This window comes from Aminobacter ciceronei (genome assembly GCF_014138625.1).
In the GTDB taxonomy this organism is placed as follows: domain Bacteria; phylum Pseudomonadota; class Alphaproteobacteria; order Rhizobiales; family Rhizobiaceae; genus Aminobacter; species Aminobacter ciceronei.
This window is the reverse complement of record NZ_JACJHY010000025.1, coordinates 53,822-108,060: the sequence shown is the minus strand read 5'-3', so window position 1 is coordinate 108,060 and position 54,239 is coordinate 53,822. Positions and strand designations below refer to the sequence as shown.

Genomic DNA, 54,239 nt, shown 5'->3' with positions numbered 1-54,239 from the left:
GCGGCCTGTGCGGCAGCGGTGTCGCGCAGCACCTCGGCGAGCGGCACCAGCCCCTTCATTGCGCCGCTGCCGGTGGCCGTGACGTCGCCGTCCTCGATCGCCACCGCGAAGCGGAAGGCCGGGTCGGCTTCGATGCGGTTGCGCAGCGCCAGGATGCGCGGGTAGTCGGCCGGGTTCACCGCCTTGTGGAAGTCGGTCCAGCGCGCCACGCCTGAAAACACCGCATCCGCCAGCGTCGGCTTGTCACCGAGCAGATAGGCGCTGTCGCCGATCATCGCCTCGAGCTGGGCGTGGCGGGTGGCAACGAAGTCGCGGCCGAACTTGCGCAAGGTCTCGCGCTCCGCTTCGCTGGCGTGTTCGGCTTCGAGCGCCACCCAGAGCGGGCCGAAGGCGCCGGTAAAGGCAGTGTTCAGGAAGGCGATCATCTGGTGCATCCTGTCGGCCTCCGGCGTATCAGGCACAAAGCTGATGCGGCGTTCGCTGTCGCGTGCCTCGAGCCACAGCGCGATCGCCATGGTCTCGGTCAGGACGCGGCCGTCTGATGTGATCAGCACGGGTGTCTCGACCCGGCCGTTGAGGCGCTTGTAGGCCTCGCTGCGCATCTCGCCCAGCATGTCGACGCGGGTCAGCCGGTAGGGCTGGCCGAGCCATTCGAAGGCGGCGACGAGGCCGGCCGAGGAACCGAGCGGGAAGCCGGAGGTGAAGATCGGGGTGGTTGTCATGTGAGGTCTCCATTGTTGATGACCCCGATGTATTGATGTGGACTTTGATCCTGTAGTCGGGCAATTTGAAACCAAATGTCCACAAACGTAGACTTTGATGCTGAACCTCAACGATCTCCATTTTTTCGCAGCTGCCGTCGACCATGGCGGTTTTGCCGCCGCCGCCCGGCGGCTCGGCTGCCCCAAATCGACGGTCAGCAAACGGGTCGCAGCACTTGAAGTGTCGCTCGGCGCTCTGCTGATCCATCGCAGCTCGCGCAGCTTCACGCTGACCGACGTCGGCCGCGACGTCTATGACCATGCCCGTGCGGCGGTCATCGAGGCCGAGGCGGTGGAGGCGGTGGTGCAGCGGCGGCTGGCCGAGCCGAGCGGCATCGTGCGCATCACCACCTCGGTGCCCAATGCGCAGTTCCGGCTGGCGCATCGTTTGCCCGTGCTGGCGCGTCGATATCCCAGGCTTCTGATCCAGCTGCATGTCACCGACCGTTTCGTCGACCTGGTGCAGGACGGCTTCGACATCGCCCTGCGCAGCCATTTCGCGCCGCTGCCCGATTCCGACCTCGTGCAAAGGCGGATGAGCGAGGATGCGATCACGCTGGTGGCGGCGCCGTCCTATCTCACCTGTCATGGCCACCCCGAGACGCCGGAGGCGCTGGCCGGCCATGACGGGCTGATGAGCAGCATGACGGCAAAGAGCTGGCGGCTGCGCGATCGTGAGGGTCGCATCACCGAAGTCGCGCCGCGGCAGCGCTTGCATGCCGATGAATCGGTGCCCTTGCTGATGGCCGCCGAATCCGGCCTCGGCATCGTCTGCCTGCCCGAACTGATCTCGGCCAGTTCAGTGGCGCAAGGCAGGCTGGTGCGGCTGCTGCCGGACTGGACGGCAGGCCAGGTGACCACGACCATCCTGACACCGCACAAGCGTGGGCAATTGCCGGCGGTGCGCGCGGTGATCGACTTTCTGCTCGAGAAGGACGTTCAGCCGGCAGGCTAGGTGTCGCTGCCGACCGCGATCGGTCTACGGAGGACGCCGATCGCGGGATGGTTGGGGCGAGACTGAGACGAAACTCGGCCTATCTCCTTGTTTTTGCGCAATTCCCCAGGGAAAACCGCTTCACACTGTTCCTGCAATTGCTTTAGCTTGTGGCAAGCAAATCCCGAGGGGGAGGCCTTGATGAGCGGCGACCATGATCACGGCGACATGACGAACACGCCGGTCTCGCGGCTGTGGATGGCCTTGGGCCTGACCAGCGCCTTCATGGTGGCCGAGGTGATCGGCGGTTTCGTCACCGGCAGCCTGGCGCTGATCTCGGATGCCACGCACATGCTGACCGACGCCATGGCGCTGGCGATCGCGCTGGTGGCGATCAAGGTCGGCCGCCGGCCGGCCGACCTGCTGCGCACCTATGGTTATGCCCGCTTCGAGATCCTGGCTGCGGCCTTCAACGCGCTGCTTCTGCTCGCCGTCGCCTTCTACATTCTCTACGAGGCCTATGTCAGGCTGTTGCAGCCGCAGGACATCGCCTCGCTCGGCATGCTCGGCATCGCCGTCATCGGGCTTCTGGTCAATCTGACGTCGATGCGGCTGTTGGCCGGCCACAAGGACGGCAGCCTCAACGTCAAGGGCGCCTATCTCGAGGTCTGGGCCGACATGCTCGGTTCGATCGGGGTGATCGCCGGGGCTGCCCTGATCTGGCTCACCGGCTGGTCATGGGTCGATTCCGTCGTCGCCGTCGGCATCGGCTTCATGGTCTTCCCGCGCACCTGGGTGCTGCTCAAGGAGTGCATCAACATCCTGCTCGAAGGCGTGCCGCCTGGCATGGAGCTGGCAGAGGTCGAGCTGGCGATATCAACCGTGCCCGGCGTCGCCTCGGTGCACGATCTGCATCTGTGGGCGATCACCCAGAGCAAGGCGTCGCTGACCGCGCATGTGGTGCTGGAGGAGGGCGCCGATGCCGAGACGGTGCGCCGGGCGGTGGAGCTGCGGCTGCAGGAAAAGTTCGACCTGCACCACACCACATTGCAGATGGAGCGGGTCAGCTGCGCGCCGCTGGAGCGCATTCACTGACCTGCGTCAACCTGTCAGCACTCTGTCCCATTATCTCTAACATCTGGAATGCCCATCTATGGCCCGGCCGATGCGTGTTCGGCGCGGAACCTTAGGAGAGCGTCGATGGGCGGGCATGATTTCAGGAACAGCGGCAAGGACCGCGACAGGGGCAGGGATGGCCTGCTCGGCACGGTGCTTGGCGAGATCGGCAAGCGGCTTGGCGACAAGGCCTCAAACGGCAGTCATGATGGCAAAAGTTGGGGCGGCAGCAGCCATGGCGGCGGCAGTCATGGCAGCATCGGTCGGGGCGGCGGCGGCAACTGGGGCGCCGATCAGCGTTCGCCGTCAGGCGACACTGCATCGGCGGCCTTCGGGCGCGACGGGCGCGCGCATCCGGGCAAAGCTGCGCCCCGCTCGCGTTTGCCCGGCTTCGGCAGCACGGCAGCGCTGGTCGTGCTGGTGGTGTGGACGCTGCTCGCCTGGGGCGGCTACAGCCTCGTCGACGGCGTGCTCGCCTGGACGTCGAGCAATGCAGGCGCCCTGGTGCAGACCGGCCGGGATGCCGCGGCTGCGACCGGCATCGGCTCGGAGGTCGTCGGTGTGGTCGGCAGCGCCGAGACGTCGGGCCTGCTCGGCGGTTTTTTCGCCCTCCTCGGTGCCGTGCTCAAGCCGCTGGTGGTCGTGGTCTGGCTGGTCGGCGCGGTGCTGATCATGGCGGCACCCAGGCTGGTGTCCCTGCTCACGCGCAAGTTCCGCTAGGCGGCCGGCGCGCCTGTCCCGGCGCGCGCCCAGGACCTGCGCGCCCCCCAAGACGTGCGCGCCCCGCAAGACGTGCGCGCCCCCAGGACGCGCCCGCAAGACGCACGCCTCAAGACGCACCCCATGACAGGCGCGCGCCCCAAGGCCCGACATGGCGCCGCGTTATGGCGCCATGTCAGATGCGCCATGTCAGATGCGGCTGTCAGGGGTGCTGGTAGCGGAACTCCTGGGTCTTGCCGCCATACCCATAAGAGGCCGCGCGCACGTCGTGCACGTGGATGTAGCTCTCCTCGTGGATGTCGCCGAGGATGTCGGCAAAACCTGAAAAAACCGCTTCGATGTAGCGCTTCTTCTCGTCCTTGGTGTTGGTCTCGTCGGTGACCTTGATCTCAAGCGCAAAGCTCGACTTGCCATGGCTCTGCAACGACTTGCCGGCGATGATCCAGTCGCGCGGGTCGATGTAGCTGATGGCGATGGCCGTCACCTCGGGCTTCTTGCCGAGAATGGTGCTGGTGTGTTCGGCGAGCATCGCTGCCACCTTGTCGGTCAGCGTGTCACTGCGCCGGGCTGATATCTTGACGGTGAGGATAGGCATTGTCTGTCTCCGGTGGTTAGCTATGCAACTATTGTGAATGGCTTGTGCGTGACAGCAGGCTCATTCCAGCTTGGCGGCGATCGCCTTGGCCTGCTCGACAAAACCGGCAAAAACCTGTTCGCCGAAAAGGCTCGACAGGCGTTGGGTGACCGCGCCGCTGGCGGCGTTCAGCGCCTCCTTCATCGCAACCGCCTCCGCTGTCGGCGTGATCAGGGATTCGCGCCTGTCCCCGCTCGACTTGCTCCTGACGACAAGGCCCCTGGCTTCCAGCCCGTCGAGGCCGCGTGTCGCCGTCGCCCGGGCGATCTTCAGCTCGTCAGCCAGTTCGCTCTGCAAAAGGCCCGGCCGCGCCAGCACCGCCCTGAGCATGAAGCCTTGCGGCGGCGTCAGGCCGAAGGGCTGAAAGGCCGCCGTCCAGACGCGGTCGAGCTGGCGCGCAAGGGCCGTGGTGTTGAAGTAGATGCAACGGTCGAACATGAAGGCAGCATAACCAATAGTAGTTGTATATGCAATTATTATTCTGACACCGATGCGGAAAAAGCGCGGTCCAACCGTGTGGCGGCGGCGACCTCAAGGCCTGATGTTGCCGGGCAGGGCGGCTGCCAGTCTCTGGCCGGCTTCAGCGGCTGGACGATCTCAGGAGCCGGCCGAAGTCAAAGCTGGCCGATGACAGAAGGTGAAGACAATCCGGAGCGGACAGCCGGACCAGGCCAGCGCTCCTCCGCGCCACGCGGCCTGGCTGCGCCTCAGCCCAGCTCTTTCGGCCTGAGGCAATGGGTCAGGCGCGCGATGCCGGGGCGCAGCTCGTCCCAGTCGCCTTCGAACTCGAAGCGGGCCAGCGCGCCGCTGGGGAATTTCTCTTCCAGCGACTTGACCGCATCGCTGCTCGAACCGGGACCGGCCAGCTGGGCAGCGAAGATCTCGAGCCCCGGATTGTGGCCGATGACCAGCAAGCTGCCGATCTCGTCGGGCACGGCTCTGGCAAGCGCAAACAGGTCGTTGGCCAAAGCGCCATAGATGCTGTCGTGGAAGCTTGCCGCGGGCAGGGGCGCCGGCCAGTCGGCTGACGCAAGCTGCCATGTCTGGCGGGTGCGCGCGGCAGGCGAGACATAGACCAGCTCGGGCAGCCAGCCGCGTCTGGCGATCTCGGCGCCCATGCGCGGCGCCGCCGCCTTGCCCCTCGGCGCCAGCGGCCGGTCGAAATCGGCAAGCGCTTCGTCGTCCCAGCTCGACTTGGCATGGCGCAGCAGCAGTAGGTGCCTGATCTTTGCCATGCGGGGTCTTTCGGCTCAGGGCGTGATGCGGGCGAGCTGCTCCAGGTCGATCTCGTCGCGTGCCGGATGGGGGGCTGCGATCTCGTCGGTGCCGATGCTGTCGCTGAAGCCTGAGAAGGCCGTGCGGCTGCCCTCCATGCGCACCTTGCCTTCGGCGAAGAGCTTGAGGGCGAGCGGATAGAGCCGGTGCTCGGCCTTGAGCACGCGGGCCGACAGTGTCGGCTCGTCGTCGTCGATCAGCACCGGCACGGCGGCCTGGGCGATGATGGGGCCGTCATCCATTTCGGGCGTGACGAAATGCACGGTGCAGCCATGCACGCGGATGCCGGCGTCGAGCGCGCGCTGGTGGGTGTCGAGCCCCTTGAAGGACGGCAACAGTGCCGGATGGATGTTGATCATCCGGCCTTGCCATGTCTCGACGAAGCCGGTGGTCAACAGACGCATGTAGCCGGCTAGCGCCACGATCTCGGCGCCGAAGGTGTCGAGCGCCGAGCCGATCGCCTCGTCATGCGCTTCCTTGCTGGCATGGTCGGCGCGTGTCACCACCTTGGTGGCTATGCCACGGCTGGCGGCGATGCCGAGGCCGGGCGCGTTGGCCTTGTCGGAGATGACGCCGACGATCTCGGCGGGGAATGCCGGGTCGGCGGCGGCGTCGATCAGCGCGGCCATGTTGGAGCCGCGGCCCGAGATCAGGATGACTGTGCGTTTGCGCTGCATCATAGGGCGAGCGACCCGCGATAGATGACGCCGGTGTCGCGGCGCGGCACGATGCGGCCGATCGGCGTGACCGTCTCGCCGGCTTCCTGCAGCACGGCGGCGACCTGCGCTGCCTGGCCGGCGGCAACCACCGCGATCATGCCGATGCCGCAGTTGAAGGTGCGCATCATTTCTTCAGGCGAGACGCCGCCTGTCGCAGCGAGCCAGGAGAACACGCGCGGGGCCTCGATCGCCGACAAATCGAGCTCGGCCGAGAATTCCTTGGGCAGCACCCTGGGGATGTTTTCGGGGAAACCGCCGCCGGTGATGTGGGCCAGCGCCTTGATGCCGTTGGTTTCGCGGATCGCCCGGAGCAGTGACTTGACGTAGATGCGCGTCGGCTCGAGCAGCGCTTCGGCCAGCGTCGGGCCATCGGCGAAAGGCGCCCGGTCGCTCCACTTCAGGCCCGACATCTCGACGATGCGGCGGACCAGCGAATAACCGTTGGAATGTACGCCGGAGGAGGCCAGGCCGAGCAGCACGTCGCCCTCGACGACGTCGTCGGTCGGCAGCAGCCGGCCACGCTCGGCGGCACCGACGGCAAAGCCGGCGAGGTCGTAGTCATTGCCATGATACATGCCGGGCATTTCGGCGGTTTCGCCGCCGATCAGCGCGCAGCCGGCCTGGCGGCAGCCCTCGGCGATACCGGAGACGATGTCGGCGCCCTGGTCGGGGTCGAGCTTGCCGGTGGCGAAATAGTCGAGGAACAAAAGCGGCTCGGCGCCCTGGACGACGATGTCGTTGACGCACATGGCGACGAGGTCGACGCCGATCGTGTCATGCTTGCCGGCATCGATGGCGATCTTCAGCTTGGTGCCGACGCCGTCATTGGCCGCGACCAGGATCGGGTCGTTGAAACCGGCGGCCTTGAGGTCGAACAGGCCGCCGAAGCCGCCGATCTCGCCATCGGCGCCCGGCCGGCGCGTCGAGCGCACCAGCGGCTTGATCTTCTCGACCATCAGGTTTCCGGCGTCGATGTCGACGCCCGCCTGCGCATAGGTGAGACCGTTCTTGCCTTCGCTCATCGCCAATTCCTGATGCCCAAATCCTGGTGCGCTTTTGCGGCGCTATTCGCATGAACGGCCGGTTCCCGCAAGCGAGACGGCCGGATTGCCTTGGAAACGGCCGCCAAAGCGGTGGACAGGGGGCTGACACGCTCACGCACTTGCGATGCGGTCAAGTCTCGCCCATTTATCGACCAAAGACAAAATATCTTAAAAAGACAAAGCAAAAAGGCGGGATGTTGATTGTGACTGTTCCGAACATGATCACCATCATGCGGCTGATCCTCGTGCCGTGCGTGATCTACGCCATGCTGGCGGGCGAGTGGGACTGGGCCTTCGCCGGTTTCGTCATTGCCGGCGTCTCCGACGGCGTCGACGGCTTCATCGCCCGCCATTTCAACCAGCGTTCGGAACTCGGCGCCTATCTCGACCCGATGGCCGACAAGCTGCTGCTGGTCAGCGTCTTTGTCGTGCTCGGCATCATGGGGCACCTGCCTTTGTGGCTGGTCGTTCTGGCGGTGTCGCGCGACGCGCTGATCATCGGGGCGGTGCTTCTGTCGACGATCATGGGCCATCCGGTGAAGGTGCGTCCGCTGATGGTCTCGAAGGTCAACACGGCGATCCAGATCGTCCTGGCGGCGATCGTGCTTGCCGAACTGGCCTTCAGCTTTGCGCTCGGCCCGGTCCGGCCGGCGTTGATAACCATTTCCGGCCTCTTGACCGTCGCTTCGGCGGCAGCCTATCTCGTGGCTTGGCTGAGGCACATGAGCGGTTATGGCGAAGGCGACACTCCCAACCGATAACGAAGCGGCCGAAGAAGCGGCAGCGGCGGCATTCCGCAAGCAGATCCGTTTCTGGCTGATTTCGGCCGTCCTGTTCGCCGCCTTCCTCTATCTGTTCAGCGACATCCTGCTGCCCTTCGTCGCCGGCATGGCGCTGGCCTATTTCCTCGACCCGGTCGCCGACCGGCTGCAGAAGCTCGGCCTGTCCAGGCTGATGGCGACCGTCGTCATCCTGATCTGCTTCCTGGTGCTTCTGGTGCTTGGCCTTGTCATCATCATTCCGGTGCTGGCCTCGCAGATGGCCGACTTCGCCGCCAAGGTGCCGGGCTATCTCGAAAGCCTGCAGCAGCTGATCACCAACTTCAATCCGCAATGGCTGGAGCAGCGTTTCGGCGTCGATGCGCAAGGCTTGCGCGAGGGCCTGAGCTCGCTGCTCAAGTCGGGCTTCGGTTTCGTCACCACCATCTTCCAGTCGATCTGGAGCTCGGGCGTGGCGCTGTTTTCGATCGCCAGCCTGTTCGTGGTCACCCCTGTCGTCGCTTTCTACATGCTGCTCGACTGGGACCGCATGGTGTCAGTCGTCGACAGCTGGATCCCGCGCGACCACGTCGTCACAGTCCGCCAGATTGCCCGCGACATCAACACCGCGATTGCCGGCTTCGTCCGCGGCCAGGGCACGCTGTGCCTGATCCTCGGCATCCTCTATGCCGTCGGCCTGACCTTGACCGGGCTCAATTTCGGCGTGCTGATCGGCCTGTTTGCCGGCCTGGTCAGCTTCATTCCTTATGTCGGCTCGCTGCTCGGCCTGGTGCTGTCGATCGGCGTCGCCTTCGTCCAGTTCTGGCCGGACTGGACGATGGTCGCAGCCGTTGCGGCGGTGTTCTTCGTCGGCCAGTTCATCGAGGGCAACATCTTGCAGCCGCGCCTGGTCGGCAAGAGTGTCGGCCTGCATCCGGTCTGGCTGATGTTCGCGCTGGTCGCCTTCGGCGCGATGTTCGGTTTTGTCGGCCTTCTGGTTGCGGTGCCGTCGGCGGCGGCCGTTGCCGTGCTTGTGCGTTTCGCCATCGGCCGCTACCTCGATTCCCCGCTCTATCACGGCCATGCCGTGGAGGTGCCCGAGGCGCCCGCGCCGAGCGGTGCAAAAATCGAGGCCGCTCGCTTGCCGAGCGACGCCAGGACCGAGGCTGTCGCTTCGGGTAGCGCCAAGACCGCCGCTGCCATGCGGAGCCGTGCAAAAACCGAGGCCGATAGGCCGAGCCGCGCCAAAGTCCAGGCCCGCAAGCCGGGCGATGCGAAACCGGAAAAATGACAGTGTCGCGCGAGCCGATCAAACCGCGCCAGCTGCCGCTCGACCTTGGTCATTCACCAGGGTTTTCGCGCGACGACCTCGTTGTCTCAGGGGCCAACGCGCAAGCGGTGTCGCTGATCGACCGCTGGCCCGAATGGCCGGCATCAGTGGTGCTGCTCGCCGGTCCCGCCGGCTCGGGCAAGTCGCATCTTGCCGCGATCTGGCGCGATCATGCCGACGCACTTCAGCTCGACGTTTCAGACATATCAGCCCATCTCGGTGAGGTCGGCACGGCCTCGGTGCTGATCGACGATGCCGACCAGGGTCGGCTCGACCAGAACGGGCTGTTCCATCTCATCAACACCGTGCGCGGCTCGGGCGCGCAGCTGCTGCTCACCGCGCGCAGCTTTCCCACCGCCTGGGGCGTGACGCTGCCCGACCTCGCCTCGCGGCTCAAGGCTGCGGCGACCGTCGAGATCGACGAGCCCGACGACCTCTTGCTCGCCGGCGTCATCACCAAGCTGTTCGCCGACCGCCAGGTCGAGGTCGAGCCGCATGTCGTGCAGTTCCTGGTCCGCCGCATCGAGCGCTCCCTGTCGACCGCCATCCGTGTCGTCGAGCGCCTCGACCGCGCAGCGCTGGAACAGAAGAGCCGCATCACCCGCGCGCTCGCCGCCGAGACCATCGGCGCGCTCGACGCCGGCCAGGGCGAGTTCGAGCTGTAGGGCGGGTTCTGCAGCGCTTGGGCGCTGCCGTAAGGGTGGCTTGCCGCGAGCGGCCTCTCCGCTCCGTCATCCCAGACGCTTGACCCGAGGATTCATGCCGTGAGGGTGGGGAATGTGGGACGGGTGGAAGAAAGTGCACACGTCCTGCACCGCTTGAGCCCGGCTATAATGTCACGGCATGGATCCTAGGGTCTACGCGACGGAGCTTCGCTCCTGCTTCGCCCTAGGATGACGAAGGACGGGGGGCGGTCGCAGGCTTAGTGATGATGATTGCCGAGCGCTGCCCTCTAATTCGTCGCCGAGCGGTGCCTCTCCACTTCGTCATCCTCGGGCTTGACCCGAGGATCCATGCCGTGAGGGTGAGGAATGTGGGGCGGGTGGAGGAAAGTGCCTGTGTTCTGCATCGCCTGCGCGCTGCCAGCCAGGGTAAGGCTTCAGTCGACGCGAAGCCGTTATCCCGGCTCTTCCCACTGCCTCCGGATCTGTTGCTCCAGCCTGTCAATTATCTCGCCGTTGACGCCATCGCTCGCCGCATGAGCGAGGCGAGACACCACCGCCAAAGCCGCATATTGCCCCTCGGTCGTCGCGACATCGTGCATCGCGGCCAACGCCTGTTCTGTCGCCACCGTCCCGCCGTCGATCACCTGTCTGGCCAGATCGGCGATACGAGCGGCAAGAGGGGACGTCGAATTCTCGAGCCAGCTTGCCAGCAAGTCGCGTTGTCGCTCAGTCGGCAGCCGGTCGGATGCTGGCGGGCAGACGATCTCGTACAGCACGCAGAATTCAGCATTGGTCGAGATGAATCTTGCCTCCGCCATGAGCGCGGCAGCCCTGGCGGCATCCAGATACGGGAAGTTGCAGTCGATCCTGTCGGAAAAAGCCTGCTCTTGATTGTCCATGAAGGCGCTCGGCGGAGAAGATGCAAGTTCCGTAGCAAGCCGATCTCGGGACCGCAATTGAAGTGGATTTCCGTCCGGAATGGCGCAAGACCAAAAGTGCCTCCACAAGTCGAAGAAAGGCGGAAACGCTCCTCGGAAGGAGCACGCGTTCTGAACCGTCTTTACGTTGCCGTGAGGTCACGGCATGGATCCCAAGGTCTCCGCGACGTCGCTGCGCTCCTGCTCCGCCCTAGGATGACGATGGTGCAGGCTCTCGTGACATCACCACCCAAGCCCACGAAACAGCTCGTGCCATTCCGGATTGGTCGTCTCGATCAGCTCGACCTTCCACTGGCGTGGCCAGCGTTTCAGCGATTTTTCGCGCTGGATGGCGTCGCGGATGTCGAAATGCTCCTCGTACCAGACGAGGCGCTGCACGCCGTAACGTGCGGTGAAACGAGAGCCTTTGCCTGCCTTGTGCTCCGGCAGACGGCGCGCGAGATCGTTCGTCACGCCAATATAGATCGTGCCGCCCTTCTGGCTGGCGGTCATGTAGACATATCCGGTCATCGCGAGAGATTATTCGCGGCAAGGTTGCGCGCAAGGCCTGCTGCACGCATGCCCGCAGCTGAACCCACCTGGCGACACATCCATCCCTTCGTCATCCTAGGGCGGAGCAGGAGCGCAGCTCCGTCGCGAAGACCCTGGGATCCATGCCGTGACACTGCGGCAGCGCCGAAGCGGTGCAGAACGCGTGCTTTTTCTGCCCCTGCATAAGGTTCGTCACCCTCACGGCATGGATCCCCGGGGCAAGCCTCTGGGATGACGAAGCGGAGAGGCATCGCTCAGCAATCCAGCCTACCACCAAGCCCGCGGCGACACACCCATCCCTTCATCATCCTAGGGTCTTCGCGACGGAGCTTCGTTCCTGCTTCGCCTTGGGATGACGATGGTGCGGGAGTGTTGCCGGAATTGCCCTAACCTCTGGCCAGCCTGGAATAGAGCGCCTTGGCGCCGAGCAGCACGGCCAGCAGCGTGATATTGGAGACCAGCCCGACAGCGACGGCAAAGGCCTTGGCGATGTCGTCGGAGGCGCCGAAGCTGAACGGGATCAGCACGGCGACGAAGACGACGCCGAGCGCGATCGGGATCCAGCGGTTGAGCGTCGGCGCGGTGTTGGCGGCGGTGACCAGAAGCGCGACCAGCAGGCCGATGCGGAACGGGTCGGTCAGCTGGGCCAGATAGATGTCGAGATAAGGCATTGTCGTTTCTCCCCCCTCCAGTTGTGCAGGTCGCAGGCCAACTGTCGAGTAAGCCTATCGTCTAGATCGGCGCCGTTTGTCTTCGAACGGCAGGTCTGTCTCTGTGCAAGCATGATCCCGAAAACCGCTGGCCGCTCCAGCGATCATGCCCTAGCTGCCCGGTCGCGGCAGGGTCACGCCGAGCAGGAGCCGGACCAGCGACGATTGCTTGGAAACGCCCGACTTGGCGAAGATCGAACGCAGATGCGAGCGCACGGTTTCCCGGGCGATGCCGAAATCCTGGCCGATGGCGTCGATGCTGCGGCCGTCGGCAAGGGCCGCGGCGATGCGCGCTTCGCTCGGCGTCAGGTCGAACAGCGCCTGCAGCACCTTGACCGGCGGCGCGCCCGGGCCGGGCAGCGGCATGATGACGAGAATGCTGTTCATGCGGCTGAACAAATCGTTGGCCGAGCCGCGCACCGGCAGCAGATGGGCGACGCCCGACGACTTGCCGTCGCCGCCCTTGATCGGGAAGGACTGGACGATGCCGCGCCTGGTGCCGCCGGCCAGTGCCGAAAGGGCCTGATCGAGCAAGGCATCGGCCTTCCTGTCGGTGATCTGGGCGCGCGCCGTGCCGTCCTGCACCATGTCGGGGATCAGCCTGTCCATCAGCGCGTTGCAGGCAAGCAGCTGGCCGCGTCCACCGAGCACCGCTGCCGGCAGGCCAAGCGCCTCCAGCGCGTCGGCCCCGGCACGCGCCTTTTCCAGCCCGAGCCGCGCGCCGACCATGGCCGCGCGGGCGACATGTGGGCGTAAGCGGTCGAGTGCCTCGACAAGGGGACGCTCGAACGGGCCGCGTGCTGTTGCCCGCTCCAAGTTGAACGACAGCACGTCGCCGGTGGGCAGCGGGATATGGGTGCCGGCGGCCCAGCCCATGCCGCGCGGCCTGAGGAAGTCGCGGTAGATCGGCTCTTGCTCCAGCTCCTCTTCGCTGAAGGCATCGAGGTCGGTGATGAAGCCGGGATAGGCCAGCGCCTCGGCGCGCGCCGCCCGGCCGTTCACCGCCATCCAGCCTTCATCCATGAAGGCCCCGACATGGGGCGCGACCGCCTCCGAGGCGACATAGGCCGAAGCGCCGCGGCTGATGGTGAAGAGATAACCGCCGATGCCGTCGACGGCCCTGGCGAGGTCGTCGAGCAAGGCGGGCCATTTCTCCGGGACGAAGGACGCCTCATAGATCTGGTCGATGAATTTCTCCGACAGCTCCGCCAATCGTTGCCACTCCCACCCTGGCCCGCGACCGGTTATGCAAAGTCATTCGCGCGTAGCGCAAAGCCGGCGAGCGGATCCGCCAGGCCTGGGCATGGTGGAACGCACTGCTGTCATTCAGCTTTTGTTGACCATGCTTGATCGGACGATAGCACTACACTTTGATTCATCAAATGCTGGCTGCCCTGCGCAAACGTCGCAACGGCACAACTCCCTGTGATCTTTCCACAATCTATGGCCGGCGCCGTCCTGCACATCGGATGTGCGGGTGGGGGATGTGCGGGCGAAACGTGCCGGCGGGGGCGTCGCGGGCGGCCCCGGCGCTGTCGGCGCCGGGCAAGGTCGGCAGGCTTCAGCGGCTTCAGCTGACAGGCGATTCTGCGACGAGGTGGCCGCCGCCGACATCGGCGAGCACGAGTTTTCTAGGCGCGTCGCCGAGCTTGCGCACCGGGCTCGGGATCTCGCGCTCCATGCGCGCGAAACGGGCCCGGCGCCTCTGGGGATCGGGCACCGGCACCGCCTCGATCAGCCGCCTGGTGTAGGGATGGCGCGGATTGGAAAAGATCTGGTCGCGTGTGCCCATCTCGACGATCTGGCCGAGATACATGACGGCGACGCGGTCGGAGATGTTCTCGACCACCGCCATGTCATGCGAGATGAACAGATAGGCGACGCCGAATTCGGCCTGCAGCTCCTTCAGCAGCTGCAGCACCCGCGCCTGCACCGAGACGTCGAGCGCCGACACACTTTCATCGGCGATGATCAGCTTCGGCCTGAGCGCCAGGGCTCGGGCGATGCAGATGCGCTGGCGCTGGCCGCCGGAAAACTCGTGCGGATAACGCTCCATCTGGTCGACCGAAAGACCGACGCGCTCGAACAGGGCGGCGACGCGTTCGGTCCGTTCCCCTGGGGTGCCGATGTCGTGGATCACAAGCGGTTCGGCGACGAGATCGCCGACACGCATGCGCGGATCGAGCGAGGCGTAAGGGTCCTGGAAAATCATCTGCACGTCGCGGCGCACCGCCTTGCGCGCCTCGCGGCCGAGGCCCTTGAGGTTGCGCCCGCCGATCTCGAGCTCGCCGTGATAGGGCACCAGCCCGGCAAGGGCCTTGGCCGTCGTCGACTTGCCGCAGCCGGATTCGCCGACAAGCGACAGCGTCTCGTTGGCGGCGATGGAAAAGCTGATGCCCTCGACGGCATGGACGCGGCGATTGACCCGGCCGAAGAAACCGCCGGTGAGGTCGAAGCGGACATGAAGGTCGCGCGCCACCGCGACATCAGTCGGCTGGCTGGGCTCGGCCTTGTCGGTCGGGACTTGGCGTGCGCCGCCGGTGCCCATGCGCGGCACCGCGGCGAGCAGGTCGCGTGTGTAGTCGACCTGGGGCCGTTCGAAGATGTCGGCAACCTTGCCCTGTTCGACCATGCGGCCGTAACGCATGATGATGACGCGGTCGGCCATTTCGGCGACGACACCCATGTCGTGGGTGATCAAAATGACGCTGGTGCCGTGCTGGCGCTGCAGGTCGCGCAGCAGTTCCAGCACTTCGCCCTGCACGGTGACGTCAAGCGCCGTTGTCGGCTCGTCGGCGATCAGCACGTCGGGTTTCAGCGCCAGCGCCATGGCGATCATGACGCGCTGGCGCATGCCGCCCGAGAGTTCATGCGGATATTGTTTCAGCCGGCTTTCGGCCTCGGGAATGCGCACAGCGGTCAGCGCCTCGATGGCGAGGCGGCGCGATTCCGCGCTGGAAACACCGGTATGGGCCTCGATCGCCTCGACCAGCTGGCGGCCGATCGACAGCACCGGGTTGAGCGAGGTCATCGGCTCCTGGAAGATCATGGCGATGCGGTTGCCGCGGATGCGGCGCATCCGGCGTTCGTCGAGCGAGGTGAGATCGGTGTCGCCGAGCCGGATCGACCCGGCCGAAATGCGTGCCTGCGGCTGCGGCAGCAGCGCCATGATCGCCAGCGAGGTCATCGACTTGCCGGAGCCGGATTCACCGGCGATGCACAAGGTCTCGCCGCGCGCCAAGGAGAAGGAGAGGTCGGAGACGACGGGTCGTTCGCCGTCTTCGCCGCGCACGGAAATGGTCAGCCCGGCGACGTCGAGCACCGGTCTGTCGGCTGCCGGGGCAGGGGCTCCGGCAGCCTGTTTCGGATGGGTCGCTGCGTTCATTCGAACACGCAGCGCGGGAAGTAGAATGTGACCACCCAGTTCGGCATGTCGACGATCTCCGAAATGCGCAGGTCGCCGCACACCGACACCAGCATGTAGGCGTCGACGGGGTCCATCTGGTAACGCGCCGACAACAGGTCGACCATCTGCGCGACGGCCTCCTTGGCCCCGGTCATCAGGTCGGGGCCGATGCCTGTCGTCACCTCGTAACCCTTGGCGTCGAGATGCCTGGTCACCGGTCCCGGCGTGGTGAAGCGCGGCGTCTTCAGCCTGGCATCCTTGACCAGGTCGAGGGTGAGCACGACGTTCATCGGGCTTTCGATCGCCGTGCCGCAGACCTCGCCGTCGCCCTGGGCAGCATGGGTGTCGCCGACCGAAAACAGCGCCCCCGCCACCTCGACCGGCAGGTAGAGCACAGTGCCGGCGGCAAGGTCGCGGATGTCGAGATTGCCGCCGACGCGGCGCGGCGGCACCACCGAGTGGTGCCCCATCTCGGCAGGGGCGTTGCCGATGGTGCCGGCGAAGGGCTTCAGCGGCACGCGGCCATTTTTGCCAAAAAGCGCCGGCTCGAGCGAGGTCGCGTCATATTTCCAGATGGTCAGCGCCGGCTCGGCAAAATCGTCGGCGAGCAGGCCAAAACCCGGAATGTTGGCCGTCCAGCCGAAGCCGGACGGCTTGAACGCCTCGATCGTCACCTTGAGCGCATCGCCAGGTTCTGCGCCCTCGACGAAGATCGGCCCGGTCACCGGGTTGATCTGGTCGAAGTCGAGTTTGGCGATGTCGCCGACGGTGCTTTGGGCTGTGAGCTGGCCGCCCGAGGAATCAAGACATTCGAACTCGATCGTCGAGCCGGGCGTCACCCGATCGGCCGGGGCAAAGGAATTGTCCCAGCCGAAATGATGATGGCGTCCGTGGATGGTGTAGTTGCAGTTATTGCACATCGTTCACATACACATAGTCGTAGTTGATCGGGATATGGACCGGGTCGACATACAGCTTGTCGTCGCCGCCCATGCGCGGCGACTTCATGGTGAAGCGCTGCTCGTTGAAGACAGGTGCCCAGGGTGCGTCGGCCATGACCTTGGCGTAGATCTCGCCCCACAATTTGGCGCGTTCCTCGGCCTTGGCCGGATCGACGATCGAATCGGCGGCTGCCGCCTTTTCGTCGAGCTCCTTGTTGCAGTACCAGGCCCAGTTCCAGCCGCCCTGCACCGCACCACTGCAGCCGAGGATCGGGCCGTAGAAGTTGGACGGATCGGGGAAGTCGGCAATCCAGGCCATGCCGCCCGACCAGATCATCGGCGCGCCGCCCTTTTCGCCGCCGGCGGCAATGACATTGGCCTGGGCCAGCGACTGGATCGAGGCCTTGATGCCGATCGCCGCCAGATCCTGCTGGATCGCCTGGGCGATGCGCGGGTTGGGATCGGTGTTCATGACGAACAGTTCGGTCTCGAAGCCTTGGGGATGGCCGGCCTCGCCGAGCAGCGCCTTGGCCTTGTCGACATCATAGGCATAACCGGCAAATGCCTTGTCATAGCCGGGCATCGACGGCGGCAGCGGCTGGTTGGCAGGCACCGCGCGGTTGTTGATCAGCTTGACGATGCGGTCCTTGTTGATCGCCATGTTGACGGCCTGGCGCACCTTGACGTTGTCGAAGGGCGGCATTTGGGTGTTCATGGTGACGTAGCCGGTCTGCAGCTGGCCGCCTTCGACGACACGCGCCTTCTGCTCGGGATCGGCCATCACCTCCTGGAACTTGGCCGGCGGAATTCCGTCGCCCGGAACGTCGACCTCGCCATTCTGCAGGCGCAGAAGGGCGACGATCGGCTCCTGGCCGATCTCGAAGGTGATCTTGTCGATATAGGGCAGGCCCTTGTGCCAGTAGTCGGCGTTGCGCTCGAACACCAGGCGCTGGCCGAGCGTCCACTCGGCCATCTTGTAGGCGCCGGTGCCGACAGGGTGCTTGCCGAAGTCGGCGCCGTATCTCTCGACCTCTTCCCTGGGCACGACATGGCTGAAATTGATCGCCATGACATGCAGGAAGGTGGCGTCGGGGCGCGACAGCTCGATTCTAACCGTCGAGGGATCGACCACGGTCACGCCGGCCAGGCTTTCCGACTTGCCGCCGGCGACGTCGTCATAGCCGTTGATCGAGGCGAAGAAGCCGGCGCCCGGGCTCTGCGTCTTGGGGTTGGTGACGCGGTCGAGCGAATATTTGACGTCGTCTGCCGTCATCTCGCGGCCATTGTGGAATTTCACGCCCTTGCGCAGCTTGAAGGTGAAGGTCTTGCCGTCGGGCGAGATCTCGTAGCTCTCGGCCAGTTCGGGCCGCAGCGTGGTGGTGCCGGGCTCGTAATCCATCAGCCCGTCGAACAGGCTCTTGATCATCGACCAGTTCTGCCAGTCATAACCGATCGCCGGATCGAGGGTGGCGACATCGTCCTTGTAGGTGATGGTGATCGCGCCGCCCTGCTTGGCCTTGGGGTCGAGCGTTTCCTGTGCCGTGGCTGATGCCATGCCAAGCGCCAGCAAAAGCGCTGACGCGGCGACGGTCGATGTCAACAATTGTCTCATTCGAGGTTCCCTTCTCTTTGTTTGTCTGCTTGTCGTCTGTCTGTTGGCAGTCTGTTGGTCTTGTCGGGGATCAGCGCAGCTTGATGCGCGGATCGATGAACGGGGCGACGATGTCGGCGAGCAGATTGCCGAGCACGATGGCGCAGGCCGAGACCAGCGTGACGCCCATGATGATCGGGATGTCGACACGCTGGATCGCCTGCCAGGCGAGCTGGCCGATGCCGGGCCAGCCGAACACGCTTTCGACCACCACGATGCCGCCCATGAACATGCCGATGTCGATGCCGATCATGGCTATGACAGGCAGGATGGCGTTGGGCAGAGCGTGGCCGAACAGCACGGCGCGCTGGGCCAGCCCCTTGGCGCGGGCGGTGCGGATATAGTCCTGGCGCAGCACGTCGATCATCGACGAGCGCATCATGCGCGAATACCAGCCGGCGCCGAGGATGCCGAGCGTCAGCGACGGCAGCACCATGTGGCTGAAGGTGCCGTAGCCGCCGATCGGAAACCAGCCGAGCTTGACGGCAAAGACGTAGAGCAGCAGCAGGCCGACGACGAATTGCGGCGCCGACACGCCGATGAAGGAGCCGACCATCAGCGCCTGGTCGGTGGCGCTGCCGCGCTTGACGGCCGCGATAAGCCCCATGCTCAGGCCGATGACCAGCTCGCAGACGATGGCGCCGACCATCAGCAGCAGGCTGGCCGGCAGGCGCGCCACGATCAGCTCGCTGACCTCCGAACGCTGGATGTAGGAACGGCCGAGATCGCCGCTGACAAGGTTGGTCAGATAGCGCCAGTATTGCACGGCGAAAGGCTGGTCGAGCCCGAGCTGCTGGCGGATGCTCTCGACCGTCTGCGGGGTGGCGCTGCGGCCGGCGATCTGGCGCACCGGATCGGCCGGCAGGAGATAGAGCAGGGCGAAGGTGATCAGCGACACGCCGAGCAGGATCAGGGCGGCCTGGATCAGCCGGCGGGTGAGATAGGCGATCATGCCCGGCCTCGCTGCGTCGGGTCGAGAATGTCGCGCAGCGCGTCGCCGACAAGATTGAAGGCCAGCGCCAGGGCCAGGATCGCAGCACCTGGGAAGAACACCAGCCAGGGGGCTGCCTGGAAATAGGTCTGGTTCTCGAAGATGATGTTGCCCCACGACGCCGTCGGCGGCTGCACGCCGATGCCGAGATAGGACAGCGTCGCTTCGAGCAGCACCGTCGTCGAGATGCCGAGCGTGCCCCAGACGATGATGGTCGGCAGAAGATGCGGCAGGATGTGGCGGAACAGGATGCGTGCCGTGCCGGCGCCGATGGTGCGCTCGGCGTCGATGAATTCGCGTTCGGCCAGCGAGCTGGTTTCGGTGAAGACGATGCGCGCCGTCTGCACCCAGTTGACCAGCGCGATCACCATGGCGACGATCCACAGGCTGGGCTGGAACACGGCGGCCAGGCAGATGGCGAGCAAAAGGGCCGGAAAGGCCATCATCAGGTCGGTGAAGCGCATCAGCGCTGCCCCGACATAACCGCGGAAGTAGCCGGCGGTGATGCCGACAAGCGTGCCGATCAGAAGGGCAGCGCCATTGGCAACGATGCCGATGATCAGCGAGGTCCGCGCGCCATGGAGAATGCGGGTCAGAAGGTCCCGGCCGAGCAGGTCGGTGCCGAGCCAGAAGGTGGCGCTGGGCGGCAGCGGCGCGCCCTCCAGCGTCAACCCGTCGAACATCTGCTCGTTGGGGTCGTAGCCGGTGAGATAGGGGGCGAGCAGGGCGCCGGCGACCGTGATCGCGATGATCACCAGGCCGGTCAGCGCCAGCGGCCGCCTGACGAGGCGGCGCCAGACGCCGGCGCGTGCCTTGGCCGGCACGGCGACGGCTGATATCTCAGGCGCGATGGGACTGGTCAAGGCCGGCCTCCTTTTCGGTCAGGGCGACGACACGCCGGGCGGCGTCTTCGAGGCTGACCTGCCAGTTCATGGCCAGCGCGCGCAATTGCGCATAGGCGCGTTCGTCGTCGACGCCGTCCTGGCCCGACAGCGCGGTAACAGCGCGGACGATTGTCTGGCGTTCGGCGACACGCTGCTGCAGTGCCGTGATCTCGTCGGCCAGCTGCCGGCGCGCGGCAAAGCTCTGGCGGGCAATCAGCAGCGCGCTGTAGACGCCGGCATTGCCGACCGGCTTCAGCAATTGCGCATCGGCCTTGTGCGCCAGCGCCCATTCGATCCGGCCCGGCGCTTCCGAACCGATCAAGGCGATGGTCGGCATGGGGGCGGCACCCCGCGGCCACGGAAACTGCTGGTCGAAGCCGAGATCGACGTCGAAGAACACGAAGTCGGCGGCCAGCGCCTCGGCCGGCAACTCCGGCCAGCAATCGACGACCTCGAGGCCGATCGCCTGGAGCTGGCGTGATATGGCGCCGACCGTGGCATGCGGGCGGTGCAGCACGAATGCCCTGGCACCGCCGAGATTGGGGATATGGGCGGCCCGGCTCATGACATGACCCCGCTCATGACACCACCTTGAGCCTGGCACGGCCGAAGGTCCTGGCCCGGTCGTAGCGCGAGAGATAGGGGTCGGGAGCGACACGTTCGATATGGCTGACCCGTTCGAAGCCGAGCTCCGAGATGCGGCCGATCTCGACCGGCAAGGTGGCGTGCTGGGTCTGCGGGTCGACGGTGATGCTGCCGAAGGGCGTGGCAAAACTGGTCCCGGCAAAGGCGGTGGACAGTTCGGCGAAACCGGCATCGGGGTTTTGCGCCAGCACCTTGGCCAGCACCATGACCGAGGCATAGGCTGACGCCTCGAAGGACGAGGCCGGTGTCTCGTCGGTGGCGGTGGCGGCGTCGCGGAAATAGGGCCCGACGGAGAGGTGGCCATTGCCGGCGGCACCGATCGCCGGCAGCTCGGCCTCGGTCAGGTTGCAGGACAGGATCGGGCAGCGCTCAGGCCCGAAATGCGGGTCGTCGCGGGCCAGATCAGCGTAGGCGGCAAAGAACGCGTAGGACGAGGTGCCGATCAGATTGTTGAGGATGAAGGACGGTTTTGTCGCTTTGATCTCCTCGATCAGCCTGGAGACGTCGGTCTCGCCGATCGGCAGGTAACGCTCGCCCAGAACCTTGCCGCCGGCGTCGGCAATCAGGTCGCGGGCGACACGGTTGGTTTCCCAGCCCCAGATGTAGTTGGAGCCGAGCAGGAAGCCGTTGGCGCCGAAGCGCGGCACGACATGGGCCAGAAGCGGCACCAGATGCTGGTTCGGGCAGGCATGCATGTAGACGACATGCTCATTGGCCTCGAAACCTTCATAAGGGCAGGCATACCACAATGCCGCGCCTGACTTTTCAAGGACGGGAATGACCTCCTTGCGGCTCCATGACGTCACGGCGCCGACGACATGGCGCGCGCTGCTCTGGCGCAGGATCTCGTCGCAGAGCGGCGCGTAGCGGTCGATATTGCCGCCGGGGTCGCGTTCGATGGCAACGAGCTCGATGCCGCTTGCCGGATCGGCATTGACGTCCGATATGGCGCGCATGGCACCCGCATGGCAGGCATTGGCGACCAGCTGGTAGCTGCCCGAGCGCGAATAGAGCACGCCGATTTCGATGCGCGACTTCAAGAAATTCCCTCCCAAAAACAAAAATGCCCCGCAGCCATCGCCGGGAGGCGAGGCATACGAGGCATGTTTGCCACCCGGCAGTCGGGGCCGGTATTTTGACGTCAGCGTAGCTTTTCGCGACTGCCAGTCAAGGGGCCTGATGCAGATGCACGGATCCGGGCAAAGGCGTGGCAACTGTGTTCAAGCGAGCAAACAGGCGGCAGCACTCCCACCCCTTCGTCATCCTCTGGCAGGTTTCGACCGAAACAGACACTTGCTCACCGTTGAGATCTGAAGCTTGCCCCCTGGCGGCGTCTACAGTCTCGGTTCGAAACGGGCCGCTTGTGCCCAGCGAAACTAGGCACGCGAAGCCCTTGTAGCTCCGCCAAATCGCAGTCGGTCACTTCCCCTTGCATCCAGCCAGGCCCTTGTTCCACTCGCACAGGGACTCGAGCCAGACCTTGGCGCCATCGTTGCCGGCGTCCGTCGCCTTTTGAAACCATGTTGCTGCCTCAGCCGCGCTCTTCTTGACGCCATGTCCGTAAAGGTGCGCCCGCCCAAGTTGATACATCGCTTCGCTGCTGCCCATGTCGGCTGCCTTGGAGATCCATTTCAAGGCTTCCTTGTCGTCAAGGTCGTTCCAGTCGTCGTCGTCGCCGAAATTGCCGACGCCGTGATAGAGGAGACCGACATGGAGAATCCCGTCCCGGTCGCCGCTGTCGGCAGCCTTTCGGAACCATCGCATCGCCTGCGCCATGTCCTTGCCGGGTCCACGCTTCGAATAGGAGATGCCGAGATTGACCATGGCGCGCGGGTTGCCGAGATCAGCCGCCTTGAGGAACCAATCCATCGCAAGCTGCCGGTCGACCGGAACGCCTTTGCCGTTGGCATGGAGAACGCCGATGCCGTTCATCGCCGTGGAGCTTCCCAGATCCGCAGCGCGTCGAAACATGTCCATCGCCTCGGCCGGCCGGTCGAGGTGGGAAAGCGCCAGCCCCAGATTGGTCATGAAACGTCGCGTATTCGGTTCGGCCTTCAGGGCCCGAACGCAAGCTTCCGCCGCCGCCGCCGCATGTGCGGCGAGATCCTGGACGCTCACGCCGTCGCCGACATGGTCTGCATCGGACGTCAGGCCCGCCAGCCTGTCGCATTCGGTGACTTGAACGTCTCCGGCATCGGTCGATTGCTGAGCTCGTCCGGTCGAGGGAGCCGAAAGCGACGCAACGACGGCCATGACCATCAGCAAGGCCATTCGATGGTTCTGGCCGAGTTGCTTACGCGCGGGCATTGGCAAGCTGGACACGTCGCTTTTGTGCCAACGCATCTCCCAGATGCTCCATCGGGCTCACTGGCTGCGAAACAATTGGGACGTCTGCATCATCGACCGACTAGGGATTTCCATCCGGCTCAGGCTCTGTTGCATTGAGGATTATCGAATAGGAGCCCAGCGGTTCGACCTTGTCCATGAGATTCGCGCCGGGCAGCGGGACTTCGGATAGAGGCTCGTTGATTTCCTTCCAGCGGAAGATTTTTGGCCCGGCGCCGTCATACGAAAATAACATCGCCTGCGTCGTTTCCGGCTCGCGTATGATGACAAATTCGCCACCGGCGATCTTCAGCTCAAGCCGTCGCATGATCGTGTCGTCCTCGGCGAGCCCTTGTTGTCCTTCGATGACAGGAGCGTCCGCCGTGGTTGTGGGATCAAAATAGCCGAACTGGAGCGTTCTTTTGGTGCTGAACCTGTTGAGCCTGCCGAAATAGCCCGCGCCAATGGCGTTGCCCGCTTTCATTCGGATCTGGCCGAAGGCCTCGTCGTCTCGCAAGCGGAACGAGCCATAGCCGCGGCTCGAAGCGCTTCCGGTCGCCCGCCGAAGATTCTGCGTCCGCTGCATCGCCGTGATGCTTCGGCGCAGAAGCAGTTCCTCGAATGGCGCCAGATAGCCGACAAGAGCTGAAAACGTGCCCAATCCCGGTGTGCCATCGATAGTGCCCTGATAGAGCCCCTTGTCGGCGAGCGCCCGTTGTACCTTCGCCCACGAGTCCCGGTCGTTGGCCGTAATCAGCGGCAGGTCCAACTCGAGGGGCGGCAGATCGCTCGCAGGAAAGTAGTGGTCGATGAGTTCGAGATAATGCCCCTGTCTTGCGGCAACGGCACGATAGTAGTCGTTGTCGGCGCTGACGTCCTTGTGCCGTATTATCGTCGTCAGGATGGCGTCGATGGCTGCGGGGTCGCCGTTGCCTTTGCCGACAAGCGCCGCGACGATGGCGTCGACATGGTCGCCCACCTTGTCGAGCGGCTCGTCCGACGGCCCGAGCGCGCCCCGCTCGGCAAGCAGCGCGACGATGTCGGCCCGACCGGCCAGTGCCGCGACCATGACCGGCGTCCATCCATTCGATGCCTTGGCGGAAACATCAGCTCCGCTTTCGAGCGCGAGCCGCACGCTCTGTGTATCACCGAGCTCGGCCGCCTTGAGCAGGATGTCGTTGGCGGCCTCCGGCGAAAGCTGGATGCCCTGTCCGGGTGGTTCAGGTCCGAAGTCGTCGAGCCCCGCGACCTCGGCCAGTACCCGGACCGTATAGCCGTCGTCGGTGACGCCTTCTAGGGAGGCGCCGAGGTCGCGCAGCTTCAACGCATTGTCCACGCGACCCTGTTCCAGCGCGCGCATGACCGGCGTGTAGCCCTCGCCATCCTTCAGATTGAGATCCACGCCCGCCTCTGCGAGATAGTCGAGCATCGCTGGCGAACCGCGTGTGGCGGCGATGGTGACGAGGTTCTGCCCGCCACACATCACAGAGGGAAGCTTCGCGCCCTCGACGACGACTTCGTCCAGGTCTTCGAGTTGGTCCGTTGAAACGGCGAAACAGGCTTGGCGGGCAAGCAGGGGTGGCTCGTCCTGTGCTATCGCCGGCGCCGCGCCGATCAGCGCAAGAGTAACGGCCAGTGGGAAGGCAAGTCTTGTCATTGCGGCCTCCGAAGTCGATTGCTGGACCAGGGCTGCGATGGCGGTGCCGGCAGCCAGCATGACGGCGCCATACCAACCCGCGCCCATGAATACGACCACCACGAACTCGCCCTAGCTATTCGCAGGAAGCGACAAGACGCCCTTGGCTCCGAGCTCTCGGTTGATCGCGGCGACATTGCGCCAACGCGTTGTCATAGTCGGAGCTACTTCCTCCATCATCGACCTGCTTCTTGGGAGCAGCAGGATTTGATCTGGCTCGACCGATGATCTTTCCATCGCACCATATGTTACCCTGCTTATCGGTAATATCGCACGGCCGAGTAGTTGATCGGTTGGGCTTGTTCGGATTCGTCTCAAGAACCTCCGCGCTGAATTTGCCGTCTCGTCGCGCTGCTGCCGCCTGTTCGAGGTCTGCAGCCGTTGGCCCGCCTTCATCGATAGCCGGAGGATTTGTCGGGTCGAAACGCTGTCTATCTGCTTCCTGCCGTTGCCTATCCAGTGACTTTTTCACTTCCATTGCTGCCGACTGTTGTTGAGGCAAGAGCGCAGCGATGGCATCGCCAAACTTCTTTCGCTCTTCCTTCTTCATCTCAATCTCGGCCTGCCCAGCCTCCCACGCCACCCACGTCGCCACCGCGATGCCGATGGCGGCGAGCGGCGTGTCGATGTGGCCCTCGGCCTGCGCCTCGACGAGCTGGGTTACGATGTTCGCATAGGCGCCGGCAACCACGCTGTGCCCGCCGAATGGGAGGTCGTTGCCCATCGCCTCGACGCGCTGCGGTTCGTCGAGGACGGAAAGCGCGCGGTCGAGCTGCGACTGCGACCGGCGGGGATAAGTGGCGCTGTGGCGACCTTTCCCATCGGGCTGGTCGATGCTTACGCCGCCCATCCCGGCCATGAGCTGGTTCAGCGCCCGCTGCTGGATGCCGTTAACGCCAGCCGTGCCGCCCCGCGTCAGCGCTTCCGAGAGCGGCCAGGCGCCGCCGGGGACGCCCATTGCCGCCCTGACGCCGCTGGAGACGCCCTGCGGAACTTGTCGCCCGAAGGTGACGGCGTTCCCCGCCTCCTTTTCGGCGCGATCCTGCGCTTCGCGTCGCTTCTTCTCCGCCGCCTCTGTCATGCGCCAGGATTCATATATATTGATGCATTGCTCACGAAGCTGTTCCATTTCGTCCCGAAGGGTACAGGTCTGCTGATACACAGGCCGACAGACTTTCGGCCCCATATGTTCGCACGCGACAATCCATTGGGGTTGCTTGCTTGCCTCAGAGCACTGATCCGCTTGTTGCCTCAGCCCCTCCAGCCTGGATTGGAACGGATATGCAGGACTGTGCATGTTGCAGTCAGCAATGCTGCGAGGCTGAAGCCAGTCAGCAGCGGAAGGACCGGTGGCCGCCAAGAAAATGACCGTACCGAGGACCCTGCCGGAGAACCTGCTTCCCATCGCGGTCACTTCTCCCCTGTCATCTGCATGTGCCCGGCCCACCAAACCATCGTCGCACCAATGTATATGCTACATCCCACCACGTCTTTCACCCGTTCGGGTGATTGCCTCCGCACAAACCGCGCTCGATCATGTGGACGAGCAGCGAGGAGGGGCGATGAGCGATCTGGACTTCGGCTTTCTGTGCATTCATCTGGGCGGAGGCCTGGGCGCCATCGCGGCGGCGGCATGGCGCGCCGTGCCATGGCCGCAAGCCATCGTGCTGTCGATCCTGTTCATGGGGGCGAGTTCTCTGGCGCCCTGGCAACTGGGCTTCATCCCCGGCGCGCTGTGGGATGACCTTGCTGTCGGCATCGTGGTTGGTGCCATTGCCGCGCTCGCCGCCGGCCGCCTGCTGGCCGTGCCGTTGCGGTCGACGGCCGCGATCATGATCCTTTGCTGTCTGGGAATGGCGATCGGTGGCGTCTGGGCAAGCCGGATCGTATGATCGCTGGCAAATGGTCCGGCGTTTTGGAGTGTCGGAAACCGTTGAAGAGGGTTCAACTTGCAGAAGATCTACGATCGCTTCCTCATCCTGCTGCTCGTCACGATGCTGTTCATCGGGCCGGTGGTTCTGGTGATTTTCTCCTTTCCCCAGTTCACCCGGCGAGCCGTCAGAGAACTGGCACTGATGTTTGGATTGGCGTAGTCGGTCATTGCCGCAAGTATTGCCGAGCTCGAACGCAGCGCTCTGTGCCGGGTCGGCCGTGTCCTCCTCAGTGAACGATGGCGGGATAGTCGAAACACTCTCAAAGCCGCATTCATCGGATGCCTTTCCCGCCGAGATGTCTCGCGACAACGCATCCAATTTTCCCGAATCGCCTCTTTCACCGTGTGAGGCGGGTGGAAGAACGTGCAGGGTTCTGAACCGTCTTCGCACTGCCGCAATGTCGCGGCATGGATCCGGGCGAATCCATGTATCGGCGTGACGCTTGATCAGGCAGCCCGTCAGATCTGGTGGCCGACCAGCGCCAGGCCGAGCCCGACAAGGATCGAGCCGCAGGCCTTGGGCACGATCCAGCCGGTATTGCCCGATGCGACGCGGGCGAGGGTGACCGAGGCGATGCCGACGGCAGCGACGTCGGCTGCCGAGAACACCAGGTTGACGAACATGCCGAGCAGCAGGAACTGCAGCCACACCGGCAAGGCGGCTGCCGGATCGACGAATTGCGGCAGGAAGGTCAGGAAGAACAAGGCGGTCTTGGGATTGAGGATCTCGACGATGATGCTGTCGCGCAGGCTTTGTGACGCGAGACTGGGCGAGGCCAGGCTTTGTGACGCGGGGCTGGACGAGGCGGGGCTGGCGGCGTCGCCAGGCGACTTGTCCCAGCCCATGAACATCGAGAGGCCGAGCCAGACGAGATAGGCGGCACCGGCAAGCCTGATCGCCTCGAAAAGCATCGGCGCCTGCTCGATCAGCGAGGCCAGGCCGATGGCCGCGGCGAAGATGTGGACGTAGCAGCCGATATGGACGCCAAAGGCCGCCATCAGTCCGGCCCGGCGGCCGAGCGCCACCGTCTGTGCCGTCATGTAGAGGATTGCCGGTCCCGGCATGCAGGCAAAGGCGAGGGTCGCCAGGGCAAACGGCAACAACAGTTCCAGCGACGACATGCAGGCTCCTCCCCAATGATCCGATCGCCACATGACGCGATCGCCACATGACGCTGTGGAAGGGAGGAATAGGCTGGGCCATCAGGCGAAAACATACGGCATGTGGCGTATATCGACTGCCCGTCGCCTCGGCTAAATAGTTGATGGTTAAAGAGATATTGACGTGATGCCGGGCGCCGGCAGGGCGCTGCGCGGCAGCCTTCAGGCTGTGGGCAAACCCAGGCGAACCGCATAGGCGGTCAGTTCGGCGGCACTGTGGAGATTGAGCTTGCCCATCAGGTTTTCGCGGTGCTTGCGCACCGTCAGCGGGCTGATGCCGAGCCGTTCGGCGATTTCGCGCGCCGTCAGCCCCTGCGCCACCAGTGCGAGGATTTCGCGCTCGCGCCGGGTCAGCGGCACCGGCGACAGGATGTCGGGCACCGCGTGCTGCCTGCCGCTGCCGGACGCCTCGCCGACGGCGAAACGCACTGTGCGGGCAAGGTAGGTGCCGCCTTTCCTGATTGCCTCGATCGCCTCGCCGAGTTCCTCGGGGTCGCCGTCCTTGGTCAGGTAGCCGCTGGCGCCGGCCTCGACTGCGGCGCGCACCGTGCGCGGCTCGATATTGGCGGTCAGCACGATGATCTTCAGCCTGGGCACGAGTTCCCTGATGTCGGAGATGAACTGGATGCCGGCAACGCCGGGCATGCCGAGGTCGAGCAGCAGCAGGTCGGCGCGGGTCTTTGTGACCTGTTCCAGCAAGGCCTCGCCATCCGCGGCTTCCGCCACCACCGACATGTTGTCCATCGTCGAGATCAGCATCTTCAGCCCTTCGCGCACCAGCGCGTGGTCGTCGGCGAGGATGAAGGTGAGAGGGCGGTTCATGTGGTCACCATTCATGATGAAGCGATGCGAATCGGCATAACGCCAACTTATGGGAAATAAATTGTCGGTAGATCAACAGTCCCTGATGAGGAAAGCTTATGCGATCTTCATCCGGTACTTCGGGGGAATCGGATGCAGGAAGACAAGATACGCCAGGCTCTGGTCGAGCTGCTCTATCGCAATTCATATGGCGTGGTCATTTCCAACATCGTCATTTCGCTCGCCGCCGTCTACGTCTTGCGCAGCGGCATTTCCACGCCATGGCTGGCGGGATGGCTCGGCACGCTCTATGCGCTGACGGCGCTGCGCGTCCTTGCCTCCCGCCGCTTCTTCAGCCGGCCGCGCGATATCAGGACGATCATGCGCTGGGCCTGGCTGGCGGCCGCCTTCTCCTGGGTCTCGGGCCTGTTGTGGGGCATGTTCGGCTGGGTCGGCTTCCTGCCGGAAGCGCCGCTTCTTCTGTCCTTCACCGTGGTGGTGCTGACCGGGCTGGTCTGCGGCACGGTGCCGTCGCTTTCGGCCTTTCCGCCGGCGCTGATCGGCTCGATCCTGGCGACGGTGCTGCCGGTCGCCGCCCGCGTCATCACCAGCGGCAGCGCGATTTCGGCGGGCTTTCTGTTCCTGCTCGTCTCGCTCGTGGTGATCAATTTCTACTATTGCCGCATCACCTACCGCATGTTGCGCGAGACCATCAGCCTGCGCCTGGAAAATGAACGGCTCGTCGAGCATCTGCAGGAGGAGCGCGACCGGGCGCAAACCGCCGACCGCGCCAAGACCCGCTTCCTCGCCGCGGCGAGCCACGACCTGCGCCAGCCGATCCATGCGCTCAGCCTTTTGGTGTCGACGATTGCCGTGCTGGCCAAACGCGGCAACGTGCCGGCCGAGCAGGCGCGCGGCCTCGCCGGCCGGGCCAAGTCGATCATCGGCAATCTCAGCGGCCTGCTGAACGCGCTTCTCGACATCTCCAAGCTCGATGCCGGCATCGTCACGGTTGCCCGCGAAACCGTGTGCCTGCGCGAACTGTTCCGCGATTTCCGCGAGGAGTTCGCCACCGAGGCCAAGGAGCGTGGCCTGACATGGCGGGTGGTCGACAGCCATCTGCTGGTCGAAAGCGACCCGATGATGCTGAAGCGGGTGCTGACCAACCTGGTCACCAACGCCTTCCGCTACACCAGGCAGGGTGGCGTCGTGCTCGGCTGCCGCAAGCGCGCCGGGTTCGTCGAGATCCAGGTCTGGGATACGGGGCCCGGCATTCCAGACGACCAGCAGGCAATGATCTTCGAGGAATTCGTGCAATTGCAGAACCCGGCGCGCGATCGCACGCAAGGGCTCGGCCTCGGCCTCGCCATCGTCCGCCGCACCGCCGGCCTGCTGAAGCACCCGCTGAGGCTGGTATCCAGACCGGGGCGCGGTTCGATGTTTTCGATCACCGTGCCGGAAGTCCGCGCTGCGAAGGCGCCGGTGCCGCAGCGCGAGACGCGGACTGAAGCCCTGACCGGCGGCATCATCGTCGTCGAGGACGAGAGCGACATCCTCGAGGCGATGGAGCAGCTTTTGACCATCGAGGGCCACAGCGTCTATGCCGGACGCTCGGCGGCGGAGGCCCAGGCGGTGCATGCGGCCGCCGCCCTGCGCGGCGCGGCATCGGTCGACCTGATCATCTCGGACTACCGGCTGGCCCATGGCGCCACCGGGCTCGAAGCGATCCGCATGCTCAGTGCCTATCTCGGCCGCAGCGTGCCTTCGATCATCATCACCGGCGACACCTCGCCGTCACGGCTGAAGGAGGTGAGCGCCGGCGGCAGCCGCATCCTGCACAAGCCGATCTCGGAGGCCGAGCTCAGCCAGGCGATCCAGGCGGCGTGGGCCGACGGCGGGGCGGTGACGGCGGGGGAATGAGCCTGGCTGGCGGAGCGTGGGCTCTCCGCTTCGTCAATCCAGAGGCGACGTTCCTGTTGGCTCGAGACAGGCGTTGGAGAGACCGGCAACGCTTTGCGCATTCGTCATCCTAGGGCGGCGCAGGAAGCGTAGCGCATGGCGTAGACCCGGGGCCATGCCGTGAAGGTGAGGAATGTGGGGTGGGCAGAAGAAAGAGCACTTGTCCGCTCGCTTGAACACAGTTGCCATGCGGTGAGGGTGGTGGGTGGAAGAAGGAATGCGCGTCCTGCCCCGCTTGAGCCCGGCGGCAATTTCACGGCATGGATCCCAGGGTCTCCGCGACGGAGCTGCGCTCCTGCTTCGCCCTGGGATGACGAAATGGTGGGCTCCCGACATCACCACCCAAGCCCACGAAACAGCTCGTGCCATTCGGGATTGGTCTTCTCGATCAGCTCGACCTTCCACTGGCGTGGCCAGCGTTTGAGCGATTTCTCGCGCTGGATGGCGTCGCGGATGTCGAAGTGCTCCTCGTACCAGACGAGGCGATGTACGCCGTAACGCGCGGTGAAACGAGAGCCCTCGCTTGCCTTGTGTTCCGGCAGACGGCGCGCGAGATCGTTCGTCACGCCGATATAGATCGTGCCGCCCTTCTGGCTGGCGGTCATGTAGACATATCCGGTCATCGCGAGAGATTATTCGCGGCAGGGTTGCGCGCAAGGCCTGCCACATGGGCGCACGCCCCGCAGTTGAACCCCACCTGGCGACGGCCCACCCCTTCGTCATCCCAGGGTCGCCGCGTCGCTGCGCTCCTGCTTCGCCCTAGGATGACGAAGCGGAGAGGCCGCTCGCGGCAACCGGCTCACCACCTAAGCCCGCGACGACGCCCCCGCCCTTCGTCATCCTAGGGCGAAGCAGGAGCGAAGCTCCGTCGCGGCGACCCTAGGATCCATGCCGTGACCTCGCGGCCGGGCTCAAGCGGTCCAGAAGCCTCTCCTGCACCCGTCCCACATTCCTGGACCTCACGGCATGGATCCTAGGGTCAAGCCCTAGGATGACGAATTGGAGAGGCCGCTCGGCAGGCCAAGACCACCCAAGCCAGCGGCGTCCACGCCGTCCTGCGGCGGGGCAAGGCAAGGTCAAAAAACAATCCGGGCGCCGTCGGGTCTCGATGGTCGAGACCGCAACGGCGCCCGGTTGGCCTCAGGAGGCGATGGCGACGGTTCTGATGCGCGACGACAGCGCCCAGAACAACAGGAAGCTGCTGGTGACGGTTGCCGGCGCCGACAGCAGTTCGAGGTTGGGGATGGCGAGCAGGATGATGCCGATGGCCACCGCACCGAACCAGGCGACCATTCCGGGCGCGTAATAGGCCGGGAAATCGTCGTCGGGACGGGCGCTTTCCTCGCCGCTGCCGTCATGCTGTCCGCACATGATATAGGCCAGCGCCACGCCGACCCAGGCGACGACGAAGATGCCCTGATAGGCGAGTGCGACGAGCAGATACTGGAAGATGTCGGCCAGCATCACGACATAGACGATGACGCCGACAATGATCGCCCAGACATATTTCGGCATCTCCAGCTTGAACACCAGCCGGAAGAACGCCTGCATGTTGACTGTCGACAGGTAGAAGTTGGTGGTGTTGATGCGCGTCTGGCTGATCCAGACGAACAGCAGGCCGAGCGCGCCCATCATCACGATCAGCGCCTTGACGACCGACACTTCCGAGGTTGCGCCCTCGAGCGGGATCGTCTGCACCAGGAAGATGCCGACCAGGCCGTTGACGAAATAGGTCAGCGTGTAGAAGGGCAGGCCGAAATTGAACACGGCGTGGTAGGTCTCGTCCTCCTTCTTGCCGAAGCGGGCGAAGTCGAAGGTGCACATCATCATCCACCAGACGCCCATGAAGGCGATGAAGACGTTGATCCAGCCATAGGGCGGGGCGCCGCCATCAGGCGTCATGGTCAGCCAGGCGTTGGAATAGCCGTAATGCGAGATGGCATAGATCACCGTGCCCATCAGGCCGACAAGATAGAGCGGCAAAAGATAGCCGTTGAACTTGTCGAGCCAGTGCTGGACGCTGCCGAGGATCAGCGGCACGCTGTAGATGCAGACGATAAGCGCTGCGACCGCGAAGGTCAGGCCTTCGAAATAGTAGGTCGCCGCCGTGGCGATGACCGAGCCTTCGAACACGGCGTAATAGATGCTCGACACCGCATAGATGAAGGTGGCAATCGCCGAGCCGTAGCGGCCGAACAAGAGCCTTGAAAATAGCGACACCGACAGGCCGCTCCTGATCGCGTAGCGGGTGATGACCGCATTGATCGCCGAGTAGGAGATAACAGTCAGTATCAGGCCGATAATCGTATTGGCGGTGCCATAGATCTCGGCGAGCGTCGCCGAGATGATGAGAAAGAACATGGCGCTGCAGATCGCCCAGAAGGCCATCGTCAGATTGAGCTTGGGCATGCGGCCTTTGGGTGGGACGGGCCGTTGCGAATAGTCGAGTTCCCCTGCGACATCGAGACTTCCAGACATGGTTCATCTCCGAATTTTTGTTTTTTGGCAGATTCTTGATTCTTGATATGCGAACCCCGTTGGCGAAGAAGGCAGCAAGCCTGCTGGAGCCTGCTGCCTTCCCTTGATCAGGCGACCTTCAGGGTCGCGTTGGCGGCCTGGCCCGATGCCGTCCAGTAGGGAACCGTCCGCCGCTTCAGCATCTCGCGGAACTCGGCGGTGGTCTTGGCAAGAAGCTCGCCCGAGCCCCAGTCGACGATGACGCCGTATTGCCGGATCAGGTCGAGCATGTTGAGCTTCTTGTCGCGATAAAGGGCGGCGATCTTCTCGGCGTCCTCGTTGAGCCAGTCCTTGCGGTGGCTGGCGATGCGCGCCCGTTCGGCCAGCGTGGCGTTCTCGTCGATCCTGTATTGGTCGAGATCGAGATCGACGACATGGACGACGACGCCATAGTCCTTCTTCGCCCGCTCGACCGAGACATAACCTTCGACCACGTCGCTGAGCACGCTCTGGATATCGCGCTTGAGCGGATCGCCGAGGCCGCCGCCGCCGGCCGAGGGCCGCTGCACGGTGTCGCCCTGCTGCAAAGGCACGCCTGAAAACAGCGAGCCGAGATAACGCTCCTTGTCCTGGCCGGGATTGACCCAGACGCCGTGCGGGATCGACGGCAAGCCGCCCCACAGGCCCCAGGTGATCGAGCGCTCGCGGTCGCAGCAATAAGACACCACGGTGCGTTCGCAGGCGTAGAGCGTGCCGCCCTTCTGGACGCCGAGGCCGCCGCGGAATTCGCCGGGGCCGCCGGAATCGACCATCAGCTCGTGGCAGGTGGTGAGAACGGGCGACAGCCGCTCCTGGCCTTCGAAGGGCTGGGTGCCGAGCTGGACGCCGAACACCGGGCCGGTTGCCGCCCAGCCGTCACGGCCGTTGCGCGCGCCCCAGCCGCCGACCATCCAGTCGTACCACATGAAGTAGGGCTTGCCTTCGTGACGCGTGTCGCGGCCGCCGATCAGGAGATAGTCGAGGTTGAAGGTGCAGGCCATGGCGCGTTCCGGCAAGACCTCCGCCCAGAGCTCGAACACCGCGTTCATGATCTTTTCGAAGGGACCGGAGGCGAAGCCGGCGACCGGGGTCGGCCATTCGGCATTGACCACCGAGCCGAGCGGTCCGGCATCGACCGTCACCACCCGGTAGAAGCCGGAGTTCATCGGAATGTCGGGCGACTGCATCTTGGTGCCGGCGACGACGGCGGCGAAGGCGCCGCCATAGCAGCAGTTGAGGAACGAGCCGACCGTCTTGGGGTGGGAGCCGGTCAGGTCGTAATGGACGCGGTCGCCGTCGATGGTCATCTTGACCTTGATCGGCACCAGCCCTTCGCCCTCGTCGGGATCGACGTCGATATAGTCGATGGTCTCCCAGGTGCCGTCGGGCAGCTCGGAGATGCGCTGGCGCGTCATGTCCTCGACATAGTCCTGGACCTCGTTGAACGACTTCTTGATCGTCTCGACGCCATATTTGTCGCACAGGCGCTGGATCTCGCGCTCGGCCAGGCGGCAGGCTTCGGCCTGGGCCTGGAGGTCGCCGATGATGTCGCTGGGCGCACGCGTATTGTGGGCGATCAGCTCGGCGACGTCGGAGAGATAGACGCCCTTGCTGTAGACCCGGACCGGGGTGATGCGCAGGCCCTCGGCCATGTGGTCGAGCGCGTTGACGTTGAACGAGCCGGGCACGGCGCCGCCGACATCGGCCCAGTGGCCGTTGGCCTGGGCGAAGCCGAGCAGCTCGCCCTTGTAGAACATCGGCGCAAACAGGCGGGTGTCGTTGAAGTGGGTGCCGCCCTGGTAGACGTCGTTGATGACGAAGACGTCGCCCGGGTGCACGTCATGGCCGAACTTCTTGATCACCGCCTTGGCGGTCAGGTGCAGCGTGCCGACGTGAGCGGCGATGTCGCCGCTGCCTTGCATGATGGTGTCGCCGGTCGGATCGCACAGCGCCGAGGAGAAGTCGCGGGAGTAGATGACGAAGGAGTAGCAGGTGCGCAGGATCTGCTCCGCCATCTGGTCGACGATGTTGACATAGGCGTTCTTCAGGACCTCGAAGGTAACCGGATCGAGCGTGCGGCGATCTTTTCTAGGTGCCATTTCCAATCTCCAATTCAGAATTTGCGTGAGGGCTAAAGCTCGGTCGTTCAGGACTGCTGCGGGACGTGCATCCTGATGATCAGGTACTCGTCGACCTCGGCCTTGATCCCGGGCGGCACGACGATGGTCGAGTCGAGCTGGTCGATGATGGCGGGGCCGGCGACGACGGCGCCCGCATGCAGGGTCGAGCGGTCATAGACCGGGGTCTTGATGCGCTCCGGCGCTTCGTCGAAGCGGACCAGGCGTTCGCCGACGGGGGCGGGCAAGGGTGCTGTGCGCAGTTCGTGCCGGGCAAGCTCCGCCTTGCGGTTGAGGCCGGTGGCCTTGACCTGGATGCGGCACACTTCGACAGGGGCATCGGGCCGCGAATAATTGTGCTCGCGGCCATGCTCCTCGTGGAACTGGCGGACCGCCTCGTCGAGATTTTCGATGTCGGCGCTGACCGGGATCGACATCGAGCGCCACTGGCCGAGATAACGCATGTCGATGTAGCGCTGGAACAGCATCTGCTCGGGCGAGATATCCTCGCTCAGCAGGCGGTCGTGGCCGTCTTCTTCGAGCAGGCGGAAGGCGCTGTTGAGCTCGGCCATGTCGATGTCGCTGACCGTGTCGGTGTACATCTGGGTGATGTCGTGGGTGATGTCGACGAGCAGGCAGCCCATGGCCGAGGTGACGCCGGGATTTGGCGGGATCAAAACGACGGGGATGTAGAGGTCGCGGGCGAGTGCCACGCCATGCAGGGCACCGGCGCCGCCGAAGGCGACCAATGCGAAGTCGCGCGGATCGTAGCCCTTGCGCAGCGACACCAGCCGCACCGCATCCGCCATGTTGGCGTTGGCGACCTTCAGGATCGACAGTGCCGCCTGTTCCGCATCCATGCCGAACGGTTCGGCGATGACGCGGTTGATGGCGCTTTCGGCCAGCTTGACGTCGAGTTCGACCCTGCCGCCGGCGAGCTTGGTGCCGAGGCGGCCGAGATAGACATTGGCGTCGCAGTTGGTCGGCTCGGTGCCGCCCTGGTTGTAGCACACCGGTCCCGGCGTCGAGCCGGCCGATTGTGGTCCGTTGCGAAGCGCGCCGGCCGCGTCGCGCCAGGCCAGCGAGCCGCCGCCGGCGCCGATGGTCAGCACCTCGATGCTGGGGAAGCGGATCGGATAGCCATATTCGACATGCCAGTCATTGGTGACGTGGAGATGGCCGTCGGAGCACAGGCTGATGTCGGTGCTGGTGCCGCCCATGTCGAGGCTGATCGAGTTCTTGTAGCCGGCAAGCTCGGAGATGAAGCGGCTGGCAATGGCACCCGCAGCGATGCCCGATGCCGCCAGACGCGCGGCAAATTTGGTGGCGCCCTTGGCGGTCATGACGCCGCCGCCGGAATGCAGCAAAAGCACGTCGCCGGCATAACCGCCGTCCTGCATGCGGCTTTCGAGCTCGGCGCCATACTGGCCGGCGACCGGTCCGAGCACGGTGTTGGCGACCGTGGTGTTGAAGCGTTCATGCTCGAAGATCTCGGGCATGATGTCGCTCGACAGCGAGATCGACACGCCGGGCAGTTCCTCGAGCAGGATGTCGCGCATGCGCTGCTCGTTTGCGGGATTGACGAAGGAATTGACGAAGCAGATGGCGACGTTGTTGACGTTGCGTTTTTTGATGACGCGGGCGAGCTCGCGCGCCTCGGCTTCATTGACGCCTTCGATGACCTTGCCCGAATAGTCGATGCGCTCCGTCACCACCAGGCGGTCGCGGCGCGGCAGATAGGGCGGGGCCATTTCCTTGTAGGTGTCCCAGAGATCGTCACGCGTGCCGCGGCGGATTTCGATGACGTCGCGAAAGCCCTTGGTCGTGACCATGATGGCCGGCGGGAAGCGGCGGGTGATCAGCGCATTGGTGGCAAGCGTCGTGCCATGCGAGAACAGGATGATGTCGCGCAGCGCGACGCCGCCCGCCTCGATGCCCTTGAGCACGCCGTCGATCGGGTCCGGCGTGGTCGGCGTCTTGGCGACATGGATCTTGCCGGAAGCCTCGTTCAGGATGCACACATCGGTGAATGTGCCGCCCACATCGCAGGCCACACGCACCGCAGTGCCAAATGTCTCTACCTTGTTCACGTCCAGTTCCTCCTCAGGCTGATTGGTGTTGTCGTGCTTCCGCCGGGCGGGGCCGTTTTGGCACAGCTCCGCACGTCTGGAATCCTTGCGGAATCCCAGGGAATTCGGGGTGCGAGCGAGGTCAGTCGCTCGAAGCGGCAATGGGTATCGTCAGCGTCGTTGCTGTCTGCGCAGCCGAAGAGACGGGGCGCGCAGCGCACTGGTGGTAAAACGCAAAAAGGCTCCGGCGGAGATGAACCGCGGGAGCCTTTTTGCTCTGGTCTCAGCCCGCAGCGTCGCAGGCCTGATGTCGATGATCATCCGCAACTTCCCGATTTCTGTCAACCGGGATTTCGTCCGATCGGCGCAACATCAGGCAAAGCAACGTGTCTGGCGGTTTGTCGGCTCGCCTGCGAGCGTCGGACAGGCTTTGCCGGAACAGGGCAGTTGCCTGATATCGTTTGCCCAGGCGCAAGCGAGTTGACGGGGCAGGGCGCTTGAGGCACAGTTTACGCAAGGACAGCGATGTCCCGATCAGTCGAGCAAAGGCGCTTGCTGCGGTAACCCGCGCTGGGCGCTTTTTTTGTGTCGAGTTCGCGGATGAACAATCTGACGGAGTTGGCAATCGATGGCGACAAGAACCGAGGAGCCGATGAAGGTCGGCGTGTTGTTCTCTGAGACCGGCGTCACTTCGGTGATGGAACGCAGCATGCTGAATGCGACGCTGTTTGCCATCGACGAGGTCAATGAAGCAGGCGGCATCGACGGCCGTGAGCTTGTTGCCGTCCATTACGATCCGGGCTGCGATGCGGTTGCCTATCACCACCTCGCCAACCGCCTGCTTGTCGAGGACGGCGTCCGGATCATCTTCGGCTGCTACATGTCGAGCACGCGCAAGGCGGTGCTGAAGGCGGTCGAGCACCGCAACGGGCTGCTCTGTTATCCCGCGCAATATGAGGGCTTCGAATATTCGCGCAACGCCATCTATTGCGGTGCCGCCCCCAACCAGAACAGCGTCCAGCTCGGCGAGCATCTGCTCAACCATGTCGGCCAGCGCTTCTACATGGTCGGCTCCGACTATATCTGGCCGCGCGAGTCCGACCGCATCATGAACGAGATGCTGCTGAGGCATGGCGGCGAGGTGGCGGGCCGCGGCTATCTCAAGCTCGACGCCCGGCGCTCGGCCTACAAGCCGCTGATAGCAGACATCAAGCGCAAGCAGCCTGATGTGATCTTCTGCAATTTCGTCGGCGAAAGCATCGTCCATTTCTACCAGGCCTTCGCCGAAGCCGGCCTCGATGCCAGGGCGATGCCGATCGCCAGCCTGACCACCAGCGAAACCGACATCCAGGCGATGGGCATCGACGTCGGCGCCGGCCACATCACCTCGGCCAGCTATTTCCAGTCGGTCGGCGGGCTTGAGAACGAACGCTGCGTCGAGCGCTACAAGAAGAGGTTCGGCAGCGATGCGGTGACCAACATGTGCTGGGAGGCGGCCTATTTCCAGGTCCATGTCGTGGCCAATGCGCTGCGCAAGACAGGCACCGACGATGTCGAGACGCTCAGGCCGGCCATCCTCGGTTCGGAATTCGACGCCCCGCAAGGGCGCATCCGCATCGACCCCGACAATGCGCATACCTATGTGTGGCCGCGGGTGGCACGGGCGCGCGAGGACGGCCAGTTCGAGATCCTGTCGAGATCGGCAACGGCCATCCGCCCCGATCCCTATCTCGCCAGCTACAATCCCGAGGAATGGGGGGAGCGCCTGGCCATGCATTCCTTATGACCCGTGCTGGGAGGCAAGGGACTTCAGCGATGACCCTGTGCCGAGGGGCATGGGGACAAGAAACCGCCCGACATCAGGGCAAACGACACCCTGGGCAAGCGTTGTTGCCGACGACATTGCCGTAATGAGGACCAATGGTATCACGTAGCCCCCACGTGGCGCCGCATGACGGATCAGCGCCGATCCAGATCAAGGACATACGCTCGCTGCGTGTGCTTCTGCTGCAGCCCAAGAGCAGCGAGGGCGAGGAGCTTTGGCAGCACCTCAACCGCATCGGCTGCCAGGTCCAGACCAACTGGCCGCCGCCGGCGGAAATTCCTGCCAATATCGACGTGGTGTTCGCCTTCATCCGCCCGCTCGTCGAAGGCGGCATCAGCTGGAACTGGAACGCCGACGACCCGCCGGCGGTGCTGATCGCCATCGTCGACTATGAGAACCCGATCATCGTCGAGAAGGTGCTGCGGCTCAGGGCGCAGGCGGTGATCGGCCTGCCGCTCAGGACTTTTGGAATCCTCGCCAACATCCTTCTGAGCGTCAACAACCACCGCCGCGAAGAGCGGCTGCGCATCCGCGTCGAGCGGCTCTCCGCCAAGCTCAAGGCGCATCGCGACATCGACAAGGCCAAGGAAATCCTGATGGCCACCAACAAGGTGTCGGAGCAGGTTGCCTACGAGACCTTGCGCGAGCAGGCGATGAACAAGCGCACCACCATCGAGGCGATCGCGCTTGCCATCATCAATGCCAGCGACGCGCTCAAGCTGCCGGTGAAGGAGGCCGTTGCCTAGGCATCCGGGAGAGGGGCCGATGCGCTCCTCGGTCACTCCCGGTCGGCCTGACATGCCGGCGGCCCGGGCCTGTGGCGCATCGAATGCCGGCGCGCCGCCGTCGCGCCGCGCTTGAGGCGTTTCGCCATTCGGCCCGAGCCCGCGTGGCCCGTGACGCATGCAGTGCCGGCGCGCCGGAGCCCCCTCGACGTGTCCGCCCCGAGTCCCAGAGATCCACCCCGGGATGCCCCCCGGATTCCCATTGACATGACCGCCTAAATCCCTGACGCTTCACCTTATCGCCCCCGCACCGATGCGGGCCGATGGCAGAGCAAAAAAGCTCCCGCGGGTCACCCCGCCGGGAGCTTTTTGCGTTCTGGACGCAATCAGGCGGGCCGCCTTGGGCCGTCGCGGAGGTCCGCAGACCACTGACGTCGCGCCGGCGTGCAAACGGGTGCCGGAATTAGGGGGCGGATTTCGGGTCGGCCGTCGCGACCGGCGGTCGTTGCGATAGGGCGACAGACGCCGGCGAAAGATGCCGGTGACAGATGCCGGTGAAGGATGCCGGCGAAAGATGCCGGCAACAGGGGGCCGACGAGGCCGGCGACATGGTCATTTCAGGAGGTGGCGCGCATGACTATTTCAGGCCTCGACTTCGGCGGAGGCGACATGGCCGACGCGGCTTTGGCGTTGACCCAGGACCCGCACGCCCTGCGCGGCGCTGCCGGCAACCGGCTCGAAATGGCGATCGGCCGCGAGGTCAGGGCCTGCAGGCGAAGGCATGGCATGACCATCATCGAGCTGGCACGGGCCGCCGGCCTGTCGCTCGGCATGATGTCGAAGATCGAAAACGGCATCATCTCGGCGTCGCTGACCACGCTGCACCAGCTGTCGCGCGCCCTGGCCGTGCCGCTGAGCGTCTTGCTGAAACCGTCCGAGGAACTGCGCGACGCCAGGTTCGTGAAGGCCGGCTTGCCAACCGAGCGCTGCGGCACGCGCGCCGGTCATCGCCCGCTCGGCTATGTCGTCCCCGATGCTGCAGGTGTGTCGGTCGACCCCTGTCTCGTTTTCCTGACCGATGACGCCGACCGCCCCGCCTTGCGCCAGCATGCCGGCACGACATTCATCTATCTGCTGGAAGGCGAGATGGTCTGGCGCCACGGCATGGAACTTTACCGCATGGCCCCTGATGACAGCCTGTTCTTCGACGCAGCCGCCCCGCACGGCCCCGATCAGCTGCTGACGCTGCCGGTCCGATACGTCTCGGTCGCGTCATGCCGGCCGGCCAGAACGGGCTGAGCGAGGGCCGGGCGCATTCCATTGCCCACGATTCGCCTGGGCATGGCTGAGGCGCGAGGATGAGGGACCTGGGGCGGAAGCAGGAGAGCTTTCTGGACCGCTTGAACACAGTTGCCATGCCGTGACCTTGCCGCCGGGCTCAAGCGGTTGAGAACCAGTGCTCTTTCTGCACCCGCAGCACCGCACGGCCCCGAGCAATTGCCTGAGTTGACGGTGCGTTTCCTTTCGGTCGCGTCATGCCGGAAGGCAGGGACGGGCTGAGCGCTGGCCGATGTCGGCCGTTCCATCGCGCGCGATTCGCCTGCGCATGGCCGTGGCGTGATGCGCAAGGCCGTTGCCAGCGCACGCCAGATGCCATGGGCGGACAGATCGATGTCCTGGGAAAAGCTGTCGCGGGGAGAAAATGGTCGGAGTGGAGAGATTCGAACTCCCGACCCTCTGGTCCCAAACCAGATGCGCTACCAGACTGCGCTACACTCCGAAATCACATTTCGACGCCGTGCCTAGTGGCTTCCGCTCGACATGGCAAGGGCAAAAAAGCGGAAACCGGCTTTCGCCTTGCAGCATTGGCGATTGCGCAGTAAATGACGGGCGCATCTGGATGTCCGCGCTCGCTGCGGACTCACGAATGAGGGAATTAATGTCCGCGCGAATTTTCAGCCCTGCCAAGACCGCCATGCAGTCGGGCAAAGCCAAGACCGGGCACTGGGTGCTCGAATTCGACGCCGAGAAGCCGAAGAAGATCGACCCGCTGATGGGCTACACCAGCTCCGGCGACATGATGAGCCAGATCCGGCTGACCTTCGAGACCCGCGAAGAAGCTGTCGCCTACGCCGAGAAGGAAGGCATCGCCTTCCGCGTGCAGGAGCCGAAGGAAGCCAAGCGCCGGCAGATTTCCTACTCCGACAATTTCCGTTATGACCGCAGGACGCCCTGGACGCACTGACGTCCACGATCACGCCGGCCCCGCCGGCCAGCGGTCCCGTAGCTCAGCTGGATAGAGCACCGGCCTTCTAAGCCGATGGTCACAGGTTCGAATCCTGTCGGGATCGCCAATATTTTCAATGTGTTAGCCTATCATAGACCGCCAGAAGGCAAGGATTCCTGCCGGTTTACATAGCGTTTGCCGAAAATGTTCGTCATGGGTTCTTCTCCATGCGGAGAATGACGGCATCGCTCGACTGTGCGGTTTTCGACGCTCGCGCCAAGATCGATGGCGACCCGGCCATTCTCAAAGAAATGATCTCTAGCGCCGCAGGACACAATGCCCCGCCGCCGTAAGGTCGCGGGGCTTTCGCGTTTTGGCGAGACACCGCTCAACCGCATCGACGAGATCCTGTTCTGTCTTGATGCCTTAGTCGGCGTATAGCCGCTGCTGCGTGCTGCTCACGATCGTCGCCGGGTTCATTTCCTCTGGGCGAATGGCGGTTCGCCAGATGTCGCCCTACTATTTTGATGGCTTCGCCCGCTTTCCCTCATCGACCTTTTTTCCCCCGGTTTCCTTTTTCGGTGTCGCCGTCTGAAGATGCTTGGAAGCTTCGGTCCCCTTTTTCGAGAGCGAGTCCTTGCCGCCTGCCTTGGTCGTGGCCATTGCATTTGCTCCGGGTGAGAGAGAGGTTCGGCTTTGGAACGTTGGCACCCACCGCAAGTTCCAACGGACAGCGGTTTTTGTCTCGGCGAGTCTGCGGAACCGAAACCGATCTATCGAATTGTGAGGATAACCCGGTTCGAGGCGGGTGACGTGGTGAACCCTTTCAACCACGTTGAGGGCAAAGGCCTGCCGAGGCAAAGCGGCGGGCCTTTGTCTCTGTGGACACGCTCCAAGCAACTCACGCTAGGCGTCTGATCCGGCCCTTATCGATACGAAATACACCATCTGCACCGCCCTGGCGTTCAAAGTCGGTTTGCAACTCATCCCACATACCAAGATGTCGGCCACAATCCTCACACGAGATCGGGGAATCCGGCTGCACATCGTCAGGAATGCGCAGGCGAATGGTGCCGCAGTAAGGACATTCGAGTTTGTGATTGAGGTACTGAGCGTCGCCCATGGTCAGATCCTCCCGCTATGCCTAAATCGTATTCAGGCGAGGACGTTCAGGCGAGGACGGATTTCAAGGGGCAAGGATTGCGAAAGCGGCCCGCTTGGTTGTTGCCAAGTCGGGCCGCCCGCATTGCGTGGTGGGGTGGGCATGGTTGCGGGCAACAGCCCAAGGGATGAGGGCGACCTAGCCAATGTGCGGTGCCGGCGTGCATTAGATCTTGGCATTCCGACCGGTTGGCTTTGATGTCTTTTTGCTGTCAGGCCGATGCCGCGGTCCGCACAAAAAGAAACCCCGGCGCTGAGCCGGGGTCAAAGAGCATGGATCAGTCCAAACTTCAAAACTTGTATGAGAGACCGACACGGACAGCATGGAACTGCGGGTCGTGATCATAGGTAAAGCCTGGGAAAGCGACCGCCGACAAATTGGAAACGCTTCCGAAGTCGGTATACCGATATTCCAAGCGGGTGGTGATGTTGTCGGTAACGGCATACTCAATGCCTGCGCCGGCCGTCCAACCGACTTTCGTCTCGTCAAACGATTCAAACGTCGTGTTGGCGCTGACGTAGGTATATTCGAGGTTGGCAAAAGCGGCGCCAACAGTGCCATAGACCAACAGACGCTCCATCGGAACGAAACCAAGTCGGCCACGAATGGACGCCTGCCAATTCATATCGAAGTCAGTGCCATTGCCGTTGTCGAGGCGGTATCCGCCATCGACAGCGGCGAACTCGAAATCGCCCTCGATACCGTAGACCACCTGTCCTGACTGCCAGTTGTAACCGGCGTGGACACCCCCAATAAAGCCATCGCTGTCGAGGTCTTCATCGAAACCAGTGGCGACGCCACCGAAGAACTCTTCGGTGTGGTCTCTACCCCACTGCCAACCGGCTTGAATACCGACATATCCACCCGTCCAGACAAAGCCCGCTGGGACGATAGGAGCAGGCTCTTCGACCACGACATCTGCCGCGTTAGCAGATCCGGCGATTGCCAAAAGAAAGGTAGTCGCGACAAGGAAGTTTTTCATCCAGGTACCCCCTCCAGTTAAGAGTTGCCTCAAGCATTACGTGGCGGAACTAATTTAGCAAACACAATCTACTTCGGGGCCTAACCTTTGGCGCTCCCTAGTTGCAATGCTGCAACTCATTTGGCTCGCTGAGGCAAAGCAGGGATGCGGCCAGCAATGGATTAGAAAATGGCGCGCCCGCCCGTTGCCGGAGGGTGGAATGAAGCGGGCGCCAGGCTCGGTTGCCGTCGGCGCCAGCGTGCCGGGGTAGACGTCACGGGACGCTTCGTTGAAGCCAGTCATGTCACGGCGGGTGCGGCGTCAATTGGGGCGGTGGTTTTCAACTGCCAACCGGCGCGCTAGGGCGGGGCATGAACGTCACTTATGATTCTGCAGCCGGCACCTTCACGATGGCGAATGGTGACTGGACAAACACCTATCCAATCTCGGACCTGCCGAAGTGGCTCGCATTTTACAGGAACCAGCAGGAGCTGTTTCCGCGCTATGCAGCGTCCTATCAAGGGTCAGTCGACGGCCTCGAAAAGCTGGCCGCGGAGCTTCGTTCCGACATGATGTGAATTGACTCCAAAAGGAGTTTGTTCCTATTTCGTTCTCATGCCACAGCCGAGCCGAACCACACCCTTTCCGCTGTCCAAGCTGAACGATGCCCGCGATTTGGTCGAGGTTCGGTGCGCTATGCAGGCGAGCTCACGTCTATTACCCGACGGACCTGATCCAACTGTTCGGCGACGTTGACGTCGATTCTCTTTCCGGTCGGATGAAGTGTGAGAGTGTCCCCGGCGGCCATGGGTTCCTCAAGGTCGAGCGCGTTTTCTCCGGTTCCAGGGAGATGGTCGGGAAGAAGATCCGGCGGCTTGGGCCATGCGCATCATTCAGCTCATCCATGACCGTCATCATTGCGAGGATGTCGCACCAGCCGCGGCCACCACAAACAAGCACTCTCATCACCATCTCCTTGACCGTATCAGCGGGTAGGGCGGCACAACAATTCTGTAACTGAATCAGTGGGCCAGTTCATTTGGAAGTTCGGGCGGACGTCCTTGATTCCACAATGAATTTTGCGGATTTGGCAATCCTGTCGGGATCGCCACTTAATTCAATGGCTTAAGTCGCGCCAGGCTCGGCCGCTTGGACAGATCGCCTGTTACGATCTTATGGAGAGCGCTGAGGGTAGGTCGAATTCGAAGGCCGACACCGTGGAGCTTTTCAAGGCATCCTCCCTCATGTTTCGAGGCGGAAGCTTGCCGATAATCGCTCGCAGTCGACGGTGGCGCATATCAGCAACCGTCAATGTTCCGACAATAGGTCATTCTGGCGCCAAGTGCCCTTGGCGGGTCGATTGCGCCTAAAAGAGCGCAGCGATGGCGCCGGCTATTCCGAAGGCTGCCAATGCGAGGATGGTGATCGGATAAACGACAAACGCGGCGACATCGCCGCCAGGCAACGACGTTCGGAAGTTTGCGAGCACAGGCAACAGGGCAACCGCGAGCAGGATAAAAATCGCGCTGACCGACAAAGCCACTTAGCTCTCCTTCCTGTTGCAGCGGACGCGGCCGCGTCATCGCAGCCGGAAGAGCGTTCTACAGTGCACAGTTCACGGCGACGACCACGTGCGCCACATCCTCGGCAGTCGCCGATCCTGTTGGCGTTCATTCTTCTGGGCAGCGGTCATCCCCAACGGAAAAGACCGCCCGGATGTTCCTCCCGATCCGGGCGGTCGCTTCAGGAGATCGCCTGCCGTCCTTCCATCTCCTGAAGTCTTATGTGCGTTCCGCACACCACGCTTCGGGCAGTGCACTTGGCTCGGCCATAGCCTGCCCCGTCTTAAGCGCATCCTCGAGGCAACAGGTGAAATACGCGGTTTCCGCAGTCGCCCCGAAGTGGTTGATGCGTATTCGGCCCTGGGACTTGCTCATGACGATGCCAACCATCCTCAGCCTTTCCTGCACGTCGCGATACTTCATCCCTCTCCACCCCCTTCATTTCACGTCAGAACACACGCCGGCCAACCTCCCTGGCGGCTGATATGAAGGCTCGGCGGGCGTCCGGGGGAGCCCGCAACCCATCGAGCACATCGCGACATATGCGAACGGCCGAACGGTATCGCGGGCCTGTGCAAGCCGGTCTTCGCAGTCGCAACCACTCCAGCGCTTCCCAGGCGGACGCTATCGTCCTGCGTCCGGCTCGGTTCTCGCGTGCTATCACCACCGGTGGGTTGAATTCCTTGTCCATGTTGAAACTCCCGGCGCGGGGCTATCCTTCGACCGCCGCCGAGGACGTCGTTTCGGGCACGCCGTCCATGGCTGCGAGCTTGTCAGCGCACATCACGGCAGCGCCTGCGACTTCCTCCGACCCGAACTGGCTCCAGCCGCCGTCTTTGACAAAGTCATCTCGTTGCCAGGAACTGAGAGCTTTCAGGTCGGTCAGTCTTTGGGCCGCATCGGTGCCACCGAGAAAGCGGTTCACACATTCCGTAGAGGCCAGTTCCGCCACGGCATCCCGCGCCGCCACCGTCGCCATAAGCCTCGCGGATCCGCCGGTAACCCAGCCTCCAGCAGTAAAACCGAATATCATCGTCAAGATAGCGCTGATCACAATTGACCAAGCCAAACTCTTCTTGCTTGGTCTGTAATCTGAAATCCTCTGATCCAAGGACTTCCGGTCATTGTTCGCCTGGTTCATTTCGGGCTCCTTCCGCATTGATTGCTGCGAGATTGAGCATTCACGAAGTGTAACACATTATTTCGATCTGTGGGGCCGCCCTCACGGGATCGTGAACAAGCGTTACTGTAGGGATATCATCAAAAAGTGAGCGTTCGCTTGGCGGCGCGCTCACAGGCCGCGAACGCGGCCCGCAACCTGCAGGCGCCGGCAGAGGCGGGCGCCAGAACCAGATGTCCGGGCGCCGCATCTTTCATCGGCGGCCAATCATGGCCATTTCGCGTGAAGGTGCGCGCCTGCCCCGTGGCGCGGGCCCATCCCGCGCCACTGACGCGACATGCAGATCAGTCGAGATGCTCCGGCATGTCTTTCAACTGGTCCTTCGTCCACGATGTCACCGCGTGGACCTCGCCATCCTCGTCGCGCATGAAATCGAGCTGGCTGACGGGCACCGCGACCGGTTTTGCGCCGATGCCGAGGAAGCCGCCGACATCGATGATCACCTGGGCCGTGCTGCCGGATCCGTGGACATGCGACACCGATCCGATGTCCTCGTCGTCGGGGCCATAGATGGTGGCGTCGGCAAGCAGATCGGGCGTGAGTTCGGCCTCGGTGAGGCGGACGTGATTGCTGTGGTCCATGACTGGTCTCCTCTTGGTGGGTGGATTGGCGAAACCATCCAGTCGGCGATCCGTTCCGACAAACCCACCGCGCGGCGACAATCGTGATCATGCAGCGGCGGCTGCGGGTGCCGGCTCGCGGTTCGATCCGGGCGGGGCTCGGCTGGGTGCTCACCCAACGATGGAACTTCGGCGCTGTTGTCGGGTTTAGACACTGCACATGTAGCCGGTTTCGTCCCTTTCCCGGCTGCGCATCCCAGAACCTGACGGCCTGCCGACGGAGACGTGGGCAGGCCTTTCTTTTTGGTGCATCAGCGCTTCAGCTTGCGCTGAAGCTTTTCGACGTCCTTGTGGGGCGCGGTGTCGGGCTGGTTTTCGTCGGCGTCCGGATTGGCTGACGGGTCGTCCCGCGTGTCTCGTGTCGGTTTGTCGTTGCGCGTCGGTTCGTTCCTGGGCGTCGGTTTGTCGTTGCGCGTCGGTTTGTCCTGGGGCGTCGGTTTCACCCTGGGCGTCGGATTGTCCGGGGGCAGTGCCGGCCTGGGTCCGGCTGGGCTTTGCCGCGTTGCTGTCTTGGCCATGGTGGGTCTCCGTTTCCTGTCAACAACCCGCCGTGCTCAGCTAGGGTTCCCCCACGCAGCGAAGGATGCCGCCCGGCTCAAAAAATGTGCGTCTGTAAAAGAGGCCCGTCTGGTTGCGGCTGAAGGCGATGTCAGCCGTCACCACCCGGTTTCCGGTCTGCGGGTGTCGTTCGACAGTGACGATGCGCATTTTGCCGGCAATCCTGCTCGCCACCTGCATGGTGGCGACCCGCGCGCCTGAGCCGCGGTCAGGCCAGTTGATCTGCAGCGTGACAGTATCGCCGCTGCGTCTGCCCGCAAGGCTGGCCGCACCGCGACGTGAACCGACATAGGTGCCGGAATAACGCGCCCCTTCGGCGCGCAGATCGACGCCGATGCGCCTGGAGAAGACGATTTTTGCCCGGCAATTGCCGTCCAGATTGAGCGAAGCGCCCTTGCTGCGTGATCGCAGCGTGCAGACGACCGGGACCGGCGCCGTATCAGGCCGCAGCCGGACCTGGCCGGAGCCCTGCCAACTGCCGGAAAGCGTTTGAAGAAAGTCCTTCTCCGTCGCAGGGGCCGCCGACAGCGACATCAGCGCCAGCGGGAGTGCCAACAATGCCTTGCTCATCTCTGCCCTCTCGAGGTCATGGGCCTGCCCTCTGCGCGAGACGACCGGCCGGTGGTCATGGATCATGCCGAAAGTGCCTGACGATTGGCCTTGTTGTCGGCCAGCGCCGTCAGGTCCTTGCAGCGGCGGAGGTCCCGGTAACCCCTTGGTCGGGACCCGGGACGTGTCATTGTCTGTCGTCGTCGCGGCAACGATCGACCGTGGTTCCCGACGGCAGCATCTGTTCGAGGCTGCGGATTCCGGTTTCGATCTCGGCCAGGTCGTCCCACGGCGTTTCACCGGGGTAGAGCGCCCGGTACAGGCTGCGCAGGCTGGCATCGAGGTTGCGCAGACGACCGATCTTCTCATCGATGGACAGGTCGGGGTTGTCGATGATTTCGGGCGGCAACATGGCGCTCACCTTTGCATGCACGTGTCGTGCCGGCCTCGGCCGGCAGGCATTTTCTCAGTAGCCGCCGATGATCGGCAGGATCTCGCCGGTGATGTAGCTGGAGCAGTGCGACGAGGCGAGGAACACATAGGCGGGGGCGATTTCCTCGGGCTGGGCCGGACGCTTCATCGCAGTCTTTGCGCCGAACTGCGCCACGTCCTGCGCCTGCTTGTCGGACGGGTTCAGCGGCGTCCACACCGGTCCGGGCGCGATGGCGTTGACGCGGATGCCGCGATCGACAAGGTTGGCGGCAAGCGCCCTGGTGAAGGCATGGATGCCGCCCTTGGTCATCGAATAGTCGACCAGCTCCTTGCTGCCCCTGATGCCGGTCACCGAGCCGGTGTTCAGGATGACGGCGCCTGGCCCCATATGCGCGAGCGCTGCCTTGGCCATGTGGAAATAGCCGTAGAGATTGACCTTGAGCGTGGTGTCGAAATGCGCCTCGGTGAGGTCGGCGATATCGGCCGAATGCACCTGGAAGGCGGCATTGTTGACGAGGATGTCGAGCTTGCCGAATTGCTTGACTGTCCTCGCCACCGCCTTGCGGCATGCGGCGGGCGAACTGACATCGCCGCGAAGCAGGATGCAGCTGCGGCCTTCCGCTTCGACGGCGAGCTTTGTCTGCTTCGCATCGACGTCTTCGCTGAGATAGCCGATGGCGATGTCGGCGCCCTCCCGCGCAAACAGCACCGCAACCGCTCGACCTATGCCTGAATCGCCGCCGGTGATCAGCGCGACCTTGCCGGCGAGCTTCTGCGAACCGAGATAATAGGGCGCGTCATACAGCGGCGCCGGCTCGACCGAGGTTTCGTGGCCGGGCTTCGGCAGATGCTGCTTCGGGAATGGCGGGGTCGGATACCGCCTGGCGCCGGCCTGCATCGCCTTGGGCGGTTTGACCTTGCGCTGCTGCCTGTCGTCCTTGTCGACCTTCGCCTGGATCGCGCGTTGCCTGCCTGCGGCGCGTGGCTGAGCGGCACCCATGGCTCAACTCTCCGCCTTGAATGTCCTGGCCAGCTCATCGAGCTTGCGGCGGTCGCGGCCATGGCGCCTGACAAGTTCGGCCGCCTGGAGCGGCGACAGGTCGCTGGTTTCCACCAGGTGCATGACGAGCTCGTCATCGGTGGGCAGGGTTGGGGTGGTCGGTTTCATGGTCGCGCCTCCGAATGGCTGTTGAGGGGGCGCCCCACAGCGCTGCCGGTTTGTTCGGCAGAGCTGCGGGGCTGTCGATCATGCGGCCAAGGCCTGTCGGTTGGCCTTGCTGTCGGCCAGCATGGTCAGATCCTTGTCGGTGGTCTCTTCCTCGGCCAGGGTGGCGGCGAAAAGCTCGGCCGCCTCCGGCATCTTCATGATTTCAGCCCAGCGGCGCAGCGTGCCGTAGCGGGTGATTTCATAATGCTCCACGGCCTGGGCAGCCGAGATCAGGCCGGCGTCGCCGGCCGCCGTGCCCTTGAACTCCTCAAGGATTTCCTCGCCTTCCTCGATGATGCCGTCGATCGCCGGGCAGGTCTTGCCCTGGGCGCGCTTGCCGATCAGCTCGAACACCTGCTGAAGCCGCTCGACATGGCCTTCGGTCTGGTCCCGGTGTTTCTCGAACGCCGCTTTCAATTCCATGGAACTGGCGCCGCGGGCCATCTTCGGCAACGCCTTCAGGATCTTGCGCTCCGCGTAGTAGATATCGCGCAGGGTGTCGTGGAAGAGGTCTTCAAGGCCCTTTTCTTTGGTCGGCATGGTTGGCTCCTGTGGTTGAGATCCCTCCGGGCCAGAACGACTGGTGGCGCTTACAGTTCCAGAGGATTCAGGAGATCCGCACCTCGCCGCCGCATCGGAACCCTCGTGCGCGCCGGTTGCAAGGAGACCAAGGTCATCCTGCTGGAGGACGGCAAGAGCTTCACTGTCGGCGCCGGCATTGCAGCGCCTGCTGCGCCTGCGGTCGGCAAGAAGGTGGTGGTCACCATGGATGGCGACGACATGGCCAAGGTCACGCAGGTGACGCTGTCGCCGCCGATGTGATCTGGTTCTCCAGATCGAGCCCCGCTGCCTTGAGGTGGCGGGGCTTTTTGCAATCCTGCACCAGGAAAGGCAGTCAGGGCTCTGTCGAACCAGTGGCGGCGCATTTGGACCAAGGGCGACATTCCCGTGGTCTTCACGCTGACGGCCAATAATCATGGGCCCGCCGAAATCCACCTCACACGGGGGGCTTGGATTGACCGCCCGTTCCGGCCCGCGCGGTACAACCTTATGTCGAATCCGCTGCGCGCCAAAAGCTGGAGTTGACAACGCGACAGGGCTGTCCTACATATCCATCATCGATATTTGCTTGCTGAGCTTTGGTTACCGCGCGTTTGGCACCGCGCCCTGAACGAACCTTTTCTTTCAAAAATCGCTATCACCATCCGCAGCGCTTCGGCGTTGTGGTCCACTTTATGCTATGAAAGGGTTCATCATGACCACTGGCACCGTTAAATGGTTTAATTCCACCAAAGGCTTCGGCTTCATCCAGCCCGACAATGGCGGCGCGGATGCGTTCGTTCACATCTCTGCCGTCGAGCGCGCCGGAATGCGCGAACTCGTCGAGGGCCAGAAGATCGGCTTCGAGATGGAGCGCGACAACAAGTCCGGCAAGATGTCCGCCTGCAATCTGCAGGCCGCCTGAGCCATCCAGTATCTGTCTCTCCGTTGACCACGGATGTACTGGCACTGTGAGAGCATGATACCGATCAAGGTCAGGCAGCCCGCCTGACCTTTTTTATTGCCGCGCACCCTATGCGGCCTCCCAATCGGAAAACCCATTGTTTCAGACACACAGCAAATCCCGCCAACAGGCGGAGATTGCCTTCAGCCGTGCGCAATCGCAATTTTTCGCACGCAACACCCCCCTCGATGTGGCGGACGTCCTCGTTCGCTCGCGCGAGGAAAAGACGCTCCGGCTTCGTCAGGCGCGCCTCGCAAAGGAACTGCATGATCGTGCAGGGGCGACCGCGATCGCTCCTGGCCAGGCAAGCCGGGACCAACGGACGGCAGCTGTCGCGAGACAGGTCTGACGCGGCGCCCTGTCATCCGCGCCTTGTCAGGCGGCTGCTCAAGCCCCGCGTGAACCAGGGCCCCGCGTGAACCAGGCCCCGCGTGAACATTGTCCAGGGCCGAGCCACCCAAAGGAATAGCCATGTCAGAAGACACCAATGAAATTCACGCGATCAACACCGCCTGGCAAATAGCGATCCAGGAGGTCCTGCGCATGGTCATCCGCGACATGTATCGCTCGGACGGGGAGGTCGCCTTCATGGCGCATATCAAGCGCATCGAAGAGGCGGCGGTCGACAGCATCTACACCGACCTGAGGCTGCGCGGCACGGACGACTGGACGACCATGCTGGTCAAGGAAAAGGCGAGCAATTTCGTGACCACCTTGCTGACATCGTTCACATTCGACCGGGCTTGATCTTGGCGACCGGGCTTGATCTTGGCGACCGGGCTTGATCTGACGACCGGGCTTGATCTGGCTGCGACGACCCGAACCGTCGGGCGTCGACCAGCGGAGATCGTGGCAAGGCGGATCCGTGCCTGAGCGTCTTTCCCGCGCAGTGCCAGACAACCCTCCGGCGTGCCTTCGCCCGGGGAACTTATCGAGGCGACCAGAGTTGTAGTGGCGAGCATGGCCTCCCCCCTCCGGTCATGCTCACACCAGGCCTGCCGGATGTGCCCCATCCGGCAGGCCTTTTCCATGGAACCTGTCATGAACTCGGCGATTGAGCTTGCGAGCGGGCAATTGTCCGTTGTGCAGGCTGCCACCGAGGAGGCGCCTGCTTTCTTCGCCAGCCAACTGGGTCGCGATCCCCGACAGGCAGAATTCAATGAACATCCTCCGGCAATCACCTGACGCTGAAGCCATCCGTCACGACCTCAGGCCGCTCAGGAAACGCATCGCCGGCCTCGACGATCGCGCCCTCTTCGATGCGGCTTGAACCAACGCATCCATGAGCGCGTCGGGATAGGTCTTTTCGGGACATAATTCGGCGATCAAGCATCGTGCCAGCGCATGAAGGTCGGATGGGTCGGTCGGCAACGGGATCATGCGGCGCAAGGCGCCGAGGACAATTTCGAAATCCAGTGCCGAGACGTTCGAGGAGCTGTTCACGGCTTCCCGCCCGCAATTGGGGCGGAAGCTTGAGGCCAACAGCCACTGCCATGCAGTATCAGGCAATTGGGGCGGCGTTTGCCGCAGCGACCATCTTTTGACGGCATTCTGGAGATTGTTTCACACAACTTGCGCGCAAGGCAAGCACCGCTATCGCCGCCGCTTCGGCGCAAAGCGCATGCGGAAATTCCGTCGGGCTTCATCATCATGGATCGTCTGGCACTGGTCCGCGGCGACCAGATTGGCCTCGGGCACGATGCGATCGAAGGCCTCTTCCATGCTGCGGATGCGATAGTAACGGTGGCCGTTGTCGCTGGGCAGTATCGTCTTGACGGTGAAGCTGTTGGGCGTGCCCAGGGGCACGCCGGCACGGGACCTGAGACTGACCGTCTCGTCGACGCTGAATGCGGCGGGCTGGCTCTGTTCAGGCATCTGTCCTGGCCATCTACCCGCGCGGGCGCTGCGTGATGATGGCGTCAAGTTTGCGGCGCGATGGACCATAGCGCCTGATCATCGCCGCGGCTTCGCCGCGCATCAGATCATATTTGCGCGCAAATTCCTCGATCTCATACTCCTGCCTCGAGACGAGCTTGCGGTCCTCAGCGGTTTTCTTCGGATCGTCCGGCATGTCGGCCTCCTGTATAAGAGCCTGTATTAGAGAGTGATGAAACGCGCATGCGGGCGAATCGATCCCTCGGCCGGCAGCTATGTGTGCTAGCCAAGCGGCCCTACCGGAAGATCGGGTCGCCAGCATCTCACCCTCGGCATCTAGCCCCTCGGCATTTCAAGGTTTTGCCGCCGCGTCGTAGACAAGACAGCGGCGGCTCACCGGTTCAGACTATGGGGGCCAGACTACGGGGGGCCAGACTACGGAGGGCCAGACTACGGCGCGATCAGACCACCGGAGGGATGCGGGTGGCGTAGCGCCGGCGTTCTTCTTCGATGTCCTTGGGCGAGTACGGGTCGGCCGTTTCGTCGAAGGCCGTCCAGCCGCCATCGGCATAGGCTGCCCGGCGCTCGCTGACATCGACTGGATTGGCGTTGTGCAGGATGGACCTTGCGGTGTCTTCTTCAG

Annotated in this window: 62 protein-coding genes and 2 tRNA genes (2 of these 64 running past the window's edge); 21 read left to right on the top strand and 43 right to left on the bottom strand. The window is 63.8% G+C overall.

What is annotated here, in order from left to right; translation table 11 throughout:
* Positions 1-722: the 5' portion of a glutathione S-transferase family protein gene (locus HNQ95_RS23410; protein ID WP_182575295.1), read on the bottom strand. Its footprint begins 4 nt before the window's first position; only the first 722 of its 726 coding nucleotides appear in the window; the start codon lies at positions 720-722; the stop codon falls past the left edge of the window.
* A gap of 97 nt (positions 723-819) precedes the next feature.
* Here HNQ95_RS23410 and HNQ95_RS23405 point away from each other — a divergent pair, with 97 nt between their 5' ends.
* The 3 genes from HNQ95_RS23405 (at position 820) to HNQ95_RS33760 (ending at position 3,531) form a co-directional block, all read left to right on the top strand.
* The gene (locus HNQ95_RS23405) at positions 820-1,716 is read left to right on the top strand and encodes a LysR substrate-binding domain-containing protein (RefSeq protein WP_182575296.1); all 897 of its coding nucleotides are present in this window, start codon (positions 820-822) and stop codon (positions 1,714-1,716) included.
* A gap of 180 nt (positions 1,717-1,896) precedes the next feature.
* Complete coding sequence (locus HNQ95_RS23400; protein ID WP_182575297.1) at positions 1,897-2,790, top strand: cation diffusion facilitator family transporter; 894 nt, start codon at positions 1,897-1,899, stop codon at positions 2,788-2,790.
* A 105-nt stretch (positions 2,791-2,895) separates the two neighbouring features.
* Positions 2,896-3,531 carry a hypothetical protein gene (locus HNQ95_RS33760; RefSeq protein ID WP_246340938.1) on the top strand — a complete coding sequence of 212 codons (636 nt, stop codon included), beginning with the start codon at positions 2,896-2,898 and terminating at the stop codon, positions 3,529-3,531.
* A 202-nt stretch (positions 3,532-3,733) separates the two neighbouring features.
* Here HNQ95_RS33760 and HNQ95_RS23390 read toward each other — a convergent pair whose 3' ends face one another.
* The 5 genes from HNQ95_RS23390 to purM form a co-directional block, all read right to left on the bottom strand.
* Complete coding sequence (locus HNQ95_RS23390) at positions 3,734-4,126, bottom strand: tautomerase family protein (RefSeq protein ID WP_182575298.1); 393 nt, start codon at positions 4,124-4,126, stop codon at positions 3,734-3,736.
* A gap of 60 nt (positions 4,127-4,186) precedes the next feature.
* Positions 4,187-4,603 carry a MarR family winged helix-turn-helix transcriptional regulator gene (locus tag HNQ95_RS23385; RefSeq protein ID WP_182575299.1) on the bottom strand — a complete coding sequence of 139 codons (417 nt, stop codon included), beginning with the start codon at positions 4,601-4,603 and terminating at the stop codon, positions 4,187-4,189.
* A 269-nt stretch (positions 4,604-4,872) separates the two neighbouring features.
* On the bottom strand, positions 4,873-5,400 hold the full coding sequence (locus HNQ95_RS23380; protein WP_182575300.1) for a SixA phosphatase family protein: 528 nt from the start codon (positions 5,398-5,400) through the stop codon (positions 4,873-4,875).
* Between the two features lie 15 nt (positions 5,401-5,415).
* The gene (purN, locus tag HNQ95_RS23375; RefSeq protein ID WP_182575301.1) at positions 5,416-6,120 is read right to left on the bottom strand and encodes a phosphoribosylglycinamide formyltransferase; all 705 of its coding nucleotides are present in this window, start codon (positions 6,118-6,120) and stop codon (positions 5,416-5,418) included.
* Positions 6,117-7,181, bottom strand: coding sequence for a phosphoribosylformylglycinamidine cyclo-ligase (gene purM, locus HNQ95_RS23370; RefSeq protein WP_182575302.1), 1,065 nt, complete (start codon positions 7,179-7,181; stop codon positions 6,117-6,119). The genes purN and purM overlap by 4 nt, the downstream gene beginning before the upstream one ends.
* A 224-nt stretch (positions 7,182-7,405) precedes the next feature.
* Between purM and HNQ95_RS23365 the strand changes: the two genes are divergently transcribed.
* From HNQ95_RS23365 to hdaA, 3 genes are read left to right on the top strand one after another with little or no spacing between them, the layout of a single operon-like run.
* Positions 7,406-7,963 (top strand): CDP-alcohol phosphatidyltransferase family protein, encoded by a 558-nt coding sequence (locus HNQ95_RS23365; protein WP_182575303.1) that lies wholly within the window; start codon positions 7,406-7,408, stop codon positions 7,961-7,963.
* Complete coding sequence (locus HNQ95_RS23360; RefSeq protein WP_246340940.1) at positions 7,935-9,251, top strand: AI-2E family transporter; 1,317 nt, start codon at positions 7,935-7,937, stop codon at positions 9,249-9,251. Before HNQ95_RS23365 ends, HNQ95_RS23360 begins: the two co-directional genes overlap by 29 nt.
* The gene (gene hdaA, locus HNQ95_RS23355; protein WP_067963933.1) at positions 9,248-9,955 is read left to right on the top strand and encodes a DnaA regulatory inactivator HdaA; all 708 of its coding nucleotides are present in this window, start codon (positions 9,248-9,250) and stop codon (positions 9,953-9,955) included. The genes HNQ95_RS23360 and hdaA overlap by 4 nt, the downstream gene beginning before the upstream one ends.
* Before the next feature lie 452 nt (positions 9,956-10,407).
* Here hdaA and HNQ95_RS23350 read toward each other — a convergent pair whose 3' ends face one another.
* From HNQ95_RS23350 to HNQ95_RS23285, 14 genes are all read right to left on the bottom strand, one after another.
* Entirely contained in the window at positions 10,408-10,854 is a 447-nt protein-coding gene (locus HNQ95_RS23350) for a hypothetical protein (protein WP_067963931.1), read from the bottom strand.
* A 261-nt stretch (positions 10,855-11,115) separates the two neighbouring features.
* Positions 11,116-11,403, bottom strand: coding sequence for a GIY-YIG nuclease family protein (locus tag HNQ95_RS23345; RefSeq protein WP_067963929.1), 288 nt, complete (start codon positions 11,401-11,403; stop codon positions 11,116-11,118).
* A 407-nt stretch (positions 11,404-11,810) separates the two neighbouring features.
* Positions 11,811-12,095, bottom strand: a complete 285-nt coding sequence (locus HNQ95_RS23340; RefSeq protein ID WP_182575304.1) for a hypothetical protein — start codon at positions 12,093-12,095, stop codon at positions 11,811-11,813.
* A 150-nt stretch (positions 12,096-12,245) separates the two neighbouring features.
* Positions 12,246-13,346 carry a helix-turn-helix transcriptional regulator gene (locus HNQ95_RS23335; RefSeq protein ID WP_182575305.1) on the bottom strand — a complete coding sequence of 367 codons (1,101 nt, stop codon included), beginning with the start codon at positions 13,344-13,346 and terminating at the stop codon, positions 12,246-12,248.
* Positions 13,347-13,704: 358 nt separating this feature from the next.
* Positions 13,705-15,519 carry an ABC transporter ATP-binding protein gene (locus tag HNQ95_RS23330; RefSeq protein WP_182575306.1) on the bottom strand — a complete coding sequence of 605 codons (1,815 nt, stop codon included), beginning with the start codon at positions 15,517-15,519 and terminating at the stop codon, positions 13,705-13,707.
* Positions 15,516-16,460 (bottom strand): acetamidase/formamidase family protein, encoded by a 945-nt coding sequence (locus HNQ95_RS23325; protein WP_182575307.1) that lies wholly within the window; start codon positions 16,458-16,460, stop codon positions 15,516-15,518. The genes HNQ95_RS23330 and HNQ95_RS23325 overlap by 4 nt, the downstream gene beginning before the upstream one ends.
* Positions 16,450-18,093 carry an ABC transporter substrate-binding protein gene (locus HNQ95_RS23320; RefSeq protein WP_182575308.1) on the bottom strand — a complete coding sequence of 548 codons (1,644 nt, stop codon included), beginning with the start codon at positions 18,091-18,093 and terminating at the stop codon, positions 16,450-16,452. Before HNQ95_RS23320 ends, HNQ95_RS23325 begins: the two co-directional genes overlap by 11 nt.
* 70 nt (positions 18,094-18,163) lie before the next feature.
* Positions 18,164-19,084 (bottom strand): ABC transporter permease, encoded by a 921-nt coding sequence (locus HNQ95_RS23315; RefSeq protein WP_182575309.1) that lies wholly within the window; start codon positions 19,082-19,084, stop codon positions 18,164-18,166.
* Positions 19,081-19,986, bottom strand: coding sequence for an ABC transporter permease (locus HNQ95_RS23310; RefSeq protein ID WP_182575310.1), 906 nt, complete (start codon positions 19,984-19,986; stop codon positions 19,081-19,083). Before HNQ95_RS23310 ends, HNQ95_RS23315 begins: the two co-directional genes overlap by 4 nt.
* The gene (locus HNQ95_RS23305) at positions 19,964-20,572 is read right to left on the bottom strand and encodes an ANTAR domain-containing response regulator (RefSeq protein WP_182575311.1); all 609 of its coding nucleotides are present in this window, start codon (positions 20,570-20,572) and stop codon (positions 19,964-19,966) included. Before HNQ95_RS23305 ends, HNQ95_RS23310 begins: the two co-directional genes overlap by 23 nt.
* 13 nt (positions 20,573-20,585) lie before the next feature.
* Positions 20,586-21,692: a transporter substrate-binding protein gene (locus HNQ95_RS23300; protein WP_182575312.1), complete on the bottom strand. Its 1,107-nt coding sequence runs from the start codon at positions 21,690-21,692 to the stop codon at positions 20,586-20,588.
* A gap of 379 nt (positions 21,693-22,071) precedes the next feature.
* Positions 22,072-22,959, bottom strand: a complete 888-nt coding sequence (locus HNQ95_RS23295) for a tetratricopeptide repeat protein (RefSeq protein WP_182585831.1) — start codon at positions 22,957-22,959, stop codon at positions 22,072-22,074.
* A gap of 100 nt (positions 22,960-23,059) precedes the next feature.
* Positions 23,060-24,694 (bottom strand): ankyrin repeat domain-containing protein, encoded by a 1,635-nt coding sequence (locus HNQ95_RS23290; RefSeq protein WP_182585830.1) that lies wholly within the window; start codon positions 24,692-24,694, stop codon positions 23,060-23,062.
* Positions 24,695-24,749: 55 nt separating this feature from the next.
* Positions 24,750-25,802: a hypothetical protein gene (locus tag HNQ95_RS23285; RefSeq protein ID WP_182575315.1), complete on the bottom strand. Its 1,053-nt coding sequence runs from the start codon at positions 25,800-25,802 to the stop codon at positions 24,750-24,752.
* A gap of 433 nt (positions 25,803-26,235) precedes the next feature.
* On the opposite strand from HNQ95_RS23285, the gene HNQ95_RS23280 reads away from it, so the two are divergent.
* Positions 26,236-26,565 carry a hypothetical protein gene (locus tag HNQ95_RS23280; RefSeq protein WP_182575316.1) on the top strand — a complete coding sequence of 110 codons (330 nt, stop codon included), beginning with the start codon at positions 26,236-26,238 and terminating at the stop codon, positions 26,563-26,565.
* A 57-nt stretch (positions 26,566-26,622) separates the two neighbouring features.
* A complete protein-coding gene (locus tag HNQ95_RS23275) occupies positions 26,623-26,766 on the top strand; it encodes a hypothetical protein (protein WP_182575317.1) in 144 nt (47 codons plus the stop codon).
* A gap of 299 nt (positions 26,767-27,065) precedes the next feature.
* Here the strand turns inward: HNQ95_RS23275 and HNQ95_RS23270 are convergent, their stop codons facing one another.
* Entirely contained in the window at positions 27,066-27,728 is a 663-nt protein-coding gene (locus HNQ95_RS23270; RefSeq protein WP_182575318.1) for a LysE family translocator, read from the bottom strand.
* 201 nt (positions 27,729-27,929) lie between these two features.
* Entirely contained in the window at positions 27,930-28,589 is a 660-nt protein-coding gene (locus HNQ95_RS23265) for a response regulator (protein ID WP_182575319.1), read from the bottom strand.
* 132 nt (positions 28,590-28,721) lie between these two features.
* Here HNQ95_RS23265 and HNQ95_RS23260 point away from each other — a divergent pair, with 132 nt between their 5' ends.
* Complete coding sequence (locus HNQ95_RS23260; protein ID WP_182575320.1) at positions 28,722-30,488, top strand: ATP-binding protein; 1,767 nt, start codon at positions 28,722-28,724, stop codon at positions 30,486-30,488.
* 374 nt (positions 30,489-30,862) lie between these two features.
* On the opposite strand, the gene HNQ95_RS23255 is transcribed toward HNQ95_RS23260, so the two are convergent.
* The 4 genes from HNQ95_RS23255 to HNQ95_RS23240 all read right to left on the bottom strand — a co-directional run bounded on the left by HNQ95_RS23255 (position 30,863) and on the right by HNQ95_RS23240 (position 37,230).
* Positions 30,863-31,150: a GIY-YIG nuclease family protein gene (locus HNQ95_RS23255; RefSeq protein WP_067963896.1), complete on the bottom strand. Its 288-nt coding sequence runs from the start codon at positions 31,148-31,150 to the stop codon at positions 30,863-30,865.
* A 517-nt stretch (positions 31,151-31,667) separates the two neighbouring features.
* Positions 31,668-33,005: a purine-cytosine permease family protein gene (locus HNQ95_RS23250; protein ID WP_067963906.1), complete on the bottom strand. Its 1,338-nt coding sequence runs from the start codon at positions 33,003-33,005 to the stop codon at positions 31,668-31,670.
* Positions 33,006-33,112: 107 nt separating this feature from the next.
* Positions 33,113-35,122, bottom strand: coding sequence for a hydantoinase B/oxoprolinase family protein (locus tag HNQ95_RS23245; protein WP_182575321.1), 2,010 nt, complete (start codon positions 35,120-35,122; stop codon positions 33,113-33,115).
* 47 nt (positions 35,123-35,169) lie between these two features.
* Positions 35,170-37,230: a hydantoinase/oxoprolinase family protein gene (locus HNQ95_RS23240; protein ID WP_182575322.1), complete on the bottom strand. Its 2,061-nt coding sequence runs from the start codon at positions 37,228-37,230 to the stop codon at positions 35,170-35,172.
* 202 nt (positions 37,231-37,432) lie between these two features.
* Here HNQ95_RS23240 and HNQ95_RS23235 point away from each other — a divergent pair, with 202 nt between their 5' ends.
* The 4 genes from HNQ95_RS23235 (at position 37,433) to HNQ95_RS23220 (ending at position 41,058) form a co-directional block, all read left to right on the top strand.
* On the top strand, positions 37,433-37,693 hold the full coding sequence (locus HNQ95_RS23235) for a hypothetical protein (protein WP_154385147.1): 261 nt from the start codon (positions 37,433-37,435) through the stop codon (positions 37,691-37,693).
* A 144-nt stretch (positions 37,694-37,837) separates the two neighbouring features.
* Entirely contained in the window at positions 37,838-38,995 is a 1,158-nt protein-coding gene (locus HNQ95_RS23230; RefSeq protein ID WP_067963900.1) for a transporter substrate-binding domain-containing protein, read from the top strand.
* Between the two features lie 134 nt (positions 38,996-39,129).
* Positions 39,130-39,780 carry an ANTAR domain-containing response regulator gene (locus HNQ95_RS23225; protein WP_083948635.1) on the top strand — a complete coding sequence of 217 codons (651 nt, stop codon included), beginning with the start codon at positions 39,130-39,132 and terminating at the stop codon, positions 39,778-39,780.
* A 612-nt stretch (positions 39,781-40,392) separates the two neighbouring features.
* Positions 40,393-41,058: a helix-turn-helix domain-containing protein gene (locus HNQ95_RS23220; protein ID WP_182575323.1), complete on the top strand. Its 666-nt coding sequence runs from the start codon at positions 40,393-40,395 to the stop codon at positions 41,056-41,058.
* A gap of 404 nt (positions 41,059-41,462) precedes the next feature.
* On the opposite strand, the gene HNQ95_RS23215 is transcribed toward HNQ95_RS23220, so the two are convergent.
* Positions 41,463-41,539, bottom strand: a tRNA-Pro gene (locus HNQ95_RS23215).
* Positions 41,540-41,698: 159 nt separating this feature from the next.
* Here HNQ95_RS23215 and HNQ95_RS23210 point away from each other — a divergent pair.
* Both HNQ95_RS23210 and HNQ95_RS23205 read left to right on the top strand, forming a co-directional pair.
* On the top strand, positions 41,699-42,004 hold the full coding sequence (locus HNQ95_RS23210; protein WP_067963894.1) for an ETC complex I subunit: 306 nt from the start codon (positions 41,699-41,701) through the stop codon (positions 42,002-42,004).
* A gap of 32 nt (positions 42,005-42,036) precedes the next feature.
* Positions 42,037-42,113: transfer RNA gene (locus HNQ95_RS23205), tRNA-Arg, on the top strand.
* A gap of 392 nt (positions 42,114-42,505) precedes the next feature.
* On the opposite strand, the gene HNQ95_RS23200 is transcribed toward HNQ95_RS23205, so the two are convergent.
* From HNQ95_RS23200 to HNQ95_RS23190, 3 genes are all read right to left on the bottom strand, one after another.
* The gene (locus HNQ95_RS23200) at positions 42,506-42,649 is read right to left on the bottom strand and encodes a hypothetical protein (RefSeq protein ID WP_182575324.1); all 144 of its coding nucleotides are present in this window, start codon (positions 42,647-42,649) and stop codon (positions 42,506-42,508) included.
* A 238-nt stretch (positions 42,650-42,887) separates the two neighbouring features.
* On the bottom strand, positions 42,888-43,109 hold the full coding sequence (locus HNQ95_RS23195; RefSeq protein ID WP_182575325.1) for a hypothetical protein: 222 nt from the start codon (positions 43,107-43,109) through the stop codon (positions 42,888-42,890).
* Between the two features lie 328 nt (positions 43,110-43,437).
* Positions 43,438-44,130 carry an outer membrane protein gene (locus HNQ95_RS23190; RefSeq protein WP_154385152.1) on the bottom strand — a complete coding sequence of 231 codons (693 nt, stop codon included), beginning with the start codon at positions 44,128-44,130 and terminating at the stop codon, positions 43,438-43,440.
* A 350-nt stretch (positions 44,131-44,480) separates the two neighbouring features.
* On the opposite strand from HNQ95_RS23190, the gene HNQ95_RS23185 reads away from it, so the two are divergent.
* Positions 44,481-44,687: a hypothetical protein gene (locus tag HNQ95_RS23185; protein ID WP_182575326.1), complete on the top strand. Its 207-nt coding sequence runs from the start codon at positions 44,481-44,483 to the stop codon at positions 44,685-44,687.
* Between the two features lie 788 nt (positions 44,688-45,475).
* On the opposite strand, the gene HNQ95_RS23180 is transcribed toward HNQ95_RS23185, so the two are convergent.
* The 10 genes from HNQ95_RS23180 to HNQ95_RS23135 all read right to left on the bottom strand — a co-directional run bounded on the left by HNQ95_RS23180 (position 45,476) and on the right by HNQ95_RS23135 (position 50,757).
* Positions 45,476-45,652, bottom strand: a complete 177-nt coding sequence (locus HNQ95_RS23180) for a hypothetical protein (RefSeq protein WP_157097132.1) — start codon at positions 45,650-45,652, stop codon at positions 45,476-45,478.
* Between the two features lie 467 nt (positions 45,653-46,119).
* Entirely contained in the window at positions 46,120-46,362 is a 243-nt protein-coding gene (locus tag HNQ95_RS23175; protein ID WP_083948634.1) for a DUF982 domain-containing protein, read from the bottom strand.
* A gap of 21 nt (positions 46,363-46,383) precedes the next feature.
* A complete protein-coding gene (locus HNQ95_RS23170; protein WP_067966828.1) occupies positions 46,384-46,812 on the bottom strand; it encodes a hypothetical protein in 429 nt (142 codons plus the stop codon).
* Positions 46,813-47,135: 323 nt separating this feature from the next.
* Positions 47,136-47,432 (bottom strand): PRC-barrel domain-containing protein, encoded by a 297-nt coding sequence (locus tag HNQ95_RS23165; protein WP_182575327.1) that lies wholly within the window; start codon positions 47,430-47,432, stop codon positions 47,136-47,138.
* Positions 47,433-47,722: 290 nt separating this feature from the next.
* Complete coding sequence (locus HNQ95_RS23160) at positions 47,723-47,989, bottom strand: hypothetical protein (RefSeq protein ID WP_182575328.1); 267 nt, start codon at positions 47,987-47,989, stop codon at positions 47,723-47,725.
* Positions 47,990-48,029: 40 nt separating this feature from the next.
* On the bottom strand, positions 48,030-48,599 hold the full coding sequence (locus tag HNQ95_RS23155; RefSeq protein ID WP_154385157.1) for a hypothetical protein: 570 nt from the start codon (positions 48,597-48,599) through the stop codon (positions 48,030-48,032).
* A 166-nt stretch (positions 48,600-48,765) separates the two neighbouring features.
* Positions 48,766-48,990, bottom strand: coding sequence for a hypothetical protein (locus HNQ95_RS23150; RefSeq protein ID WP_154385158.1), 225 nt, complete (start codon positions 48,988-48,990; stop codon positions 48,766-48,768).
* Positions 48,991-49,044: 54 nt separating this feature from the next.
* Positions 49,045-50,010 carry an SDR family oxidoreductase gene (locus HNQ95_RS23145; RefSeq protein ID WP_182575329.1) on the bottom strand — a complete coding sequence of 322 codons (966 nt, stop codon included), beginning with the start codon at positions 50,008-50,010 and terminating at the stop codon, positions 49,045-49,047.
* Positions 50,011-50,013: 3 nt separating this feature from the next.
* Positions 50,014-50,178 carry a hypothetical protein gene (locus tag HNQ95_RS23140; RefSeq protein ID WP_182575330.1) on the bottom strand — a complete coding sequence of 55 codons (165 nt, stop codon included), beginning with the start codon at positions 50,176-50,178 and terminating at the stop codon, positions 50,014-50,016.
* A gap of 78 nt (positions 50,179-50,256) precedes the next feature.
* Positions 50,257-50,757: a YciE/YciF ferroxidase family protein gene (locus tag HNQ95_RS23135; RefSeq protein WP_067963879.1), complete on the bottom strand. Its 501-nt coding sequence runs from the start codon at positions 50,755-50,757 to the stop codon at positions 50,257-50,259.
* A 105-nt stretch (positions 50,758-50,862) separates the two neighbouring features.
* On the opposite strand from HNQ95_RS23135, the gene HNQ95_RS23130 reads away from it, so the two are divergent.
* From HNQ95_RS23130 to HNQ95_RS23110, 5 genes are all read left to right on the top strand, one after another.
* Positions 50,863-51,039, top strand: a complete 177-nt coding sequence (locus tag HNQ95_RS23130; protein ID WP_182575331.1) for a hypothetical protein — start codon at positions 50,863-50,865, stop codon at positions 51,037-51,039.
* A 433-nt stretch (positions 51,040-51,472) separates the two neighbouring features.
* Positions 51,473-51,682 (top strand): cold-shock protein, encoded by a 210-nt coding sequence (locus HNQ95_RS23125; RefSeq protein ID WP_067966826.1) that lies wholly within the window; start codon positions 51,473-51,475, stop codon positions 51,680-51,682.
* A 136-nt stretch (positions 51,683-51,818) separates the two neighbouring features.
* Positions 51,819-52,070, top strand: a complete 252-nt coding sequence (locus tag HNQ95_RS23120; RefSeq protein WP_182585829.1) for a hypothetical protein — start codon at positions 51,819-51,821, stop codon at positions 52,068-52,070.
* A gap of 122 nt (positions 52,071-52,192) precedes the next feature.
* Positions 52,193-52,468, top strand: coding sequence for a hypothetical protein (locus tag HNQ95_RS23115; protein ID WP_067963875.1), 276 nt, complete (start codon positions 52,193-52,195; stop codon positions 52,466-52,468).
* Between the two features lie 294 nt (positions 52,469-52,762).
* Positions 52,763-52,906, top strand: coding sequence for a hypothetical protein (locus HNQ95_RS23110; RefSeq protein WP_182575332.1), 144 nt, complete (start codon positions 52,763-52,765; stop codon positions 52,904-52,906).
* Positions 52,907-53,314: 408 nt separating this feature from the next.
* Here HNQ95_RS23110 and HNQ95_RS23105 read toward each other — a convergent pair whose 3' ends face one another.
* The 3 genes from HNQ95_RS23105 to HNQ95_RS23095 form a co-directional block, all read right to left on the bottom strand.
* Complete coding sequence (locus HNQ95_RS23105; RefSeq protein WP_182575333.1) at positions 53,315-53,596, bottom strand: hypothetical protein; 282 nt, start codon at positions 53,594-53,596, stop codon at positions 53,315-53,317.
* Between the two features lie 13 nt (positions 53,597-53,609).
* Positions 53,610-53,792: a DUF3606 domain-containing protein gene (locus HNQ95_RS23100; RefSeq protein WP_115732748.1), complete on the bottom strand. Its 183-nt coding sequence runs from the start codon at positions 53,790-53,792 to the stop codon at positions 53,610-53,612.
* A gap of 265 nt (positions 53,793-54,057) precedes the next feature.
* Positions 54,058-54,239: the 3' end of a general stress protein gene (locus tag HNQ95_RS23095; RefSeq protein ID WP_115732747.1), read on the bottom strand. Its footprint extends 436 nt past the window's final position; 182 of the gene's 618 nt are visible here — the last part of the coding sequence; the start codon falls outside the window, past its right edge; it ends in the stop codon at positions 54,058-54,060.

Coding starts and splice junctions, on each gene's coding strand:
- HNQ95_RS33760 (WP_246340938.1), top strand. CDS start 2,896: ATGGGCGGGCATGATTTCAGGAACAGCGGCAAGGACCGCGACAGGGGC.
- HNQ95_RS23350 (WP_067963931.1), bottom strand. CDS start 10,854: ATGGACAATCAAGAGCAGGCTTTTTCCGACAGGATCGACTGCAACTTC.
- hdaA (WP_067963933.1), top strand. CDS start 9,248: ATGACAGTGTCGCGCGAGCCGATCAAACCGCGCCAGCTGCCGCTCGAC.
- HNQ95_RS23330 (WP_182575306.1), bottom strand. CDS start 15,519: ATGAACGCAGCGACCCATCCGAAACAGGCTGCCGGAGCCCCTGCCCCG.
- HNQ95_RS23295 (WP_182585831.1), bottom strand. CDS start 22,959: ATGCCCGCGCGTAAGCAACTCGGCCAGAACCATCGAATGGCCTTGCTG.
- HNQ95_RS23405 (WP_182575296.1), top strand. CDS start 820: ATGCTGAACCTCAACGATCTCCATTTTTTCGCAGCTGCCGTCGACCAT.
- HNQ95_RS23140 (WP_182575330.1), bottom strand. CDS start 50,178: ATGAAACCGACCACCCCAACCCTGCCCACCGATGACGAGCTCGTCATG.
- HNQ95_RS23315 (WP_182575309.1), bottom strand. CDS start 19,084: ATGATCGCCTATCTCACCCGCCGGCTGATCCAGGCCGCCCTGATCCTG.
- HNQ95_RS23250 (WP_067963906.1), bottom strand. CDS start 33,005: ATGTCTGGAAGTCTCGATGTCGCAGGGGAACTCGACTATTCGCAACGG.
- HNQ95_RS23280 (WP_182575316.1), top strand. CDS start 26,236: ATGAGCGATCTGGACTTCGGCTTTCTGTGCATTCATCTGGGCGGAGGC.
- HNQ95_RS23175 (WP_083948634.1), bottom strand. CDS start 46,362: ATGGACAAGGAATTCAACCCACCGGTGGTGATAGCACGCGAGAACCGA.
- HNQ95_RS23150 (WP_154385158.1), bottom strand. CDS start 48,990: ATGTTGCCGCCCGAAATCATCGACAACCCCGACCTGTCCATCGATGAG.
- HNQ95_RS23105 (WP_182575333.1), bottom strand. CDS start 53,596: ATGCCTGAACAGAGCCAGCCCGCCGCATTCAGCGTCGACGAGACGGTC.
- purM (WP_182575302.1), bottom strand. CDS start 7,181: ATGAGCGAAGGCAAGAACGGTCTCACCTATGCGCAGGCGGGCGTCGAC.
- HNQ95_RS23155 (WP_154385157.1), bottom strand. CDS start 48,599: ATGAGCAAGGCATTGTTGGCACTCCCGCTGGCGCTGATGTCGCTGTCG.
- HNQ95_RS23380 (WP_182575300.1), bottom strand. CDS start 5,400: ATGGCAAAGATCAGGCACCTACTGCTGCTGCGCCATGCCAAGTCGAGC.
- HNQ95_RS23200 (WP_182575324.1), bottom strand. CDS start 42,649: ATGGCCACGACCAAGGCAGGCGGCAAGGACTCGCTCTCGAAAAAGGGG.
- HNQ95_RS23270 (WP_182575318.1), bottom strand. CDS start 27,728: ATGTCGTCGCTGGAACTGTTGTTGCCGTTTGCCCTGGCGACCCTCGCC.
- HNQ95_RS23115 (WP_067963875.1), top strand. CDS start 52,193: ATGTCAGAAGACACCAATGAAATTCACGCGATCAACACCGCCTGGCAA.
- HNQ95_RS23285 (WP_182575315.1), bottom strand. CDS start 25,802: ATGGAACAGCTTCGTGAGCAATGCATCAATATATATGAATCCTGGCGC.
- HNQ95_RS23165 (WP_182575327.1), bottom strand. CDS start 47,432: ATGGACCACAGCAATCACGTCCGCCTCACCGAGGCCGAACTCACGCCC.
- HNQ95_RS23265 (WP_182575319.1), bottom strand. CDS start 28,589: ATGAACCGCCCTCTCACCTTCATCCTCGCCGACGACCACGCGCTGGTG.
- HNQ95_RS23160 (WP_182575328.1), bottom strand. CDS start 47,989: ATGGCCAAGACAGCAACGCGGCAAAGCCCAGCCGGACCCAGGCCGGCA.
- HNQ95_RS23185 (WP_182575326.1), top strand. CDS start 44,481: ATGAACGTCACTTATGATTCTGCAGCCGGCACCTTCACGATGGCGAAT.
- HNQ95_RS23390 (WP_182575298.1), bottom strand. CDS start 4,126: ATGCCTATCCTCACCGTCAAGATATCAGCCCGGCGCAGTGACACGCTG.
- HNQ95_RS23110 (WP_182575332.1), top strand. CDS start 52,763: ATGAACTCGGCGATTGAGCTTGCGAGCGGGCAATTGTCCGTTGTGCAG.
- HNQ95_RS23230 (WP_067963900.1), top strand. CDS start 37,838: ATGGCGACAAGAACCGAGGAGCCGATGAAGGTCGGCGTGTTGTTCTCT.
- HNQ95_RS23170 (WP_067966828.1), bottom strand. CDS start 46,812: ATGAACCAGGCGAACAATGACCGGAAGTCCTTGGATCAGAGGATTTCA.
- HNQ95_RS23125 (WP_067966826.1), top strand. CDS start 51,473: ATGACCACTGGCACCGTTAAATGGTTTAATTCCACCAAAGGCTTCGGC.
- HNQ95_RS23135 (WP_067963879.1), bottom strand. CDS start 50,757: ATGCCGACCAAAGAAAAGGGCCTTGAAGACCTCTTCCACGACACCCTG.
- purN (WP_182575301.1), bottom strand. CDS start 6,120: ATGATGCAGCGCAAACGCACAGTCATCCTGATCTCGGGCCGCGGCTCC.
- HNQ95_RS23325 (WP_182575307.1), bottom strand. CDS start 16,460: ATGTGCAATAACTGCAACTACACCATCCACGGACGCCATCATCATTTC.
- HNQ95_RS23245 (WP_182575321.1), bottom strand. CDS start 35,122: ATGGCACCTAGAAAAGATCGCCGCACGCTCGATCCGGTTACCTTCGAG.
- HNQ95_RS23360 (WP_246340940.1), top strand. CDS start 7,935: ATGGCGAAGGCGACACTCCCAACCGATAACGAAGCGGCCGAAGAAGCG.
- HNQ95_RS23255 (WP_067963896.1), bottom strand. CDS start 31,150: ATGACCGGATATGTCTACATGACCGCCAGCCAGAAGGGCGGCACGATC.
- HNQ95_RS23400 (WP_182575297.1), top strand. CDS start 1,897: ATGAGCGGCGACCATGATCACGGCGACATGACGAACACGCCGGTCTCG.
- HNQ95_RS23385 (WP_182575299.1), bottom strand. CDS start 4,603: ATGTTCGACCGTTGCATCTACTTCAACACCACGGCCCTTGCGCGCCAG.
- HNQ95_RS23345 (WP_067963929.1), bottom strand. CDS start 11,403: ATGACCGGATATGTCTACATGACCGCCAGCCAGAAGGGCGGCACGATC.
- HNQ95_RS23190 (WP_154385152.1), bottom strand. CDS start 44,130: ATGAAAAACTTCCTTGTCGCGACTACCTTTCTTTTGGCAATCGCCGGA.
- HNQ95_RS23210 (WP_067963894.1), top strand. CDS start 41,699: ATGTCCGCGCGAATTTTCAGCCCTGCCAAGACCGCCATGCAGTCGGGC.
- HNQ95_RS23100 (WP_115732748.1), bottom strand. CDS start 53,792: ATGCCGGACGATCCGAAGAAAACCGCTGAGGACCGCAAGCTCGTCTCG.
- HNQ95_RS23260 (WP_182575320.1), top strand. CDS start 28,722: ATGCAGGAAGACAAGATACGCCAGGCTCTGGTCGAGCTGCTCTATCGC.
- HNQ95_RS23220 (WP_182575323.1), top strand. CDS start 40,393: ATGACTATTTCAGGCCTCGACTTCGGCGGAGGCGACATGGCCGACGCG.
- HNQ95_RS23340 (WP_182575304.1), bottom strand. CDS start 12,095: ATGCCTTATCTCGACATCTATCTGGCCCAGCTGACCGACCCGTTCCGC.
- HNQ95_RS23320 (WP_182575308.1), bottom strand. CDS start 18,093: ATGAGACAATTGTTGACATCGACCGTCGCCGCGTCAGCGCTTTTGCTG.
- HNQ95_RS23195 (WP_182575325.1), bottom strand. CDS start 43,109: ATGGGCGACGCTCAGTACCTCAATCACAAACTCGAATGTCCTTACTGC.
- HNQ95_RS23305 (WP_182575311.1), bottom strand. CDS start 20,572: ATGAGCCGGGCCGCCCATATCCCCAATCTCGGCGGTGCCAGGGCATTC.
- HNQ95_RS23145 (WP_182575329.1), bottom strand. CDS start 50,010: ATGGGTGCCGCTCAGCCACGCGCCGCAGGCAGGCAACGCGCGATCCAG.
- HNQ95_RS23290 (WP_182585830.1), bottom strand. CDS start 24,694: ATGCTGGCTGCCGGCACCGCCATCGCAGCCCTGGTCCAGCAATCGACT.
- HNQ95_RS23225 (WP_083948635.1), top strand. CDS start 39,130: ATGGTATCACGTAGCCCCCACGTGGCGCCGCATGACGGATCAGCGCCG.